Here is a 53,564-nt window from a genome sequence, read left to right as displayed (position 1 = left end):
GATGGCTAATCCTGAATTCACGCCTGTAGAGTAGAAGGAGCCGACTCCCTACGTAGAAGCAGGAAGTAAGTTTTAAGTGTCCGAGATGTCATTCTTGTCCGCTTTATGTCAATCTTATGTAGCAGATGGGTCAACCAGTGCCAGGATTAAAAACTTTCCTAGATCCTGGATGCTGGGCTGATTCTTAGATTCAATAGACATCTCCCATAATTGTTGTGGAATAGGCATCCTGCCTGTTTTTGACTGTCTTTTTAGGAGATGTCTATTGTTGGTGTTACCGCCCCTACAGGATATTTATGTCGTTACTTTTTGTTATAAAATAGTCAGGTTAACATATTGAAAATTAGTCAGATGAAATTTACTCCATCCACTGCCAGTACATCTCCTAAAATTAAGCGGGTGGGTGTTGTCGGCGGCGGTCAACTAGCTTGGATGATGGGGTCTGCTGCTAGTAAGCTGGGTATTGAATTGGTGGTGCAAACTCCCCAGGCTACTGACCCGGCAAATTCTATTGCTAGTGATACTGTTTTGGCGGCAATTGATGATGTTAATGCTACCGCTGAATTAGCCACTCGCTCTGATGTTATTACTTTTGAAAATGAGTTTGTGGATTTGGATGGTTTGCGGACACTAGAAAATCAAGGTGTTTTATTTCAGCCTAGTTTGTCCTCTCTAGATCCTTTGTTGGATAAGTACGTGCAGCGCTGTTATTTACAAGATTTGGGTTTACCCACTCCGTCGTTTTGGCAATGGGATTGTAGCCAGGATTTGCCCTTGGATTTTCCCTTGGTTATCAAAGTTCGCCGCCACGGTTATGATGGTCAAGGTACTTTTGTGGTCAAAGATTCAGCGAGTCTGGAGTCGATTTGTATTAACCTCAAAGGTGTAGCTTTGTTGGTGGAAGAGTTTGTGCCTTTCGATCGCGAATTGGCTGTAATTGCAGCTCGATCTGCCAACGGTGAAATTGCCATTTACCCGATCGTAGAAACTCAACAGGAAAATCAGGTTTGTCGTCTGGCGATCGCACCGGCCCGGATTAGTTTGGAGATCGAAGCCCAAGCTTCTGCGATCGCCCGTACTCTCCTCAATAGTTTACAAGCTGTGGGCGTATTCGGCATTGAACTATTTTTAACCGCCGACAATCAACTATTGGTCAATGAAATTGCACCGCGCACTCACAATTCGGGACACTTTACCATCGATGCTTGCAAAACTTCACAATTTGAACAACATTTGCGTGCAGTTTGTCAACTGCCTTTAGGCAATTGCGATTTAATCTCTGCTGGTGCTGTGATGGTAAATTTACTCGGCTATGAATCGGCTGAGTCGGATTATTCAGAAAAACGAAAAAAACTGGCACAAATAGAGGGTGCTTTTGTACATTGGTATGGTAAGAAAGTATCGCGTCCGGGCCGCAAACTGGGTCACGTTACTGTTTTGCTGGATGAGGAAGCGTTGGAGCATGGGCGATCGCCAGCAGAGGCGATCGCTCAAACCATTGAATCTATCTGGAATCCAAATTAGATCGATGGAAGAGTTGCCAAAATCGAGTTAGTTGCTATATATTAAATACAGGTTCTACTGCGACGTTGGTGACTGCCAATAATGTTTTTTTGATCTATAACTCTTAACTCTCGGGAATCAAGATGTTTGGACAGCAGTAAACTGGGCTTGTACCCAGAAACTTTAAGTCCGAGCCAACGGTGCCCACCTGGTAAAATACCAGGTCAAAAGCTGAGGTAAAACGGCGTTGCGGTGAACCCTTAAAAAACATTGATTGAGATAGGCGCTGTGAAATATGGCGAGCCTATTTTTTTGTTGAATTTGTTAAATTTGTTATCGGCTTTAAGTTTAATTTTAAATTAATTGCCGATCGGCCCCTTGCCATTATAGCAACCGCCAAGGTGGTTAAGGCATAACTTTGGGGTAATGGCTCTGCTATTCTCTAAAAAAGACCGATAAGTCTGCCAACATTTACACAACTAAATTAATTCAATGAATCATCATTCAACCATTGCCAATACCGAAGTTGTCCGCCTCATCACCATCCCCATCAGTCACTACTGCGAAAAAGTGCGGTGGGCCCTGGATTTACTAAAAATCCCCTACATAGAAGAAAGACACGTACCAGCTTTTCACCTCTGGGCTACCCGCAAACACGGAGGAAGCAGCGTTCCCATTTTAGTTGCCAAATCTGGGAACTTTATTGATTCAACAGATATTTTGCATTACCTCGATACTCTCAATCCAGAAAGCCACGGTTTGTATCCAAAAGAGCCTGAATTGCGCCGAGAAGTCGAAGAACTTGAAGAGTTATTTGATGCTAGACTGGGAGCAGATACTCGCAATTGGGGATATTTTTATCGATCGGGCGATCGCGAAACAATGCGAACTGGTTGGTGCAGCGGTACGCCTCAACTTGAGCGTCTTGGGTTTGAAATAATCTTTCCGTTCCTTAGCAGTACAATACGGCAACGCTACAACATAACAGTAGATTCCGCAGCCAAGGCGCTGCAAGGAATCCAAGAAATTTTTGAGATTGTCGATCGAAGATTAGCAGGCGGCAAAACCTATTTACTGGGCGATACAATATCCGCAGCAGACATAACTTTTGCAGCGCTAGCAGCTCCGGTTTTACTGCCACCGGAACATCCTGTTATGGTATCAAAAATTGCAGAATTGCCGATCGAAATGGCAGCGGTAATTAAAGAATTGCAGTTAACTGCCGCCGGAGTTTACGCCCTCCGCTTGTATCGAGAGCAGCGCCAAGTTCAGTAATAAACAGTCTCATGGAATGAAAAGTCTCATTGAACCTTTGTAGTCATCAATATCAAAGATAATCTCAATCAGCCGATCGATACAAAGATTGCGATAATCAGGATCGGTCAAGACTCGATCGGCATCTCCAATAGTGACAACGGGCAATGAAGTTGATGTATTTTCTTCACGCATCACTTTCTCTAGAGAATTCTTACCTTTCATACTCCGATTGGCTGTTAGCAAGATCATTTGATTTGTCTGTGCAAACCGCCAAACTACTCTGTCATCACTCGTAACGGATAATGCAACTTCTTCAAAAGTTATAAAGCGAATCGGTAGCAGATCCAGCCAACCAAGGCTAGCAATATTACCTGCTAAAAGTAGAGTATGTCCTTCAAGATTATGATCGACCAGGAAAATCATGCGTGGAGCTCCAACTGAGCTTGATGTTTTGCTTTCTGTGCTTGAAGCTTTTCCCAAGCAGCCTCCATACCTGGTTTAGGTGGCTTTGTGGCAAGTCGGGCAATCAGCTCGCGATTTCGCTCTTCGTAATACTGCCGAAGTTCTTCAGCTTCCTTCAGCACAATTTCATACTCGGCTTGAACTTCAGCGCGATTTGTCTCAATATAGGCTACAGCCGCGTTAATTTGCTCATCGGTTAGATTGAAAAGACCACGGATGAACCTGAGTGGGTATTGGGCAGTCACGTAATCCATCACATCGTAGAGCGTGATGCGCGTTTCTGCGATCGTCAGTCCCCGATCTGTACGAATGATTGCTGACTGTTTGTTGGATGCTGCCGTCACCATGAATTCCCCCTCAATAAGTTATTTTTATTATATCTCATCAGGCATAATTGCGTCCGCAGCCACTCAATTCCTTCGACTATGAAGCTGCGTGTTCTCTCAATATCTTCAGCAGGTGATGGAAACATATAGAGGTAATTTCACTGGTGAACTCTTGAAAGATATCCTGTTCAAATTCATCAGAGATGGCCACTAATCTTAGCCGCTCACCTTTAATAGTCAGAGACCGTAAATCGGGAGGCTGAGGGCTGCAAAAGTGAAATGTGTTCATAATTCTGTAATTTTAGATGTCAACTGCGCCCAACAACCGCAAGAGCCTGCCGATCGGCCCATCCTGAATATATTGCCAGAAATCCAGCTTGCAGAAAGTACCACAAACGTGATACGGTTATAGCTTGTGTCCAAATAACACCAGTCCATGCCAAAACTCAAAACTCGCAAAGCAGCCGCAAAGCGCTTTAGAGCGACCGGCACCGGTAAAATTGTGCGCCGCAAAGCTTACAAAAGCCACTTGCTCTCCCACAAAAGTTCAGCCCGCAAAAGTCGCTTGTCTAAATTGGTCGTCATCGACGAGACCAACGACGATAACGTGCGGTTAATGCTTCCATACTTGTAAAGTTTAACGGTAATCAAAGATGACACGGGTAAAACGCGGTAATGTCGCTAGAGCGCGCCGCAAAAAAATTCTCAAACTAGCCAAGGGATTCCGAGGCGCACAGTCGAAACAGTTCCGCACAGCTAACCAACGGGTGATGCAAGCCCTGCGTAACGGTTATCGCGATCGCAAAAAACGCAAACGCGACTTCCGCCGCCTGTGGATTGCTCGGATCAATGCAGCATCTCGCTTGCACGGCATGAGTTATAGCAAACTCATCGGCAATATGAAGAAAGCAAACATTGAAATCAATCGCAAAATGTTGGCACAAATGGCAATCCTTGACCCCGCAACATTTGGCAAAGTCGTGGAAATGGCCAAGTCAGCCGCATCGTGAAAGCTTGAATAGTTTTCTGAAGGAAGAAATAAGAAGTAAGAAGGATGTAGTTATCTGCCAGAGAAGGAAGACTTCTTAGATAAATCTAGGAGATTGAGACCGCTTTTCCTTCTTTGTTCTTACTTCTAGATTCTTGCTTTTTGAAAGCGCTATCCTGGGTAATTACCTCAGCCATTTCCCGGTTTTTAGTACAAGTTATTCGTCAAATATCAAGGATTGTCATTGCATTCAAATACATAAAAAAATCCAAATACCAACCAAATTTTAAAAGCATGGATAGCAATTTACTCATTATTTACTTGTCTGTCTTGCTACTCATACTAGGCAGTGCTTCCTGGTTTATAGTCAGCCAGATATTCAAAACTCGCAAGCGGGAAATGTCCCTGGAACGCTTAGAAACAAAGCTGACGAAAGAGAAGGGAACAGCCCAGGAATACTACCAATTGGGCAGTATTTATCTAGACAAAAGTCTTTATTCCCAGGCGATATTGCTATTTCAAAAAGCCCTGAAATCCGAAGATTTAGAAGGTGCAGAAAATGCAGCGATAATTTATAACGCTCTCGGTTTTGCACACTTCGGTCAAGAACAGTACGATATAGCAATCCGTTATTACAAAGAAGCCATTAAGTTGCAGCCCGGCTACGTCACATCGATCAATAATTTGGGCCACTCCTACGAGCGTAAAAAATTAGAATCTCAAGCTTTAGAAATGTACGAAGAAGTCCTAAAACACGAGCCAGACAATGCGACGGCAAAACGACGAGTAGAATCTCTTCGCAAACGGTTGGTAAGCTATAGTTAACCCAAGCTTTCAGCAGCAACATACATCCTGTAAACCGGGCTTCATCAAGAAACCGGGTTTTTTGCTATTTGTTTGATAATATTGCCGATACCTAAAACTGGGAGCGATCGAACAAGGTTTACATAGCACAAGTACGTAAATACCGCAATTTGGGAATGTTTACCATGTCATTTGCTAGAAAGTGGTTAAACTTTACTGATGCAGGACTGCAAAAAACCCGGTTTCTGTGAAAAATCGTCGCTCTCTCGCCTGAGATATTGACCGAGAAACCGGGTTTTTGACCCCCTGTGCCTAAGTCCTGTGATGATGGGTTCAGGATTGCTATAGGAACCTCAGAATCGGTCTTTGGATTCTTAAGAATCTCCCCTATTTAGCCTAGGGAATTTGGGAGATTGTCAAATTAAGCAAGATAATTGTAGATGTGGTTTCAGTCTAAGCCACGATCGTAATACAGCGATAAATATCAAGAACAGAGCCGGCCTTCATCCGGTTCTCACATCTCAACGCCTAAGCTTCGCAATAGCTCGATTGGTTGAGAACCCCTCACTATATGATGGATATATTTATTCCTGTTAGCCTGCCTGGTCTACTAATGTAGAGAGAGTTTTTGAGCTATGCAGGGGCGTCGCGATCGCGACGCCCCTGCATAAAATACTGTCAAAATAAAAGCAGTACCTGCCAAGCTGGTTAGTCATCAACAATTGAAGGAGGAAAACGTAGTGACATCAATTCTCGTTGTCGAAGATTCGTGGTTGACTCGCAGGGTAATCTGCAAAATCCTGCGAGCAGAAGGATACGAGACTTGGGAAGCATCGAGTGGCCCAGAAGCTCTGGAACTGCTAGATACTCAGACCCCAAACTGTATGCTTTTGGATCTCCTCATGCCAGACATGGAAGGTAGGGAAGTCTTGCAAGCTATGCGGGAGAAAGGAATTAAAGTTCCTGTGATCGTAATTACCGCAGACATCCAATCCACCACCCGCGAAGAGTGTATGGAACTCGGAGCCCTCACAGTCATTCACAAAATGCCCAACTCCGACGAACTGGTTGGGTGGATCAAAAAAGCTCTCAGTGCCAGCGAGGAGAGCGCCCCATGAAATTGACCGCTCGACAGCTCGATGCTTTGCAGGAACTCGTCAACATCGGGATTGGTCAAGCAGCAGGGATCTTGAACGACATGATTGACTCCCCCATTCGCTTGCAAATCCCCTACCTCCAAATCCTGACTCCCAACGATGTACAAGTACAGTTAGAGCAACACCTCAACGGCGAGCAAATCGCCGCCGTGCAGCTAAAATTCACAGGCTCTTTTGGAGGTATTGCTCAGCTAGTATTTCCTACCAACAGCGCCGCCACCCTCGTGACGATGCTAACTGGGGAAGAAGCCGGAACTCATGACCTAGATTCGGTGAAAATTGGTACGCTAAGTGAAGTGGGAAATATTGTAATCAACGGGGTTATGGGTGCTATCAGCAATGTACTTAAGCAGCGCTTGAACTACTCAATTCCCAATTACACGGAAGGGACGATCGCCACTTTGCTAGTATCTGGCGGCTTGACTGCCGATACAGTAGTTTTATTGGCCCAGACTCGTTTCATTATTGAAAAGCTTCACATTGAAGGAGATATTATCCTCATTTTCAATGTCAGTTCTTTTGATACCTTGTTGGCTGCTATCAATCAACTTGCCGGGGGTCTATGAGCCAGGAGAGCAAAACTATTGAGCAAAAGTTTGGGGTTCTAGACAGCGTACCAGTCGGCGCTTGCCTGCTGCGAGATGATTTTGTGGTTCTGTTTTGGAATACCTGTTTGGAAGACTGGACGAAAATTCCCCGCAGTCAAATGTTGGGTACAAAAATCACAACGCATTTTCCTCATTTAAACCAGCTAAAGTACGCAACTCGCTTTCAGCAAATCTTTGCAGGAGGTCCACCAACAATTTTTTCTTCTCAAATTCACAAACACCTGATTCCGGCAACTTGGCAAGACGGGCAGCAGCGCATCCAGCAAACTACTGTGACGGCTGTGCCGGCCCAAGAGGATGACATCGCAGAATTGGAGATTGGAAAGTTGGTTGTCCAAAATGTTGAGTGGGAAGCAGAAGGTACGATCGAACTCCAAGCCGCTGGAAACAATGTTTTGTTAAATAACTCTCAGTCCGCTATAGCTTCACTGACATGGCCGCCGACCAATTCCCAATCATTCTACGCCCTGTTGGTGATTCAGGACGTCACGGAGCTCACTCACCGGATTCAAGGTTATCGGGCGATGCGGGATCAGGCTTTGGAAGAAGTGAAAGTGCGTCAGCGGGTGGAGGAAGAATTGCGATCGAGCCAGCACTTCATCCAGCAGATTGCTGACGTGGCACCTTATTTACTATATATCTACGACCTGACCGAACAGCGCAACGTTTACGTCAACGGTCAGGCCTTGAAATTGCTGGGCTACACTCCCCAAGAAATTTTAGAGATGGAAACGGCTTTCTGTTTCTGTCTCGTCTACCCAGAGGATTTGCGGACACTGGAAGAGCACCTGGAACAATTTCCCTCGGCCCAGGATGGCAGCATTTTGGAATTGGAGTATCGGCTGCAACATCGATCGGGCCAATGGCGCTGGTTTCGCTGTCGCGACCAAGTTTTTGCGCGCACCACCGAGGGTCAACCCAAACAAATTTTTGGTACTGCTCAAGATATCACGGAATACAAGCGGGCAGAAGAAGCGCTGCGACAGCAGAACGAACGGGAACTGTTGATGGCAACAATTACTCAACACATTCGCCAGTCTTTGGATTTGGACGAAGTGCTGCACACGACTGTGAACGAAGTGCGCCAGTTTCTACAGGCCGATCGAGTGATGATCGTCCGGTTTAATCCCTGTACCGGCAATGCCTGCGCCACGCCGGCAACGGGCGCGGTGACAGTGGAATCTGTAGCTGCTAACTGCCAGCCGATGCTGGGGGAAACCCTGGAAAATTTTTGTTTTGACGAATTTTATTTGGAAGCGTACCAACATCGGGCGATCCGACCAATCGCCGATATCTGCGCCGCCGATTTACCACAATATCAAATTGATTTGCTCGCACAATTTAATGTCAGAGCTTATTTAGTCGTGCCACTGGTGCAAGGGGAGGATTTGTGGGGGCTGCTGATGGCCCACCAGTGCAGCCCCCGACAGTGGATGCAGTTGGAAGTGGAATTACTGTCTTCTCTGGCGGCCCAGTTGGCGATCGCCATCAAGCAAGCAGAACTTTATCAGCAGTTGCAAGAGGCCAACCAAAAGTTAGAACGCTTAGCCACTTTGGACGCACTCACCCAGCTAGCAAACCGTCGCCGGTTCGATCAATATCTGGCAATGGAGTGGCGCAGACAGTCGCGGGAACAGACGCCCCTGTCCCTAATTCTGTGTGATATTGATTCTTTTAAAAGTTATAACGACACCTATGGTCATCCAGGGGGAGACGAATGTTTGCGACAAGTAGCTAGTGCCATTAGCCATGCAGTCGATCGCCCCGCCGATTTAGTGGCTCGGTATGGTGGCGAAGAATTTGCCGTTATTTTGCCCAATACCCACATCCAAGGCGCTGTGAAAGTCGCCGAACACATCAGGGTTAAAATCGCAGCCCTAAAGCTTCCTCACGCTGGTTCCCCCGTGAGTGAGTACGTCACCGTCAGTTTGGGCGTAGCAAGTATGGTTCCGGCATCGGAAGCGGGAGCGGAAATTTTGATTGCCGCCTCGGATCAAGCCCTCTACCAAGCAAAAAGACTTGGGCGCGATCGCATCCAACTCTACCAATCAGACCCTGCTCCTGGCAAGCCGAACGGGACAACCACTCCCATCATCCCTGTAGATTTTTCTATATCCAATAATAATTTACCTTCTCCCACCAGCGCTTGACTTTTACCAGCTATTTGTGAATCAGGAGTTATATCACATCCGGTTGAACCGGAATGATTAAACCGCAGAGGACACAGAGGACACAGAGGAAGAGAACAGAGAGATCAATGATTCCGATGTCAACGGAATTGATCTGATTCCTTCGCAGACTCAATACGGGAGTAATTCTCAACTTGAAATTCTCAAATCTCAAGCGGAAGGCGGGATTGAATGTTAATGTTTTGAATCGTACTCAGCTCACCGTGAATATTTCTTAACAGTTTTAATTGACCTTTTGCTTGCAATTTTAATTCAAAATTCTGGGTGTCTACGGTCGTTTTATAAATGCTTTCTAGCACGTTAATCTGATTAATTATGTGAACCGTTGTGATTTCTTGGCTTTGATAGCTAGTAGAGGCAGTAACGTTATACTCTTGCAGCAAGTCTTCGGAGTTAGTTAAGATAATCCCAAAGATGAGAGAGGCGAATTTTTCAAGATTTTCTAAATTAGTGTCGTACACCTCAATAAAAAACTCTTGCTCAAATTCCCGCATTACAGTTATTTCTTGGCGGCTTTCCTCTGGGTACTGCTTGAGAGATTTTAAGTTTCTCATGCTTTGATCTAGGGTAAACTTACCTAAATAAACACTAATTTGGGGAAAGGGTTCTGAAGGAGATTCCCTTAACTGTTTAGTGGTAAAATGTTGGTCGGACTGAGGAATGTCTGCACTCAGTTCGGTTTTCAGCAGGTTGGCGATCGCCGTCAGTAGCTTATAAATCATAATCAATCAAAATTAGCTTTGACTACTTTGGGGAGAGACTTCTATAGCCGGTGTTTCAGAATCGAGAGCATAAGTATTTTCCGAGGGAGTGTGGATTGTATTGCTGTCAGCTTTGACCAGTTCTTCTTCCAACACTTGAATTGCACCAGCCATGCGGAGTAAAGTATCTCTCACGTTGGCTTGTTTTGCTTCTAAATCCGCTAGGACTTTTTTACCCGATTCGTATTCAGCTTTGAGTTCTTGCAGACGTTGTTGGAGTTGTTGTTTCATAAAGACCTCACGGGAGCTTGGAAACCCAGTGGCTTTAGCCCTGGGAGGAAAAGCGACACGGGATGCTTTAGCGTCCCTTGAATATTCTTGAAATCCATCAGAAAATTGGGCGGAGCGAAGCGCAGGGTTGAAACCCCATCACTTCGGCTTCGATCAGTACGTCGCCTTTTAGGATGGCTTTGTTTGATTCAATAAATTAATTGACTACCTCTTTCGAGGCGGAGGGGTATGGTTGCCCCTCCTTCGGAGATATGGTTGTCTCCAATCCCTTTCGGGTAAAGTTCGCTTCGCCAATGTTATAAGAGCTTGTGCCGGCTGAAAGCACTGTTCCAGTGACCTTAGAACTGTTTAACTAGCAGCGACAGAGCAAGGGACTAGCGTCGCATCCCAGGGTGTCGTGACTCAAATAACGTAGTCAGCTAAGACTTAGGCTGGTCAGAATGGCTTGTTCGATTACTCTTGCAAGCCCCGTCCCTTAAGGGCGGGGTTCCTGACCACAGTTTTACATCAATTACCTACATCATATCGTTTCCGGTTGCATCGGAATGATAGCAACTCTGGACACTCCAAGTGCCCTTCTTCGTGTCAACTTAACCTCAAACCCAGTCAGAGAGTGTTGTTTGACGATTGGGTCCAGATCCCCCGCATTCTTGCCCCCTACTCAACCCCTACTCACACCCTACTCCCTTAAGAAGGGTGGGACAAGATTCCGCTCAAAGTCAACCCCTACTCACACCCTAACCCGATTAATGGTATCGGTCAATCCTGGACGCACTCAACCGAAAAAACCGGGTTTCTCCTTCTCATCCTCAATCTCCAATGACGCAATTACCTTAAGAAATCGGGTTTTTGTCTCCATGACTATCAGTAATTCCAGGGAATTTCTAGATCGTGAGTGCCAATTTCGCGGAAATGAATAATGCTATTTTGCTTGCTCATATCAATTTTGACACTAAGATAGGTCGTGAGATTACTGGTTTTCGGAATCAGATCTGCCGGGATACGAGCGGCAATATATCGCTGATAAAATTTGCTGTTCCAATGGCGGGCGAATGGGTTATCGTAAGTTCCCAGGAACCTTTCAATGGGATTTCCGTTGACAGTAATGCCAGAGTGCATACAACCATTCCAGTCATTGTTATGTTCGACAAGATAGAGCAACTTGTCACGTCCAGACGGTACGACTGGAACTTTCAATTCCAAATTCGTCTTGGACGGAATCATGGCGAGTACATCACTTTTCCAATTCTCTGAGTTCCAGGTTGTGGCATTACCGCCATTAACTGCCCAGTGGTATCCGACTGCTGATTGAGTTGCATGACTCCAAGGGTTTTTGCTGAATGCTAACCCAGAAAGCCACAAACTACTATTAGTATTAGGCTTAGAAATCAGCGCGAGTTTCCGAGTTTCTCCCGCCGGCAGTGGGGCGAGATTTGTCCCGATCGCGATCGGCAGCCATTGATGAAAATTGGAGTAACTATCACTGAGGGAGCCGTCGGGACAGTAGCAATTTGTGGATCTGTATCCACCAGTCCACATTCCGAGTTCTTCGGTTTTTTTGTTGTCTTTATCTAGCAAATATGCCTTGATCGCGTTCCAGCGATCGCCCCCCAGCACCCTTACCCAGACGGTATTGTAGCCATCGGGAATGTTGACAACAGCACCGTTTCCGTCCGTCTCATTGTTACCTCCGTAGGCAATAATGGGACGATCATTCCACAGGTTTTTTGGGGTGTAGCTTGTATCTTCGTAGTATGATGGGTTTCCTAGTTTCGCGATCGCCCCTGCATTTCTGGCCGCAAAAATATCTTGATAAACAATTGGTTCAGTCGGATACATCCGGTGTCGGAGTGGGTTACTAGACTCAACATTTTTGGCTCGAATGCTACCGTTAACCTCTAATGTCGCCCCTGGATTTGTTGTGCCAATGCCAACATTACCGCGATCGTTAATACAGAGAACGCTCCGACTGTCTCGATCGAGAAAATTAACTAAAGTAGCATCACCAGTTTGATCGATATCCGAGCGGAAAGTTAGCGTTCCCCAACTTTTAATTTGCCCTGAATCAATGCGGAAATCTCCATTTTGAATGTGCAGCTTGTCACTGGGAGATGTCGTACCCAAGCCTATCTTACCATCCACTATCAAATTTTGGGTGACTTTTAAAGCAGTTTGCACCTGAAGAGAACCGGAGGAATGTCCCGATCTGATTGTACCAAAAACGGTAACAGTATCTCCATCATCATTACCGAGTTCGACGTTTCCTTCCATTTTTTCGGTGCTTTTGGAAATTACATTTCCAACTACGGTAAGATTGCCGTAAACTCGCAAATCTTTGGCTTGAAAATCTTTGGTTTCACTGCCTTGCACTACACTATTGACATAGTTTTTTGTAGCTGTGTCTAAGGTAGTTACAGTTTTTTCCACATAGGTTTTGACAGTTGTATCTAATTTTGTTACAGCCGTATCTACATAATTTTTGATCGCTTTTTGGGTAGAAACAATACTATCGCTATTATTGCTCAGACTATCATCAGCAGAAAACTGATTGACGGCTACTCCTTCTGCTAGTTTGAGAGCTCCTTTGATTTCTAAGGGAGTGCTGGTGGTTGGGGCGATCGCGCTTACAGTCAAAGCTTGGGCTATGGTGAGGGGGCCTTGTAAAGATTCTGGTCCTTCTCGGTTGATTTTGGACGTTTCTAGCCGGACGATTTCCTGCATGGCTGCATTCCAGTCTGCCGATCGAACTGGATCGCCTGTTTTTTTGACTTCGGGTGTGAATTTACCGTTGTTGTTTGTCATTGATTTATCACTGAACGAAGATCCGAGTATTTTTGACCGATGGTTTAGAGACTTCACGGACGGGTTAGTTTTCAGTTTTTCCTAGTTCTTTTTCCAGGCTTGAATAGCTCCCACAATCGGGAGTCAAATATTGCTAACAAGAGTAATTTTTCAATCAATTTTTAAGTGTTTCCTCTGAGGGTATTACTGTTTTATGATGTAAGCAAGTACATAAAAAGGAGGCATATTTTCATGTGCTTGATTTCCACCTTGAGATCTTATAGTTATATTGGTTGTTACTGTGTTTGTATCTTTACGGATGGTATCTGCTGCACCTCTATCTCCTTTAGATAGCTCTGAGCTATTATTGTTATCGTCAGTGCCAGCCTCTTGCCTGCTTGCAGACCAGTTATGATAGTGGCCAGGATCATTAATATCATGACTGTGACTGGGCATTTCATTTAGAGTAAGCTGATACTTTTCTACTCCTCCTGTGTTATGAATTATGCGATTGGTAAGTCCTGTTCCCTGTCCACTACCCAGCACAAAACGCCCTCTTAAGTCTGGTGTACTATTATTCCCATCGCACAAAGCCCAGCCACCAGGAATTTGATCTACTGGCCCCGACCACATCAGAATCATGCCTTTAACAACAACACTCTGAACCGCACTGTTTAAGGTTGTTACAGCCCTATCTACATAAGTTTTTACCGCTTTTTGAGTCGGAACAATAGTATCTCTATTATTGCTGAGACTCTCATCACTAGAAAACTGATTGACAGCCACTCCATCGGCCAACTTCAACGCGCCTTTAACTTCTAATTGAATGCTGGTAATAGTTGTCGTATCAACTGCTAATGCCGATTCGATCGTCAGAGGCCCCTCTAAAGAATCCCCGCCCTTGCGGTTAACTTTCGCACTCTCTAAGCGGACTGTTTCCTGCATTCCCGCATTCCATTCATCAGACAAAATTAAATCGCCTGGTTTTTTATGTTGGGGAGCAAATTTGCCGTTATTGGTAGTCATTATTTTTACCTATGCTGAATTTTTGAATCGCCAATTTAAAAAATGATTTCCCAAACTAAAGTCAGCTTGAAATCAGCCGTTTTAGTAATGTTGGGAAATACGACTCGATTGTACATAATTCCACCTTGGGCGCTATTAAATAGTCCGGCTTCAGTCAAAGCTAGCGGTTGATTGGGGGGTTCGGCAAAGTCTAAGTCAACGCACAATCTCACCTTGCGATTTTTTTGTCTGACGGTTCCGCTTTCAACTTTAATCGGGATTTCATCGGCATCGCTTAAATCTCTGGCAAGATCCAGGGGTTTGACTTCTTTGCGAAATACTTCTTTTTGCAATGCGGTATCTTCAACTGGATTCACCGGATTACTCCCAGTACCGATCGCCAAATAACGGATCGGCTCGATTTTTTGATTTAAAAACATTTTCGCAACTAAATCTCGTCCGCTATAGACGATGAAATTATTGGCTTTAACTTCATCGACAAGTTCACCTGCGGGATTAAATTGTTGGATAATCAATCGTCCTTTCATGTCCATTGCATCAGCCATTTTCATAGTTTTAGTTTCCTCAATTGCTAGTTATTCAAAGCCGTTACCTGAGTCGAAATCGGTATAATCAAATACACCGGAGATTAAGAAATTATCGGTCATTTCATGGTAATTTTCGTCAGGGGCGGGAGGTGGGATAGAGGGAAAGCGATCGCCATAGTCAAATATAGCATAATCAAACACTCCAGTAGTTAATAATTTCTCACTCATTTCGTGTCTAATGCCGTCGGGATAGGGAACTTTTAAGCCCAGAAGATTAAATTTTTCTTCGGCTATGTGAGTTTCCAGAAAAGGCGATCGCACGACGGTTAACCTGAGTTGTAAATCATGGGTTTCTCGGAAAACTTTTTCATAATTAATCAGGGCCAAAACACCGGCACCTTTCACATGATTAATGATATTACCAATTTGGTGTCGCGGATGGTCTGACGCTTCACCAAATTTATCAGAATATCCGGGAATATCCCAAGGAATTGTCACTTCAAACATCCCAGGATTAAGTTTGTAAATTCGCATCTCTAAATGGATGGCGACTTCAGCAAAACCTAGGGTACTGGAATCAAACTTTTGCCGATCGAATAAACCGACAGGATAATCCCCGATAATTTGGGCTTCAAAGCGCCACCTAGAGTTACTGATTGGTAGTAAGGGCGTGTTTTCTTGAGTGTGAAAAGGTTGTCCATTGACTAAGACGGTATTCCCTCGAAATAATAACTTATCACCCGATTTTATCCTGCCTTGGTAGCAGATAAAATTTCCAGTATCGAGATGAACTATTCGGGGATTATACAACCCTTCCACAGGTAAAGTTGGTGGAACTTCTAAGAAAATTTCGATTTCGGATGGTTGGGGGTTGAGGCTGGCGGCGACAAACTCTTCAAACAACCTTAAAGGATAGTGATAGGCGACTATACCGAAGGAAGTATTCGGAGGACGTATCCAGGTTTTTTCCGGGTCAAATTCTTCGATCCGAATTTGCTTTTTGGCCGCTAAAGCAGCCTCTGAATCGCCTAAAATACCCAAGTTAGCTGCGACTAAATCAAGAATCCCTTGACGAGTGGCAGCACCTTGCCGCAAAATCGCGATAATCCCTTTCAGTCTTTCCCGATAAGGGGCATAACTTTTTTCTAGTTCCCTGGGATAAGTGGCTTCTAACAGCAGGCGATTTTGTTTGATGCGATTGGTAGTATCTAGGGGATCATTTTCGGGTTTGTAGGATTCTAAAAAGCGATTTAGTTCGGCAATTAAGGCTTGTTCAACTTCACCTTTTGATGGAATGTTGCTAGACTCAATATATTCGGGATAGGCTGCTTCTAATAGGAGTCGGTGCAGTCGTTGGCGATCGTCGTGATTAGTGGGGGCTGCTATGAGTTGCTTAACGCTTTCCAGCAGTAGTATACTCTTAAAGTATGCCTTATTTTTGGCGTAAAAATCTGGTTTTGTGAGTTGCTGGTTTAGTAGTGTTAAGAGTATTTCTTGTAGGGGTTGGGGTACGGATTCGCTACCGTCATATAGGCTTAAAAGTTGTTGGCTTTCAGAATTTAGTTGAGAGTGGAGATACTTACTGACAGGATGTTGGGCGACGAGAATTGAAATTGCTAATTGGGGTAGATTTTTAAATGAATTTTGGTGAAAATTTGGCTGAGTTACTTGGTAGCGATCGAGTATTTGGTTAGTTTCAATAGTCAGCTTTTTGCGTAACTCTTGGGATACTATGTCGGTATTTGCTTGCAGTTTCGCGACGAAACTATCAACATTTTTGATCGAACCGATGCTAAAGCGATCGCTAACCTGAATCAGTTGAGATGTACCACCCAAGGCTTCTAAATAGATGGTAAGTAATTTATCTAAATCGCCTTTTCGCTGACCAATAAAACCTTGAGAACCTTCATTAGTAGCGGTATCTACGTGATGGGCGTGCATCACATCCAATAAGTCAGTTTCTGCTTGTTCGATGATGTAGCCAAAAACATCGATAAATTGATATAGCACACTTTCGACATTTTGGGTGTCGTAAAAGTGCGGTAAGCGACTGGCGATGTTGAGGGTTTTACCGAGTTTTTCCATGACAATTAACCTCCGGTAATTTCCACGATAATTTGTAGGTTATCCCCGCTGAGATTGAGGGGTTCTAGTTGGGCGCGTTCCATAATCCGCATGGGGATATCCTGCTGGGTGAAAATGCTTTCCCGCGCCGTAAGTTCTAAAGTATCTAGGGTATAATCTGCCCCCCGCAGAAAAATCCGGGTAACATCAATGAGTTGTGCTTTGTTGTCACCGTCAGGAATCAAGGTTTGCAAGGTGGCTAGGGAAAGATTGTTAGCCCGATCGCGAATTAATGATAGCAAGTTAGTTCGCAATTGCTCGTAGTCGAGATTTTCGCCCAGATTCAAACTCGGCAACTGTTGGGTAAAACCTGCGGTAAACAGACTGGTTAAAGTCTCTTTCATGGCGGTTTTTAGCTGTTCTGGATTGATATTTTCCGGTGGTAATCCGGTGGTATTCAGTCTCAGTTTTAACTTGCTAATGGCGATCGGCACTACCTGGACATCACTATCGATCGCAAAATCAGTGGCTAACTGGGTTTTTTCAAATGGTTCCACCCGAATTTCTTTTTTCTGAACATCTAGGCGATCGCGAGCATTTTCTAAATCTAATACCTGAAAATCTCCTAATTTCCAATTAACATCAAGCACCGATTCAACGTCAAGTGCCCGATTGACAAATTTGTCAATTTCGATATTTTCTTCCGGCTTTAGCTGTTCGAGATAATCGCTCAATTCTTGTCTGACTTTGGTTAATACTGTCTGTTTTTCCAAAGCAGTGATGGTAAGCGGCAATATCAGTTTAATCGCACCACTAATTCTCAGGAAATTAGAGAATATAAAAGTTTTTCCTAGCTTGCCTTTTTCAACAAAACTCACCTCTACTGTTTGGCCATCAAAACTCATTTTGGGATTCCATAAATGGGGATTCAGCCACACTTCGACTTCGGCATTTAGTTGAGCTTTAATCGCACTGACACTAATACTTTCACCCACCAATAGACGCTGGAAATAGGTTTGCAGTGTTTCGAGGAAAGTATTGTGAGTTTCCTGGGTTAAACTTGTGGCTTTTACTTGCACATCTACAGTTAAAGATTTAATTTCCGAAGCAACGCGGATGGATTTAACAGTGAACTTTTCCAGAATATCTGCTTCCAATCGCTTCACAGTCTTCACAGTGGAAGCATAGGAATCGACTTCTGGTTTTTTCCCTACTTGGCGCGTCGTTTTCAGAGCAAAATCTAATAAATCGCTGACGTTTTGACAGTCTAAAATTTTGCGAGTAAGTTGGGATATCAACAGCGGTTGTCCCATTTTCTGAGTTTTGAGGTGGGTGGCGATCGCCTTTTCTACCTGTTCCTCAATTTGTATCCTTTCCGCAGCAGATATCCGCAAATTTGAATTTAATTCAATGCGGAAAACACCATCAATTTCAATGGCATTCGCTGGCTTTAAAATCGCATAAATTCCCGCAGCCCTTACCCGTTCAATCTCCTGTTTGATTTGGCTAATTTTATTGGTATCTTCAAAGTCTATCCCATCGACGAATACTTCAATAACACCAAACTCCCGCAACTCGATCGGTTCACTATTACTGAGATTAAAACTAATATCCTTGCGTAATGGTTCCCACTGCGTAGTATAACTTTGGTTTAATTCTCCGGCTTTTCCCGGTATCAATGCTTGAACACTCACTTCTACCGTTTCACCGGTAAAATTGATGCTTTCCGTTGTAGCAAATTGTTTTCTAGTAGTGGTTTCCAGAACAATAGTTAATTCTGTCCCTCTAGGAATGCGAAGGGGCAATTTGTCCGCTGATACTGGCGTACTAGACAGACTGACTTTTCCTTTCGCATTATGAAAGTTTTCTCTAACCTTAACTTCCCTAACTCCCGGTAAACTCAACAGGGCATTTTCAATCGATGTCGTATTGGCATTACTAGCAGCAATCAAAGCTTTTTTAGCCCGTTCCCGCAGTTGTTCGTCTGTCTCCCGCAGCTTACCAGTAAAGACAATTGCTTCGGGATTATCAACTGTTTTCACCCCCGGTATCGGCTGGGGCATGATTTTTACAGTTCCGGCTTTTGTAACTTCTGTTTCTCCTGGCTGTATGGCTTGTACCCGCACTTTGATCGATGTTTCCGTGGGGGGAATAATTTGCGCTTCAATGGTTTTGTAAGCTTTTTTCGGGGATTCTTCCGTATCTTCTGTGGTGACTAATGTTCCGATGGGAATCGTGATATTTTCATCCAGTCCCAAATCGCGATCGAAAGTAACTATTCCGGTAGCATAATCTGGTTCGCCGCGTTTAATCCCTAAAATCGCGACTACTTTATCTAGATCCACTTCTTCGGCGGTATCCACATAAGCAGATAGGTAAACCCGCTGCATTTGTTCGTACAAAATCGCCATTTCATAAGCGAAGGATTCGTACAGGGTGCGAACCACACTTCCGGTTTGAAAGTCGCTGACGGTGGAGACGGTGCGATCGCGCATCGCCTCAAATATTTGGGTAAAATTCTTCTGTTCAAAAACCATAATCAAACTTCTTAATTTCCAACTATCGATATATTCAGAGTCAGCGGTGTATCTAAATCTACCACTTTTACGATGATTTTAGCTTTTAAAGTGTTAGGGTCTTTCAATCGAGATGGCGGTTCAAAAACAATATCAATTATCTCATCTATTCTGCTTTCTTGATGCAAACATTCCCGGATATAAATATTGGCTAAACCTTGGGTTTTTATGTTGTTTAGTTCGCCCACCAACAGATATAAGCGCGAACCATAATCGGGATGTCCTAAACTAGCTAGTTCTCCTTTGCGGGTATAAAGTCGATTTAAAATCGCTTGACTTAAATTATCTATTTCCGTTACCGTTGCTAAGTCACGATTCTCGGCTTCTAAATCTACGTTGTTCCAATCGGCAATTCTGAGCAATTGACGATTCTGCGATTCTAAATCTCTGGAGTAGAGAGTTAGTTTTAAATCGAACTTTTGTAAATCATCATCCATAATTTATCACGATTTTTTGATTTGTTCTATAGTTGCTTGAGAAAACGTTACATCGGCTTGACTCAAGTCAACTTTTCCGGTGATTTTAACATTCCCAGCGATCGCTAAATTACCAGAAATTTGAATAGGTTTCTCATTCTGACTAGATAACTGAATGTCACCATCGGCAATTTTGATAATAGTACCACCAAAGCTAACTGTAATCGATCGCTCTGTCACCTCGATCGATCTTTTGCCATCATGTTCAACAGCAAAATTACCTTGAGCCACAATCCGATTCTTAGTCACCAAAGAAATCCCATCTTTTTGGTCTAAGCAAATCTTAGCATGACCGGACTTTTGGGGATCTGGACAAGTTTCATCAGTCCCCTGACAAAAACCCTTAGCATGGGGTTTTTCTACCCGACTCGGCATATCGTTGGGACAGATAAAAATCTCTAAATATAAAGGATCGGCATTGGGCTTTTCCTGAATCGTTTGACTCCCTGTATCATAAACATAATCGCTATTAGCACCTTTAATTCTGACCATATTCTTAATATTTCGGGTGGAAAGTTGACTGAACAAACGAGCATAGGACTAAGGCAAAAAAACCCGGTTTCTTAGAAAAATAGTAGATCTCCACCAGAGATATCCAGGCAGAAACCGGGTTTTTGGCCCCGCCTGCGTCCAGGAATGGAGCAATTAACCGACTTGAGTATTTCTAGCTTTGGCTTGAATAGAATTAATCTTTTCAGTTGGGACCATCACCGGACAAGGCGCACCTAAATTCCCCATGTGAGTGTGCATACTGAGAATAATATCATCACCATCGCCCACTGCATTAGCTAATAATCGGCCGCCAACTTGGATCGAACCGGTCGCAGCATCACCAATTTTAATGCTACCCATACTTTTGACAGTGACATTGTTACTAGCAGCGTCAATAGTAATGCCCCCAGCTTCGATTTTAATTTTGCAAGTACCATTATCAATGGTAATGTTGCCACCACTCAAAACTACTTTACATTGTTCATTTTTGAGCGTAGCATCTCCCCCCTCTAAAGTTAAATGACATTTCTCATTGGTCAGATCAATTTTATCATCATTAACCGTAATTACGTGCTTTTCATTTTTGCTAGTGACGGTAATTGCTCCCTCTTTATCAATTTTTAAACTCCCCCCTTTTTCTCGATCGTGTTGCAGCAAAAATTCCTTTTCTTTATTGACTGGAGGTTGGTCTTCATCATTATACAACCGCCCAATAATTATCGGAGCATTAATATCGCCTCCAATAAAAGTCACCAAGACTAAATCCCCCACATTGGGAATATTCGCCAGTCCAATATGGGGCGTAACAGTTGGGACTTTCCGCAATTCAAAATCTTTGCCATCGGGCTGCTTTTTATTCTTCAATTTTACCGAGCATTGGTAGTTATCTTTATCGCTATCCGAAGCATGGGGAAATATTGCCGTCACGATGCCAAGTTCGGTAGTATAAATTTTTTGTGCTTCTTGCTGGGCAACTTTTTGCATTACCCCAATAATTGAATCCATTATTTTTCCTCCCAATCAATCGTGGTTAAAAAACCCTGATGGCGGTTCAGGATATGCTTAATTCCAGTTACTTTAAAACTGCCATTTTGCTTGCTAATGGGCATTTTTGTGATTTGGATACCATCGCCTAATTTGACATTGGCTGCACCCATCGCCATAATCTGTCCCCGTTGCTTTTGTTTCAGATGACTTAGCACCCCCCGTGCAATACTTTGAGCAACAGCTTGGCTGCGTGCGGTGGGATCGGCCATTCGCAGAAGGTTTCCACCCGCACCCGCCGTGGCTTTCACTTCGTTTTTAGTCAACCAAGAATAAGCCTGTTCTCCTTGTCCTTGACTGGCTGGACTTTCTCCATAAATTTCTACTTTTTCGATGCCTTTTTGGGGTTGTTTTGAGCAGTATTTGAGCAAATCTTCACCGTAAGTAAAAGTATGAGTTATAGCCGGACTGTACTGGGAAAAAACGGCCCGATCGCGATCGTTAGCATAAACATCAAAACCGCATTGTTTAGCTAAGTTATACAAGCAATCGGCAGCATTTTGGCGATCGCCCACCGTATAAACCGAAAATTTAATCCCATTCTCAACTTTACCAATAGCCAACTTCGCTTGTCTGAGAATATCTTTAACAATATCCCCCCCATGAGATTTTTCATAAACCCGATTCAATCGCAGCAAAGTTAAATCAGTAAAAGCACTAGCCGCCTCAATCTGAACGCGATCGATTTCCCAATCTACACAAGTCACTCTACCTGTAAATACTAAGGTAGTTTGTTTTTCGTAACCGATTTCTATAGATACCGGATCTTTGGGAGAAACCTCCACATTTTTCGGGATACCTAACACAATCCGACAAGTGTTGACGGGAATATGCAAAGAAGCTTGCGATCGCAAATCGAGTAACAGCGTTCCATCGTTCGCCGTGTAGGTAGTTCTGCCGAGTTTGATTTTGTAACTAATCTTTAACATCAAAATCACCCCTATACTGGTAAAGCATTTAACAGCAGATTGCAGGTTTATGAAGTACATCCCAGAGCGAGCGATCCCCGTAGGGAAACGGCAATGCTCATTGGTGTCAACTTAAGGTAAAACCGATAGTCCGACAGACAGGGGTTGAAACCCCTGTCTCAAAGCTAAAGTCCTCTTAAGAGGACTGAGAAAAACACTTTTCAACTCATTAGTCCTCTTTTAGAGGACTTTCGCTATTAGACAGGGGTTTCAACCCCTGGCGGACTACCGGGCGGTTGGGAGGACTGGTGGACTAAAAGCTTAAGTTGACACTAATGGGCGAAAGCCTTTGTCCCTACTTTAACATCAAAATCACCCCTATACAGGTAAAGCATTTAACAGGCGATCGAAAGCTTCCTCCACATCTTCTAACCCAATATTGAGTTCACTTTTTAGCTGTTCCAGCCTCGCCCTTAAGTCTTTAAACAACTTATTAATTGCCTCCCGTAGGGCTTCAGTTTTCTTGACAACTTTCTGATACTGACCGTCGAGGCTACTGGCGACAGCACCCAGAAGATCGTGGAACAATTGAATAATCTTAGCGTGCAATTTATCCAATTCATCGACAATATTTTGCGGATAAATTTCTGCTAATTGCTGCTGGAGATAGGGAAAAATTGACTCAACATTCATCACCAATTCCCCGGTATAATTCGATTCTATCAACACCCGGTTGAAGTGAACAATATTATTTCGATAGTCACCTTGAGATAACTTCTGCGCTTCAGGGGAGAGTTGTATTCCCTGTAATTGCTCTGGTTTATAGAGGTTTTCATCCAACAGTAAGCGATTCAAATCCCGAATTATTGCTACTTTTGTGCCGGGGGAGTTGACAGCAAGCAAAGACTGAGTATTCGCAGTCAATTGAGATTTGATATAAACAGTCAGACTGTCTTGAGATTCCCGCAGTTTTTCCAGAAACTTATCAAAATTGATAAAATCGCTGTCTTCAAAACTATTGAGGATTCGGTGCGGGCTGAGGGATTTTACAGTCTCCAAAACATTGTTATAGGTTCCTTGCAATGCCGTCACCACTTCGCTAACTAGACTATTAATTACAGCTTTCACTGCATTAATAGCATCGCGGATTTGAGCGCCTAAATTCGTGGCAATATTGCTCAAAATATTTGCTAATCTTCCTGGTGCTTCTGACAATTTTTGAATCACCAGTTTGATATCACCAAGCACGGAACGAGGTTGTGCTAGTAAATTATCTAGGGAATTGAGCAGGTTTTTGATCGGATTAATCAGTTGTCGATCCAATTCCTCTGGTAAGAATTGTTTGAAACTGGTAAGCATCTGCTCGGTATTAAAGTTTTGAATCACTTCAATACTTTCGGGTTTATTTGGTTTGAGGCGATCGCCATTTGTTGTCAGCAATTGCTCCACTCGTTCATAAACCGACTGCGGATTGGTGGTGTTGATGCCATCATAAAGTCTTTGTAGGCGATCGCGCAAATCTTGATAATCCACCGCCAATTCTGCTTGGGGACTAAATTTAGCCAAAGTCAATTGCTTTGCTTTCCACAGCGCCTGCACTTCTTCCATCACCGGAGCATATTCGCTGACAGCCGCTTGCAAACTGCTCAAATCAAAACCAACATTCGGGTTTTTCTGAATTTTCACATAATCTGTAATTGCCTGTTTCAATCCTCCTACAGATACCGTTAACTGCTCTGTACCCATCGCATTAACTCGCTCCACCACGCGATCGCGCAGAGATTCAATTTGCTTAATTTTGTCAGCAAAACTATAGCTCAAAATACTTTCTAAAGTTAGCCAAAAATCCGATTGCACCACATCTGCCAAACCCACACTCGCCATCAACTTATCAACTTGATTCAATCCCTCATTCACTTTTGCTACTAAAGCTTCTACCGGAATCTCATCCAAATTTTTAGTCACAATTGCCAACTGCTCGTTCAGAAAATCAGTAATCCTATCTGGAGACAAAGATTCAATAATTTGCACCAGTTTTTGATAAAGCTCATCTAACTTATCAACTAACTGCTGAGGATCGATCGCATCCAGCTTCCCAAGCATTTCATCATAAAAATCCTTAACTGGTTTCAGCAAAATCGAAGGTTTGTACTCATCAATTTTCGCTACCACCGTATCTAGAGAAGGCTTGACAACTTTTTCAATTAAACTTCCCGGTTGAAAAGATTGAATTTTTGCATCAATGTTATCAACTTCTCCCTGAATCAATCCTACCAAGTCTTCTATCGGCTCCAGAATTTCTGCAAAAGCCAAGTTCAATTCTGGATTGACAATCCCCGGTACATCCACCTCTTTAATAATTGTCGTCCCCACTTTCAGAGCAACTTTAGTTGGGGTACTAAGCTTAGCCGCATCAATCCCGCGCAACTTAGTTTCTAGATCGCCAGTTTTATCAACTACCGCCTTAAATGCAGGTTTAAGTGATACTTTTCCTAAGTTATCAGTAATCAATTTAATCCCACTTTCTGCCTCTTTGAGACTGTGTTCTACCAGGGGATTATCTAAGACTTGCGTAACTTTATCGAGTAATTGATTGATTTTATCCTCTAAAGCTTGCCTGTTAAGATTAGTTTCAATTTTGGTGTTTAATCCCCCGATACTGCTTCTTACTTCCTCCGTTGTTTTGTGAATTTCCACCGAAATTTTATTAATATTATTGACCACAAATGTTGAGGCTTCGTTGCAACTCCGCTTTAGAGGTTTAACCAACTCCATTGATTCCGCGCAAATTTTGTCAATGAAATCTTTAATTTCCCGGATTGCATCAGACAGAAAACTTTTGATTTGACTTAAAACGTCCTTACCTTTGTCGATCGCCTGAGCAATGGCTGTAGTCGCTTGTCTGGCCAATTCCTCCGCCTTGCTAATAGCAGTATCAATCAGTTGGGGAATTTTTTGGGTAAACTGTCGCAGTTTAGCCGTAATCTCTGCAACTTTTTGATTAATCGTGTCGATATAACCTTGAAGCTGATTAAATAGCGGCACTAAGGAAAGCGTATTTTCATCGCTTGCTGCCCTTTGCGAAAGTTGAACTAAAGCAGTATTGAAACTCTCGATGGTGAAATTATTTAAATTAGCGATCGCCCTTTTAATTCTCGCTTCATTTTCCTCAATATTTCGAGAAAGTTTCCTGGTTTTTTGACGCAACTCTGCCATCGATAATTTGTCGAGTTTGTTGGGATTTTCCAACTGGTTCAGAATAGCTTGATATTCACCCAAATATTCACGACGCTGATGAATATTCGTTTCAATACTCTTAATCGCCTGGGAAGGAAGTTGTTGGCTTAAGGATAAAACTTGAGCTGTAAAAAGGCTGGTTAAACTAGCCGAACCCAGTTGACTGAGTAATTCATCAGGATTAGATAGTTGATCGAGTAATTTCTGAAACACCTTTAACAAAGCATTAAATGTCCGCACTGGCAACATTTGAGCCTTACTCAGAAATTCGTTAAACTCACTAAATATCGAGTTAGCAACAGGTGGCAAATCGCCAAGGCTGATACTGAAGCTCAAATCTTCAGTCAAACTGACAATTGTTGATTTAACTTCACCCACCAAATCTATATTTTGAAAAGTATCAGCACTAGGAAGCGGAATAGCTGCGGATAAACTTGCCAAATTCAGCGTAGTGAGTTGATGGAATTTAGTAGTTACTTCTGCTTTCAGTTCATTGGCTGACAAAGGAACTGATGAAATGGTCTTTTCTATATTGCTTAAATCTAATTTTGGCAGATTTATGCCCTTTTTGAATTCATCAAAATCTGGGAGGTGCGGTGTTACTTTACCCAGAATAGTTTCCGGGTGACTAAGTTGATTTGTGAAATCAGCCAATGCAGCTTCAGGGTTAATGGAATTTAAATCTTCTAATAGAGAGAGTGCCATAAATTTAATTCCCAAGGTAAAGATGAAATGTTTGTTTTTTTGAGCAAATTTCCAGGATTTCGGGGAACAATTGAAATCAAACAGGTTGCTGGTATTTACTACTAGGTCTATTTGAATATAGCAATCCTAAATCATTTGTGAATTTCTTACTCCCTCCCCTTAATAAGGGGAGGGTTGGGGTGGGGTAAAAACTTTACGACTCATTTAGGACTGCTATATTTCAGCACTAAATGTTAAAAAGTGCTTTCAATCCAGCAGTCGCTTGGCCAAAGTTTTTAGTGGCTTCTTTCACAGGTTCTAAACCTGTTTTCAAAGGTGCGATCGGGTTAGTAATTTCTGGCAAATTCCCCATTTGCAAAGCATCAGTCAGACTCACAACATCCATCAGTTTAGCAGCATCAAGCTTAATTTTTTGATCTAGATTAGAAACTCCTGGGGATGCAATGGGTTTGGGAGGTTCAACATACTCTTGAACAATCAGTCGATAGCTAAATTCATCGGGCGATCGCGCAAGTTGCCACACTTCCATTTTTTCTAATACAACTTGGCTAAAATAGGCTTGACCGACTATTTCCGCCACAAAGTCAACGGCTTTTCGCTGTTTGTGGATTTTTCGCAGAAAATCTAAATCATCCCCTGCTTTTTGTCCGTAAAAAATTCCGCTAATTTCCAATTGTACCGAATCCCTTCCCAAATCTTGCACCAGATTTCCCAATTTACCAGGAATCCGATGAGTCACCCAATCCGCTTGTTCTAGGGTGACAATTTTATGCACTTTATTGAGTTCAACTTTTCCTAATTTGATGGCCATAATTACTCCCCATAAAATCGGCGATATTCTCGATTTATTTCTTGGGCGATCGCCTCTAAAATTGTCTCCATCTCTAGTTCGGGATGGCGATCGCTATGCAAAGATGCTTCTACCATAGCGTACCTATTTCTACTATCATCAGCTATTTTCGTCCTATTTTCCACCTCACTCTCTTGTGGTTCCAGCCATCCACCCTTGGCTTTTACTTCTTCGTAAACTTCCGAAACATCACTCATCTTTTCCGATTTTTCCATCTCATAATCGGGGAATTCACTTAATTCAATTTCTGAAAAATGGATATTTTCTAAAGAATCATGTTTGAGTAAATCCGCCTCAATTATATGTTCTTGATTGGGCTGCGATACCAAAAAAGCCGACAAATCTTTTAAGCCTTTCATTCCCAGTGAATTTTGGGCAAAATTCCTCTGAATGTGCTCTGTTTGTTCTGTCGCATTCTCCAATTTTTGTAGATTGACATTCTGGGCAAATTGTGTTTTTATTTCCCTTGGTTCATCCACTACAGGCAAAACTTCATAATTTTGGTCAGAATCAGATTTAGAGAAGCCTAACTCCTGAGATAAAACTCGATCGCCTCCCTCAGCATCAGATTCATCAAAACCTAAATCCCTAGGATTAATCCTTGTATCTACCAGGGGAATTTCTGCCACAGAATCTGAATAATTCCCCAGCGCAGGATGATTTTTTTGCCCTTCTCCCGGCGCCACAACTCTCTGGGATATCACTTGAGGTTTTGACGAAGTATCCCCCAGAGATAAAGATGCCGATCGCCTTTTTGCATAATTTGCATAACTAGATTGGCTATTAGCAGTAGGGATTGGTCGATCGGGATTAACCAAAGACTCGTATCTTCTCCAAGTTTCTAAGTAAGGATGAATTTTTGGGCGATCGTCCGATGTAGTTTCCTCCCCTAGATTGATCTTATTTGAACTTCCCAAATCTGGCGGAATAAACCCTGTAGTCAGCAATTTTTCCCAAACTTGAGATTCATTGATGACTCCCTCGAATCGCTCAGTTTCCTGATACAAAAGCGCGATTTCCGCCCAATCTTCGCTACTCAAAAGATTGTCAGTCAACCATCCACTCGTATAGTTACACAATAAACTTTGAAATTCATTGCTCAGATTGATGCCAAGATCTTTTAAACTTTCATCAGCCATCTTCACTTTGCTTATCCTCTGTACTTCACTAAAACAGGACTTATACCAATTTAATGGGTCGTTGCACATATCTCGATCCCCCTAAATCCCCACCCCCCCCTAGCCCCCCCACCCCCCCCTGCCCCCCCCAAGGGGGGATGGGGGAAGGGGGACTTTGAGAAGAATCTTGTCCCCCCCTTATTAAGGGGGGTTAGGGGGGATCGAAATTCTATGCAGCCTCATAAAAAACAGGACTTACGCACGCGGCGCCAAAAACCCGGTTTCTACATCAATATCTCTCGGCTCAAGCCACGATTTTCAAAGAAACCGGGTTTTTTTGGCCTTATTCCTATCAAAAAAGCCATCCCCACATCGCCACATCCCCTCATTTTTCCGAGCGATTTTCCTCATCTAACAGTTGTAGATACATTGACACCTGCGCCATTGTCATCGATCCCACTTGTTGAGGAGTCCAACCAAAAGCACGCGCTAATCGAAAGCTAGCTAACACCAGTGGCGAATTACTTAACTCGAACTCATTTTTTTTTCCGTCAATCCGCTAATTTGCCGAATCTCAGCGATCAGAAAGTTAACTAATCCTAGATTCATGCTTTTAACTTGTTCCAAGGAGAGACTAGGTTGTACTAAGGATTCTTTAATCATCAACAAAGGAATCAGGGCGGGATCACTTTTCGCTGCTTTCATAATCAGCCCAAAAGCCCCAATCGTCAGCGGACGCAATTGCACCACTAATTCCCGCTCTTTATTAGTGCTACTTGTGCTATGTTCCAATACCTCTGGGGGAATCGCGACATCAAAAATAATTTCTGAACCACCTAGCAGTTCTTCCGGCGTTAAAAATTGCATTTGAGGGTGAGGATTTAGGAAAAGTTTAAGTCAGGAATTACGCAGAAAAAGTCAAGGGTTCCGTTTTTTTTAACCGAGGTGATAGTTGTCACTAGATTAGTCCTGGACGCATGGGGACTCAGAAACCAGGTTTTTTACGAAAATATGCGATCGAGCCCGCACCCAAGGTAAAAAACCTGGTTTCTGTTGTTGATAGGTAAACTATCAACCTGTCTCCTCAGAACTAATGCGTAAAGCTTTAAACGTCACTCCTTCCATCACAAAATCATCTTCAGGTAAAGTAAAACTCCAGCTTTCAAACTTGACCCCAAAGACTGTCAGCGTACTGCTGTTATCTGGTAAAGCTGGATTTTTCAGCGAGATGACAATATTAAAAGAAGGCTGAGGAATTGCGCCGGTAGGAGGAGGACTCGTCGCCCCATCACCTAGGAGTAAGTGTAACAGGGCTCCATTGATGTGCGCGCGATCGATAAAACCCGAAACGCTAATATTACCCGGACGTAATTCCGTAGCAAAGCGTTTTCCTAATTCGTGATAAGGTCGTAATTCGTTTTCTACCTTAACCTGAACATTTTGTAAACGTCCCACTACGCTAGATAATTCGTACTGGCCGATCAAAGCTTCTGCTAATTTCCCCTCAACAGATTCTTGATTATCGACCGCTAAAACCAGCGAAGCATCCGAGCCGCGAAAAACATTGACATTAGGCATAATTTTCTCTTCTATTCAGGGCAAAAATTCTTGAAATTCCCGTTTTTGCGATCGATGTATCCTTGATTTATCCTAGATACATTGTCACTTGAATAAAATCAATACTGAACGTCGGTTGCAGAATCATTTTCACGGCAACTTCCCCAGCAATTTCTTGTCGGCGAGTAGCCGAAACTTCCAGTTGATAACTTACCAGAGATTCGCTGTCTACCATACTGGTAAGAAACGCATCCAAGGTAGCTTTCATTGCTCCTCGCACGCGATCGTTATTCAGCTTGCCAATATAAGGATCGCAAGAGGAGCGCACTCCATAAATTGCATAGTCAACAATGCGGCGCGTGGTGATTTGATTCCAAGGACTATCGGCTGTGGTGATGCCTTTGACGATTCGATATCCACTGCGGGCTTCCACCGTCAAGACTTTTTTTTGCACCAGTTCTTTTAGCTGAGCATTGTTAAACTCAGTGGTGATCCCTTCAATACTCAGAGTTTTATTAGTGGGGCTAGCTTGCACGTTCAAAGAAGCAATTAAGCCAGCTATAGCAGCCGCTAAATAACCCCCAGGAAGTTTGTGTTGCTTGCCTTTAGCCGTTAACAAAATTCCGGGTGCTGTAAAGATCAGCCGACCTTGATCATCGCTGAGATTGTGGCCACTAATTTGCTCTAAATCGTCTTTACCGTTTTTAAACCCACTACCAATAATTCCAATTCTTTCGCGTTTAATTTCGGCCGTAGTGTTCAAATGTCCTTTGAGGGCATCTACCATCCCAGCTTGGTTAGAATCTTGCCCCGCTAGGACAACTATATTGACAATTTTGTTTTCTAATAGTGCTAAACTTTCTTGATAAGCATCAGTGGTTGCTCCCGAAGTTCGCACTGCATAAACCGTCTGTCCGCCATTTTTATAAATCAATTCCAAGGCGCGAACTAAAGTTAGTTCGTCTCGATCTCCCCCTTGCCATTCATTGCTCTCACCAAAAATTTCTTTAGCTTCCGAAAGACTACTGAGTAATGTTACTTCATTCTCAGTACCCTTACTGGCAGTACCAACAATACCAATATTCCCTGTAGCAACTCCACTGGGCGCAATTAAGCCTTCGGGGCGCACTTCAACGTAAGTGCCCGGTAAAATCATTGTTTGAGCCATAAAATATCTTTTGTATTTCTCACGAAATATATCACCTCTATTTTATTTGAATAAACAATGTAATAAAACTTATTTTTTTTAGTTTGGTTATGCTTTCAAAGTAAATCTAACAACTAAGCTACCGAAGATGATGTGATATCAAATCCGGTAGCATCGGAATTATTATTAACCGAAATTAGTCCAAGGCAGTTCAAAACTCAAAACTCCAAGCTTCTAAGGCGCTGCCGCAGCCCTGCGGTTAGCAACTACCAGATTTGACTTGTACTCTGCTGCTTTTTGCTGAGCCTTTTGATGATTGGGGCTAGTTGTGGGCACCACATTCATTAGATCGACAGCTTTCTGCCACTGGTTGGCTACGGCGATCCACTCAGTTTGAGACTGAGCGGTTTGCGCGAGAATTGCTGCACTCTGAGCCTGATTAACCGCTTCCCTCCAAGGGTCAGACTTAGGCGTGCCAGAGGCTGCCTTGGGTGTACCAGAGGCTGCTGTGGGTGCAGGAGATGCCTTGGGTGTACCAGAGGCTGCTGTGGGTGCAGGAGATGCCTTGGGTGTACCAGAGGCTGCTGTGGGTGCAGGAGATGCCTTGGGTGTACCAGAGGCTGCTGCGGGTGCAGGAGATGCCTTGGGTGTACCAGAGGCTGCTGCGGGTGCAGGAGATGCCTTGGGGGTACCAGAGGCTGCTGTGGGCGCAGGAGATGCTCCTAGCGGAGCTGGGCTTGCTGGCTTCGCAGCAGCATTGGGAATGGCTGTGGGGGCTGGAGATGCTGCTGGTTTCTCACCGTCAGAGGCGCTGGGAGAGGGTGAGGCTGGTTTGGGTGTACTAGAGGTAGCTGTTGGGGATGGCGAAGCAACTTCTGGGGAGGTTGGTTCGGAGGTAGAACCGCTCAAAAATGGTAGATTTCCTGTAAAGAACAGCCCAGCCAGGGCCATCACGGGTACTAATATCCCTACAGGTATTGCCCATTTGGGGAATTGCTTTTTGGGAGGGGGAGTTTCCTCTACCTCGTCTTCTACCTCGTCGTCTTCGTCTCGATCGAACTCTTCGTCTTGATAATAGTCTTCACTTTCGCGTTCGACATCATCCAAACCTACGGAGTCGTGAGGCATAGAAGTCTCATGTTCATAAAGCATGGGCGATGCCGGCATTAGCTCTATTTCCTCTTCCCATGTTGGCGAGCTGTCACCGATTCGACGCCCGTAAACTTGTACAGTGTGAATAGATTCTAGTCCCAACTTGGTCATCCCAGTGCGGATGAAATCCACCAATACCATTTGATCCGGTACTTTGCCTGACTCCAGAGTTATGTGGAGGCAGCCGTTGTCCCGCGTCACTTCGGCGTTGATGCCTTTGGGTTTGAGTGTACGGTTGATGCTAGATGCGATAGCTTGTGGATCGCCCTGCTTGAGAAGTTCCCGCGGGTTCTGTTGTGTCATAGCTGGCGCTCTTTTGGGGATGGAGAGCAAATAAGTAATATTAATTTATCGGCTATGGCTGCCGACAATATTTATTTACCACATTAGCTCTACTCTGGTTGTTTGATACCATTTATTGAGCAATTTTAACTCTACTATCAAATTCGGCGCGCTACACGGCCATCGAATCGGGAAGGGGAATTAGCGAAACAAGCTGGAAATTTCTATAACTTTGGTTTGCAGGGTGGATTTTTCTTCTCGCCCTCGCTTTAAAGATGCTTCCAACTCTAGCAATAAAGGTAAAGTTTTTTGTAGTTTTTCTAAGCTGGCGTTCTTGACTTCTTGGCGAAAATAGTATACTCGTTTGGGATTTCCGAGGTCTAGAGCTTGAGCAATTTTATCATCCCGATCGCCCGATGCAATCATCGCCTTGACCCACAGCCACAGGCGAAACTTACTGGTCAATCCCGCCACAATCCTTAATCCAGACTCGTTGCGCCCGGTTAAACCCGCCAATAAATCTAAAGCTTCCTCCGTATGTCCTTGGCGAATTGCATCGGCTAGCTGGAAAGTATTCTGGGCGTGAGAGTTGACCAATTTGCCCACATCTTCCGGGGTCAAAGGTTGACTGCGGTTCCCGGCAAATAGTCGCAATTTTTCGAGTTCGCTGTATAACTGTCGAGTATCGCTACCGATCGATTCTGCCAAAAATTCGATCGCCGTGGTGGTCAACTTCACCCCCATTTCGGCGGCGACTTGACGCACCCGCTGGGCTAATTCTTTGTCATTCCAAGGCGGAATCGGTGAAAATTCTCGCACTTGGGCAGACTTGACCAGTAACTTGGTAGACTTGAGCCTACTGTCGGGTTTTTTGACCGATGTCAGCAGCAGTACACTGGAGTCGGGAATCACTGGGAGAGTCCGTTCCAATTGGGCTAAAAGTTCTGGAGAACATTGTTGGGTGACAGTGGTATTGGCCAGCCAGACAAAACGGCTACCGGTACCAAAGGGTGGGGTCAAAGCTCGATCGAGTCCTTCAACGACAGCCTCGGCGCGATCGGCCATAATCTTGTCATAGTTAAAACTAGCCCAGTTGGGATCGACGGCACTTTGGCGTAAACTGGTCACAGCTTGCCCCATCGCAAACTCGTCTTCTCCCCAAAAAAGGTAAATTTGCATTTCTAGCATAAAGCCACCCCAGAATGGTGTATTATATAAACTTTGTTGGGAATAGTTAAAGATTCTATTCGATAATTTTTACATCTTGCACTATTGTCGAAAATCTAGAATTTAAAAGTTAGGATTTGTGCGATCGTGACAAATTCTGTCACACTCAACAGTACGAAGGAATCTCAAACATAGATTTTTCGCTCTGGGCGCGCAAGTCCTAACAGTTTTCAAGTCGGGTAAGTGCCCAAAGCTATTAATTAGCACGAGGAAATGGAGATTGGACGATACTTATCAAGCTTATGTAAATAGGGTAGCGCGATTGACGCTGCTGGACTCCTACAAGTCCCAAGTAGAGCACATCCAGGAATCTCCCAAGTTTAAATTGGACGAAACTGGTGTCAAAGTTGCAGTGCCTTTTCCCGGCTATTCGCTGATTACGCCACCAGCCGGAGAAGATGCAGAAAATGCAGCACTCTATGAGAACTTGCACTCTTGTCAACAACGGCTATTGCAGGAACTTCATCCGGGTTCCTTGATCCCACTACCTCCCGATAGCTTCCATGTAACGGTGGCAGATTTGATTTGGAGCAGTGCTTTTCAAGATGCCTCCGATAAAAATCCTGAATTTGAGGCGCAACTACGATCGCGCATGGCCGATGGTTTTGCAACCTCAAAACCAGTCCGGGCTGGCGGTACTCCCCTTCGCTGGATAGTGCTGGGTTTTATGGTGATGACGAGAGCTGTAGGTGTGTGTGTGGCACCGACGGACGAAAACTCTTACAAGCAAATTCTAGAGTTGCGTCGATCGATCTATCAAAATCCCGATTTAATTGGTTTGGGAATTGAACAGCAATATCACTTTACAGCACACATTACCCTGGGCTATTTCGGGGACACCGGGCCCAACCTAGACCGCGATCGCCTGTGTGCTTTGCTGTCGGAGTTAAACGATCAATGGCTGGATACGCCGCAAGAACTATCCGTACACCGAGCCGAACTGCGGAAGTTTGACGACATGAATCGCTATTATCGGGAACCAGACTGGCCTGTTTTTGAGTTTTAACCAACGGGGAAGGAAGGGAGAGGGTTGATTTTCCCCCTCTCCCATTCTCCCCATTGCCCCTTAAATGGTTTAATTATTTTGGCTTGGTAACAAATTGCAGTACAAAAATATAATTAATCAGGAAAAATTAGCTAGTCTAGTTTTTTGATTTTTGCTGAAAAAGTGACAGTACACGTAGTTGGTATCGGTTTAGATGGAGCTGCTGGGCTTAGTGCATCGGCACGGCAGGTTATAGAAATGGCCGCTCTGCTAGTAGGGAGCGATCGCCATTTAAGTTATTTTCCCCAGGAATCCTGCGAGCGCTGGGTGTTAGAAGATTTGAACACCGTAATTCTAGAAATTCGGCGTTGGCTGGCATTAAATGCGAATCTAGAGCCAGATAGAGAGACTTTTTCACAGCCCTCTAGAGCCTCGGAGCAACACATTGTAATTTTGGTAGCGGGCGACCCCCTGTTTTACGGCTGGGGAAAGTTGTTAATTGCTCAATTACCAGCAGCAAAATTGATTTTTCACCCCCACGTCAGTTGCGTGCAGTTGGCTTTTAATCGCTTGAAAATTCCTTGGCAAGATGCACACTTTGTGGGTTCCCAGGGACTTTATTTTGAGGAATTGACGGCAAAACTTAAACTCGGTGTCGAGAAGATTGCGGCGCTAGTGGATGAAATTCACACTCCGGCTGCACTGGCAAATTTGGTGCAAGCTCTAGATTTGCCTACACGCTACGAATTTTGGGTTTGTGAAAATTTGGGGTCTGCGGACGAGCGGGTGGGGCCGAGACCTCTGTCAGCTTTGCTGGAAGAGTCTTTTGCACCCCTGAGTGTGGTGGTGATGCTGCGGGAGTGCCAGATGGAGGCGGCATCTTTGGATTTGGAAAAGTTGCCTTTGTTGGGTATACCGGATGGGGCTTTTATTGGTTGTGGCGATCGCCCTGGTTTAACGGTAGAACGGGAAGTGCGGGTGTTAGTATTGGCGCAATTGGCTTTGCAACGAGAACAAGTGGTTTGGGATGTGGGTGCTGGGAATGGTGCTGTATCGATCGAAATTGCTCGCTTATTCCCCCAGTCTCAGGTTTATGCGATCGAACAAACAGTTTCTGGTACCTCTGCGATCGAATTCAACTGCACCCGTTTTCGGCTGCAAAATCTGCTCTCGATTCACGGCACCGCCCCGGAAATCTTGCACCGCTTACGTCCTCCGCACCGAATTTTTATTGGCTGTAGTGGCCCTGCCTTGACTAAAATTTTGGGTGTTTGCGCCCTGCGCCTGCTCCCTGGGGGTTCCATCGTGCTAGTTTTGGATGTTTTGGAAGATATTGCTACTGTGTTGAGCTGGATGGGCGATCGAGTGCGTCGGGAGCCCCACTGGAGTTATCGCATTGTGCAAGTGCAGTTATCGCGTTCTTTGCAGGGAGTAAATTTGACTCGTTTCGATTCCTTGCGGCCAGTTTCGATAGTTACCATCGATCGCCTTTTAGATTAATGTGCAATGATTTAACCGCAGATTTCAGCAGATTTACAAAAACCCAGTTTCTCCCTCTTATCTTCCTCTTTCCCCCCTTGGGGGGGGCAGGGGGGGGTCGCCCTCTGTGGTTAAATCATTCCGATACAACCAAATTTGCCATAAATCCTAGCCGATTCCTTTTTCCATCACAAATAGTACAGTTCCTGTTGTTAGTAATAACATAATTCCGGCCGCACCAGCTAAGGGTTTTTCGGCTATTCCTGTAATCCATTCAGGAACCCTTTGGCTAGGCTTAATTAGTTGAGCTGTATCGACGATGGTTATCCCCCAAATCCAGCCTGCATGGAGTCCGATCGCCATACCTAAACTACCATTATCTACGGCGCGGGCTAGGGCTAAAACCATCCCCATCAGCCACAACCCAGGAAGTTGGGGTACGGTTTCTTTAGGAGCCCAGATCAGGTGGGCGATCGCGAAAATGAAACTGGCGATCGCTGCTGCTATGATTATTGAGTAATCTTGTTGCAGTAAATTTGGCAAACAGCCGCGAAAGATTAACTCTTCTGTCGCACTAATCCACAGTGCTAACAAAAAAATCAGGAGAGTAGAAGGATTGAGGATAGAAGCCCAAGGATTAAGGATTTTTTCGCTGGTTTTGCTTTCAACTTCGCTGTTTTGTAGTTGAATCCAACCCAAGGCTAATTGTAACCCAAATAAAATGGCTAAGCTGACTACTCCTAATCCTAATCCTAGGAGTGCAGAGATTAAGGTGGTGGGTTGCCAAAACCAACCCCAGTCGGCAAAGGATACACTTTCTATCCAGGTTGTCGCCCATAAAATGAAGGGGACTAGGAGGTAGAGGGAGGCTACTAATGGTAGTTTTTTGTTTCCCAAGGGTTCGGGTGGTTGCCATTTTAGGGCGATCGCGACCATAATGGCGATCGGCAACCATAGACAAGTCCAAGTTAAGAAAAAAACCATTACTTTGACAAGGGCTGGTATGGACGGCGACAGCAGTCGCAGGTTAGTTAGAGTGTTCCACATTTAAACATTAATCCTACAAGACAAACTTCTAACTTACTGCATAGTCAGTCAACTTCCGAATATAAGGTGGATGAAACCCAACAACAATATCATCCTTTGGTATACCCATTGCGGATAACTGTTCGCCAACCTCGTCCTCCGTGCTGTTCCACTGAATCCAAATCTTGTTATCTTTAATATCAAAGTGCATCACAGGCCCAAAAATTCGCTGCTTGTTTTGCCATCCAATGTAAAGCAATTGATAATGATCGCCCTCCACATCAGCAATAATTTGAGCTTCAATATCATCATTTGATGAAACAAATTTGGCGTGTTCTGTAAGCAATTGCCTAATACAGTTTCGATACTTATTTAAGTCTGCCATTTTGTACACATATTCTGCTACTCTTAAATTTTACAGCTATTTTATACCATTTTTTTATGAGGCTGCATAGAATCAGATCCCCCCTAGCCCCCCTTAATAAGGGGGGGACAAGATTCTTCTCAAAGTCCCCCTTCCCCCCTTGGGGGGGGCTAGGGGGGGGTGGGGATTTAGGGGGATCGAGATATATGCAACTTCACATTAAATTGGTATTAGCAATAGCAGACAGTACCGCTCCACAAATATTGAGGAAAGTTTTATGCCTGCGATCGCACAATCCCCCAACTCATCCATTTTAAACGAAATCAATTCAGGATTGCCCAACATTTGCGGCTCCGAAGCAGAAATTAGCGCCGCAGTCAATAGCAATGAACCAGTCTTTCTACCTACGACAAACCTCCGCCTCGAAAATATTCAAGCCGGATTCGCCTGCGCCCTCCATATGCACCAGCCCACAATTCCGGCCGGTGCAAACGGCGAACTAATCAGCAATCTTCAGAATATGTTTGAACATCCCAACCAAGGAGACAATCACAACGCCGGAGTCTTTGCTTGGTGCTATTCCCGCATGGGAGAATTCATTCCCCAACTGATTGCTGAAGGTTGCAACCCGCGCATTATGCTTGACTATTCGGGCAATTTATTGTGGGGATTGCGCCAAATGGGACGTGACGATATTTTTGATAATCTCAAGCGCATTACCTGCGATCCACAATATCAACCTCACGTAGAATGGCTGGGGACAATGTGGAGTCACGCCGTCATTCCTTCAACTCCAATTCCCGACATCAAACTCCACATTCAAGCATGGCAACATCATTTTGCCGCCATTTTTGGCATAGATGCCCTGAAGCGCGTCAAAGGTTTTTCGCCCCCAGAAATGCACTTTCCCAATCATCCTGACACGCTTTATGAATACATCAAAGCTTTGAAAGAATGCGGCTACCGCTGGCTGATGGTGCAGGAACATTCTGTCGAAAACATTGATGGTTCGGGATTGTCGCAAGACCAAAAATATATTCCCAATCGTTTGATGGCGCGCAATTCTCACGGCGAAACAATTAGCATCACGGCTTTGATTAAAACTCAAGGTTCTGATACAAAATTGGTCGGTCAAATGCAGCCTTATTACGAAGCAAAAGGACGTAATAAACAGCAAATTGGTAATGTCACAATTCCTTCTTTAGTCACTCAGATTGCTGATGGCGAAAATGGTGGGGTGATGATGAATGAATTCCCCAGCGCCTTTGTCAAAGCTTGGCACGAAAACCGGGAACAAGGTGGCGGAAAATCTGGGGTTGTCGGTTTAAATGGTACTGAATATTTGGAACTCATTGAGGCGGCGGGGGTTAATCCTGATGATTATCCGATTTGTCAAGGGGTTAACCAGCACAAAATCTGGCAATTAGTCGATCCTGATAGTACGACACCGGAAAAGGTGGAAAGTGCGATCGTCAAAATCAAGCAAACCGACCACAATTTTCACATGGATGGTGCTTCTTGGACTAACGATTTGAGTTGGGTGAAAGGCTACGAAAATGTCTTGGAACCGATGAATCAACTTAGCGCAGCATTTCACAGAAAATATGACCCGCTGGTGCAGGAAGATGCGGCGGTTACTAAGCAGTTTGAATATCAACAAGCTTTGCTTTACAATTTGTTGGTGCAAACAAGTTGTTTCCGCTATTGGGGACAGGGAACTTGGACTGATTATGCGCGGGAACTTTATAATCGGGGCGCTGCTTTAATGAAGTAAGCTGTTACGCATTTATAGGTATTGTAGGGTCCGTAGGGGCGAATGGCCATTCGCCCGTACAAGGCGTTAGGTAAAAAAATAGTATTGTAGGGTCCGTAGGGGCGAATGGCCATTCGCCCGTACAAGGCGTTTCCTATTACTACATTGATAGACAAAAAATTGTTGTAAATATCACATCGAAGAAATTGACGCATATGGTAAAGAAATCCAAAAGAAATCCAACATAAATCCAGAGACGGAATTGGTACAGCAAGCGGTACAAGCAATACGAAAGGAATTTGCACCACCACCGAGCGGTGTTATAACAAGCACCATCATAAATAACAAGACTACCGACTTCTTATCTTCGTGATGACGAGACTACCATATCTTATCTTTAGCGATCGCCAAGATTTCAGCACCAATTGAATTGCCCCACACAATTTCCTAGGTTTTGAGGATTTCATTACCTACCAGGGGGTTCGAAAAAAAGAGAGAAACAGACAAGATGACTGTTCCTCTCTCTGTTGTTTTAAAAATCATCAATAAATTGTTACATAGAATACAGAAGTTAGGCAAAAAGTAGGAATATAAAGACAAGAATCCTAGAGAAGCGCGAAAAAGCTAATAAAAGGAATAATGATTTAAAAAAACCGCCATAAATTTAGGACTGTAACAATTAGCGAAGATAAACTTTTCAGCAACAGCCATAATTTCAGGATTATTTTCTAACCAAATCTCCCACAATCTTTGAGCATCCTCATCTTTTTTTGGGGGATTTTTAGTTTTCTTTTCCCCACTTTTAGGCGGAGCTTTAGTTAACTTGGGCAATAAAACATTCCCCCAAAAAAACCTTTTTTTAGATTTAGCTTTCGGTTGATATTGCTGACAAAAACCCCTTAATATATAAGCTGTTATACCAATTTTTTATGAAGCTGCATAGAATTCGATCCCCCCTAACCCCCCTTAAGAAGGGGGGGACAAGAGTCCAATCAAAGTCCCCCTTCTTAAGGGGGATTTAGGGGGATCGGAATATGTGCAACGACCCATTAAATTGGTATTACGCATTTAAACCACTAACTATCCATGTAGGGTGCGTCAGTACGGGCGAATGGCTATTCGCCCCTACGCACGGGCGAATGGCCATTCGCCCCTACGCACCCTACAATACCATTTTAAATGCGCTCAATATGCACATATTGCCTGGTGGACGATGAGTTTCGCTGGAGTTAAATCTGCTTATGTTATGCGTTTTTCTCCTTGGCGATCGGAGTCCGGGCAATTACTAATTACCCATTAGCAATTACCCATTCCCCATTACCCAATCTTACATTTCCTGCATCAATCGCAAATAATTTTGCCGCATCTGCGTCATATTTTCCATCATTTTATTCGCCATATCTTTCTCAACATCGCTCATTTGTTGCCAAAATAAAGCCGATCGCCTAGCTATAATCGCCTCTTGCCATAACATCTCCAAAAGTTGCGCCGCCATTGGGTTTTCAGCATCGATAATCCCACATAATTGCTCGAAGGCTCGGTTTGCTTCGGCGTGACTGCTAACATCCTGGGCTAGCGTTAGGCATTTCTTGAGTTGTACGATCGGATTTTCAGAAGAGTAAGCCATAATTTGATTGAGATAAGTGACAAAATTTACACTGACATTTTGAGATTACTAGAATTTAGACACGGCCGGATAGTTCCCTAGATACCAACGCCAAGGTAAATCCATTCCTTGAGAAATCCCAATCCGCGTAGTTTGCACGATATTAATCGTACCTGACTCGATCGCCTGCTGAAATTCCTCACTCCGGTGTTCCAGCCGCAGCGCTTCCCCCGTACCCAAAGCTAAACCATTCCAAGTTCGATCGATCTCAAGTACCTTACACAGTTTGCCAGGCCCAGAGGCGAGGCGCGATCGCACCTTTTCGGGGAGGTGGGAGAATCTTTGGGGAACTGCATCTAGCTGTAAAGCTCTAATTAACACAGTGCTAGCAACTCCGTCTGCATCCGTTACGACATTCAAGCAATGATACATCCCTTGACACTCTGGGCGCGTGAACGCACTCTTGATTCTTTAATCTACGAGTCAACTTGCTTGCGACTGGATTTCTCCAACCAAAGTAGAGGTTAATTCTCCTAAAGCGTTGCTTGCATCAAGTGCAAAGGTTCCGGTATGCCCTACCGTACCCAATCCTCGACTTAGGATGTTTCTAGCTGCGTTTTCATCTCTATCCATCGCACAACCACATTTACAAATATGAGTTCTTGTGGATAAAGTTTTTTTCACAATTTCACCGCAGCTATAGCATTCTTGGCTGGTATATGCTGGGTTGACAGCCACCGTGACTCTCTCAAATACTTTACCAAAATATTCAAGCCAGACACGGAACTGATACCAAGAAGCGTCGTTAATCGACTTAGCTAGACATTGATTTTTTACCATATTTTTAATTCTCAAATTAACGCACGGCTATGAAGTCGTTAGACTGAACTACGCACCGTGCTAATTTCACAGCATGGTCTTTACGCTGCCTACTTATTTTGAGATGGCGTTTACCTAAAATCTGCCTAGCCTTGCCTCTATTTTTTGAACCTTTTACCTTCCTTGATAAGCGACGCTGACACCGCTTCAGAACCTTTTCACCTGCTCTGAGGAACTTGGGATTTTCAACCATTACTCCGTTTGAATCGGTGTAATATTCCTTCAATCCCATGTCTAAACCCACAGTCTTGCCTGTTGGTTCAGTATTCTCCTTCCTGTCAACGTCAATACAAAACTGAACGTATACTCCCGTAGCCCTTTTTACCAATCTCACCCGTTTGATTTGGCTAATTTGATAAAAATGCAGGTCGCGAGTACCTTTTAGTCTAAGCTTGCCTATCCTTTTTTTGTCGCTAAAGGTGATAGACTTTCTATTTTCAGCGAGTTTCCATCCGCTAGTTTTATACTCGACAGAACGACAGTCTTTTTGAAACTGCGGATACCCTTTTTTGCCGGGAGTTTTCTTTTTACAGTTGTCGTAAAATCGAGAGATGGCAGACCATGCCCTTTCGGCACTAGCTTGTCTGGCCATTGAGTTGAGTTCTGATGCAAACGGGAATTCATGAGCCAGTACGGCACAGTATTTCTGCAAGTCGTATTGCCCAATCTTTTGATTATCCATCCACAGCCGAATACAGCTATTTCGGACAAATTGCGCTGTCCGAATTGCTTCATCTACCGCAGAGAACTGATCGGATTTCCCGTAGGCTTTAAACTCAAAAACTAGCATGGTTTTACCTCCTAACTTATATTACTTCAATTGATATAATATTTCCTTGAGGTTTGCAAAGCTTTACAAAGCCGTCAAGCGAAGGCGATGCACTGAGCTTCGCCGAAGTGAGCTTCGCCGAAGTGACGGGGCTTTAGACCCCTTTTTTCGGTAAACATAAATCCTCCCCGCAGGGCCGAACATCGCCTCGTTGCGAGGAGTTCGGCGCGCGTAAGCGTGACAAGCGGGATCGAATGGCCCATAGGCTTCGGTTTCCACAATCATGGCCCGAATCGTCTCCCCGTCAGGAAACTTTCGGACCAGACTACAGCCAAGTAAATCTGGCGCTACCCTAGTAGATGGCCGCGCTAGCCAAAAAGACTCTACAATTTGAGTATTTCCACTCACTGAACCAAAGAAGGTAAATTATGGACGTTAAGTTAGTTTTAGCAGTCTTGACAGCCGTTTTCACCGTGTGCTGTTTATTCTTCGGCACAAAAAACGGATTCTACGACAGCGACAAGTATCATGGTAACGGTTCTGCTCACTAATTAGAGGGGACTATTAGTTTCTTAAAAAAAAGCGCAACCTGACTGAAAGGTTGCGCTTTAATTATGGGAGATATTTATTATCAATTACCAATTACCAATTGCCAATTACCTATTACCTATTACTCAAAATCTTTTTTTTGCCTAAGTCCTATTTTGATGGGATAATAGATTTAAAATGCTTCAACCTTAAAGCATTCAGAACAATATTAATGAACCAATCTAAATTCCCCATACCCAAATCGAAATCGGTAAACCCTTGCCAGCAAGGTCAACTGATAGAAATAGAGATTACTGACTTGGCCGATACCGGCGACGGAGTTGGCCGTTTTGGTCAGCTTGTGGTGTTTGTGGCTGACACTGTTCCGGGCGATCGAGTTCTTGTCCGCCTCATGCAAGTCAAATCCACCTATGCTACAGGTAAGCTGGACACGCTTCTGGAAGCATCGGAACACCGCATCCGACCCAACTGTATTGTCGCAGACAAGTGCGGTGGCTGTCAGTGGCAGCACGTAGATTATGATTATCAGCTTACAGCTAAACAAAATCAAGTCATTCAAGCTTTAGAACGCATTGGCGGCTTTAGCGATTTGCGAGTAGATGAAATTTTAGCCGGAAAAATAGATAATTTCCCCCAATTTTTGGGATACCGCAACAAAGCAACCTATCCTTTAGGCATATCTGTCACAGGTCAAGTTCAAGCGGGTTACTATCAAAAAAGCACTCACAAATTAGTTAATTTGAATCAGTGTCCAGTCCAAGACCCCAGGCTAAATCCTTTATTAAAAGACGTGAAAGAAGACATACACTGGCGAGATTGGCCTGTGTATGATGAAAAGCAGCATACAGGAGAATTGCGTCACTTATCTTTGCGAATTGGACGACGCACCGGCGAGATGTTACTAACTTTAATCGTTCGGACAGGAGATTTGCCCGGACTGGAAGCCCAAGCCTCTGATTGGTTGAAGCGCTATCCTGAACTGACTGGTGTTTGTTTGAATATCAATTCTGCCAAAACTAATGTGATTTTTGGTGCGGAAACTCGCTGTATTGTCGGTCGTGCTTATCTGCGAGAAGAGTTTGCTGGTTTGGAGTTTCAGTTAAGGGCGGATACTTTTTTTCAGGTGAATACAGAGGCGGCTGAGGGTTTGTTGCAGGCGATTGTAGCGGAATTGAATTTGCAGGGAAATGAGGTTTTGGTGGATGCTTATTGCGGGATTGGCACTTTTACCTTGCCGCTGGCGAAACAAGTGCAAAAAGCTGTAGGTTTGGAAGTGCAAGCTGAGGCGATCGCCCAAGCGGATTTAAATGCTGAATTAAATGGCTTGAAAAATGTGACATTTAAGGTTGGAACTGTGGAAAAGTTACTGCCACAGTTGGATGTTGTGCCGGATATTGTGTTGTTAGATCCGCCGCGTAAGGGGTGCGATCGCTCGGTTTTAGAAACTATTAAGCAAATTAAACCGAGTCGGATTGTTTATATTAGCTGCAAGCCGGCTACTTTGGCTCGCGACTTGAAAATTTTGTGTGAAAATGGGGATTATAAATTGGTGCGGGTGCAGCCTGCTGATTTCTTTCCTCAGACTTCTCATGTGGAGTGTGCGGCTTTTTTAGTAGCTTAAGTCGCTGAATTGGAGCGGGTTTATTTATTATTTGAATGGGATGCAAATATTTAGGGTAAAACCCGCCCCAACAACATTAATGGGGGCAAAAAAATCCAGTTTGGGCGATCGGCTAAAATCAGTCGCGAAATAGACTTCCCGAAATTCACCTGACGCACTCTACAACTCGATCTTAGTGTGTCAGGTTTAGTCATGATGTATTCTTTCTCCTGTCAAGCATCGAGCATCCAAGCAATACACTGCTGCATTTGCTCTCGCATAATTTCCACCTCAGCATGATACCTGCGACCGTGCCCAGGTAACACCCATTCAAAGTCATAATTAGCCAAATTCTGCATGGATTTGATTTGTGCTTCCCAAGAATACCAACAGACTTGGCGAAATCCAATCAAATGCTGCAAACTTTCTGACCAAGCGAGATGATCGCCACTAAACAAAAACTTGTTATTATAAAGTAAAACTGTGTGACCTTTCGTGTGACCAGGTACTGCAATAATCAACAAATCATCTGCTATTTGATGCGGTTCGTTCCCAGACAATTGAATTTCTACACTGCGAGTACCCGCATTAACTTCGTCACTATGCAAAATGCGATCGCAGCCAAAATGGTCTCGGTATTGTTGATGATCTGCCACATCATCCCGGTGAGTCAAGTACAGATAGCGAATCCCCCCCATGGCTTCGATATTTTTAACTAGCGGCGGCACAAAACGAGGAGAATCGACCAAAATATTGCCCTCTGGGCGGACAATTAAATAGCTAGCAGCACCGTAGGATTTCTCGGAATGGTAGCCACAGTGGTAGATATTTTCTGCTACGAGTGCTGGCAAATGTTGCTGAACTTCCTTGATATTTTTTGGTTTGTCCACAGTGCCGATCGAACTTGTGGGACAAGACAAAAGAGCTGCGAGCGATCGCCTTTCTTCAGTCTCGTTAGTTGGCTGATGGTAAACCGCCGATTGTTCTCCCACTTCCACAAATACTTCCGGGGCCATCCACCGACAAGTATCGCAGCTAATGCAGGTACTGTCTACATAAAAATTACCACTAATATTCTCAGGACGCCGCCGATTAATATGAGCCATGTTTCTACCTCTTAATAACAAATATAAATACTTGTCAATTATACCAATAGGACTTACGCATGGGGGTTCAGAAACCGGGTTTTTTTGAGAATACTTCGTTGTGGCGCGCAGATGTGGTAAAAAACCCGGTTTCTTTGAAGACTTACGCACGGGTGGAACGATTAGATCCCCGACTTCTTGAAGAAGTCGGGGATCTGGGTGTCCTATTTTTTAGATGCTACTGCTGCTTCTGATTCGCTGGAAAAGCACCAGATTTCACAGCCACAGTCACAGCTTGTCCGCCACGACTCAACTCAAGCTGCATATCGCTACCAACCTTACTTTTCTCCACAATTTGCTGTACGCTACCAGCATCGCTGACTTCTTGACCATTAATTTTTTTGATCACATCAGCAACGCGAACACCAGCTTGTGCCGCCGGAGAATCTTTCACAATTCCCAAAACTAACACACCTTTATCTTCCGTCAGCCTCAATTTAGTGTTGGGATTTTTATTAAATTCGGCCTTGACTTCGGGAGTAATACTCAACATCCGAACGCCCAGATAAGGATGTTCGGCTTTACCTGTTGTTGCTAACTCCTCGGCAATTTGTTGTGCTCGATCGATCGGAATAGCAAAACCCAATCCCTGAGCACCTTGAATAATCGCCGTATTCATGCCAATAACTTGACCGCGTTGGTTTAGCAATGGGCCGCCGGAATTACCAGGATTAATCGCAGCATCAGTTTGAATAAAGCTGACGCGCTTGTCGGGAACACCCACATCCGAGCTAGAACGACCTGTAGCGCTAATAATCCCCACCGTTACAGTATTGTCCAAACCGAGGGGATTGCCGATCGCGATCGCCCATTCACCAGGCTGCAACTCTTCCGATTTACCCAAACTAACCACAGGCAAATTGTTAGCTTCAATTTTAACCACAGCCACATCTGTCACTGTATCTATACCTAAAACTTTGCCGACAAATTCCCGACCATCTTTCAGTTTTACCGTCACCGTATCCGCACCATCAACAACGTGAGCGTTAGTCAAAATGCGACCATCGGAACCAAAAACAAAACCCGAACCTGAACCCCGTTCGACCCGATTTTGTGGCGCACTCGGAGATTCTGAGCCAAAGAAACGACGGAAAAATGGGTCTTCTAAAACATCAGGTTGTTGGCTCTTCACTGTGCGAGAGGAATTAATCCGTACCACTGCTGGGCCGACTTGCTGCACTACTTTTGTCACAAAATTAGAGTCTTGAGAGGGCAGTATATTAACAGGAACTGCTGCAATGGGCGCTGGACTTGAGGTTTCACCTTTGATAGCATTAGAACTCCCCGGCACTTGCGAAGTTAGGGCATTGCACCCAACAGTAGCCGTGGAACCGATCAAAATCAAAGATAAAAAAGCCAGTTTTTTCGGTAAAGACAAACGGCGATGATGCTGAGTTTGATTAGGCATATTTTGGGTTTCGGTAATATTGATTTGATTGGAATCAGAGCGGTAATTATAATTAGGGTTTTTCATTGGTAGTACCTACTAAATTAAGTTATGGCAGAAGCAAGATAATCAATGGTTAGACCCAGGAAAAAATTCGGGAGACATCGATAAGGTTGCTATCAAACGAAAGAAGCTTTAATATCAAATCCGGTAACATCGGAATTATTCATCTCTCTTATCTCCCTCTGTGTTCTCTGCGTTCTAGTAAGGTTAAATCATTCCGATGCAGCCGGAAACGATATAACTTAAATTGAAGCATTTTTTACCTCTGTTTGTTTGGGGAATTTACCCTACACCTTGGGGTAGAAACCGTGCTAGGTATGGTCAACTTTGGTTTCCACCGGTGGCGGAGATTTGGAGCCGAACTCAGGCAGCACTGGCTAATTGGCTGATGCTTCAACAATCAAAACTACGGCCCCTGACGTGGAGATTCCGCATTCGCCAGGAATTTTTCACACTTTTGACAACGAAATTAGCCAGTTTATCGATCGGCAGACTCAACAAAAACTCCCGCATTACTTTCTTTCGAGAGGTTTCTGGAATGTTCCACAGCATCAACAGCATTCTTAATAAAACCAGCCATCGGCACAGCCACCAACAAACCAACTACTCCACCCACCTTGATTCCCACCAGGAGCGAAACTAAAATCCAGACGGGATTGAGACCAATAAAACTGCCCATCAGCCTAGGGGCTACTGCATTTTCAATTAATTGATCGATGACTGTAGCCACGGCCAAAACTGTCACTCCCAGCCAAAAGTTGTTAAGTGTGATTAGCAAACTAACCATGCAAATACTAAAAGGTGCTCCAAAAGGAATTAGAGTCATGACACCCACGCCCAAACCAAACAATAGGCCGAAGGGAACTCGCAAAATTAAAAAAGCAACCGTCATGGAAAGTCCCATCAAACTTGCTAAAGTTGCCTGTCCAACGAAGTAGTTGTGAAAGCTTCGCGGTAGCAATTCTCGCAATTGGAGACTCAGCTTGGAGGGCAACCATTTAAACAAGCCTTCCCAAACTTTATCGCCATGCAACAGCAAGTAAAATGTCAGAACTATTGTGAGGAGAAAGTTCAATAGACTGTCTGCTGCGCCTAAGCCAAATTTCAGAATTTCCCCGGTTAGAGACTGCAATTGAGCCGAAAGTCGATCGCTCAATTGAGTAGTCAAACCACTAACATCTATACGTAGATTACGATTTTCTGCCCATTTGTGGAAGGCTTCAATCTGTTCGGTGCCAGAAACGATCCAAGTCGGCAGTCTGGTTGCAAGTTCGGTGAGTTGAGTTAGTAGAATCGGAGCCAGAGTCAGGCCTAAAACCACCAGTACGAATAAAGTAACAAGTAATACTGACAAAACCGCCCGATCGCGCTTCATGCCATAACTCGACAGAAACCGGACTGGGTAATCTAGCAAAAAAGACAGCACTGTAGCGATAACTAAAACAGTAATCAGGGCGCGAAAATATTCAAAGACTAGGAGGGCTAACCAGCAGTTGAGTATTGCTAGGGGGAATAACAATCCATAAATCCACCACTGCGGTAATTTAGTGAAAGGTCTCATTTAAGTTAACGGATTTAAAACCTGAGATTCTAGAGTTAAGTTGAACCCTAATGTTTGTCGCTCTCATTTACTCATACCTGCCTAATGGAAAATTCCCAGTTGTTGAGCTGGCAGCGAAAATTTGGTTTTACACCAAAACCTGCTCCCACAACAATCTTATCTCGTTTCCGCAGGTAAGGATATATAACCTGCGGAATAATTTATTTTTGGATCTTGGTAGTTTACCGTTTAAGGTTCGCGATTCAAGATTTCTCGCCGTGGCGCTCAGAGAGCTAATTGAATTAAACAGTCTACTAATTCCGAGAAAGAAATACCCGAAGCTTCCCAAAGTTGGGGATACATACTGGTAGCAGTGAAGCCGGGAAAGGTGTTGATTTCATTAATCAAAACTTCTCCTGTAGATTCAACGTAAAAAAAGTCTACTCTGCCTAGACCAGCTCCGTCTACTGCTAAAAATGCTTGCACGGCCATTTCTTTAATTTTTGAAATGATGGCACTACTTACCTGGGCCGGAATTGACAAATCAGCTTGCCCTTGGGTATACTTAGTTTCGTAATCATAAAAATCGCTGCTAAAACTAATTTCTCCCACCGTGGAAGCTTGGGGATTGTCATTACCCAAAACCGCACATTCTAATTCTCTAGCAACTACACCAGCTTCCACAATTATCCGGCGATCGTAACTAGCAGCACTGTCGAGAGCAGCTTCTAATTCGGCGCGCGATCGCACTTTAGAAATTCCCACCGACGAACCCAAATTAGCAGGCTTCACAAAGCAAGGATAGCCCAAAGTTTCCTCAATTTTGTCGCACAGTTTCGGGAAAACACAAGGATTAGACCAGATTTCCGAACGATTAACCGCGATGTATTTTACCTGCGGCAAACCTGCGTGAGCAAAGGCCATTTTCATCGCAATTTTATCCATTCCCATCGCCGAAGCTAAAACCCCGGAACCCACAAACGGAATTTGCATTAATTTCAGTAACCCTTGCACCGTACCGTCTTCGCCGTTTGGTCCGTGCAGAACAGGAAAAAAAACATCTATGTCATTGAAACTAGGAAATTCACGAGAGAAAACAGACTCATTATCTGTTCCTGCTGGATTTATTTCCAGAGGTTGTCCGGCTGCTAAAACTTCTTGAGGTATTGTTCCCGACAACCAGCGGCCGTCTTTTTGGATATAGAAGGGCTGAACTTCGTACTTGGTGGCATTTTCGTCCGAAGCAAGAGCTCGCGCGATCGCCCTTGCGGAACTAATTGAGACTTCGTGTTCCCCCGATCGCCCGCCGAATAACAGCCCGACCCGTATTTTTGTCATTTTTTCCCTACTCCTAGCACTTCTTGACAAATATACACGGAGAGAGCGCAACTAACGCACAGACAAACCGCTTTAAGACTACATATCCCCTCCATTCCACTCCTCCTCTGTGTCCTCTGCGCTCTCTGCGGTAAAAAAAAATACATCTTCTTAGAAGACTTCACCAATTTTCCACCATTTCCCCAGTCAAGCTAAAAGCGCGAATATCTGTAATCTTAACCCGCACTATTTTACCCGCTAATTCAGCAATATCACCCTTAAAAAAAGTCAGACGATTGCCGCGAGTCCGCCCCATCACCTGACTGGGTACTTTGAGATTTTGGACTTCGACTAATACCTCTTCAACACGTCCGAAATAGCGTTGCGATCGCTCCATAGCCGTTGTTGTCACCACATGATTAATCCGTTGTAGGCGATCGGCCTTCACCTCCTCACTCAACTGATTTTCCCACAAAGCGGCCGGTGTGCCTGGGCGTGGCGAATAAGCCGCCGTATTCACCAAATCGAAACCAACATCTTCAATCAACTTCAAAGTCTTCTCAAACTGCGCCTCCGTCTCCCCAGGAAAGCCCACAATCGCATCAGCAGTAATCGAAGCATCCGGCATATAACGGCGAATTGTATCAATAATTCGCAGGTATTTCTCCTGAGTATAGCCCCGCGACATCGCCTTCAAAATATCATTGTCGCCAGACTGAAAAGGAATATGAAAATGTTCGCAAACCTGGGGTAATTCCGCACAAGCCTTAATTAATCTTTCCGTAAAATAGCGGGGATGGCTAGTAGCAAATCGCAGGCGATCGACTCCAGGAACATCCTGCACAAAATAAAGCAAATCCGTCAAAGTATGCTGGTTGCTGCCGTCCGGTTTTGTCCCAGGCAAATCGCGTCCGTAAGCATCAATATTCTGCCCCAACAAAGTTACTTCCTTGTAACCTTGACGGCCCAACTCTTCCATTTCGGCCCGGATAGCCTCCGGCATTCGCGACTGTTCAACCCCGCGCACATTCGGCACAACACAATAAGTGCAACGTTCATTACAACCATAAATTACATTCACCCAAGCCGTCACCTTACTATCGCGGCGAGGCTTAGTAATATCCTCCATAATCTCAACAGCTTCAGTGGCCACAACTTGATTTCCCTCGAACACTTGTTCCAGTAAATCTTCAAGCCGATTCGCGTGTTGTGGCCCCATTACCAAGTCTAATTCCGGCACTCTGCGTAGGAGCGCTTCACCTTCTTGCTGCGCCACGCATCCTGCTACAATTAAAGTTAAACCCGGTTCCTGGCGCTTGCGGTGAGCCTGTCTTCCCAGATTAGAATAAACTCTTTGTTCCGCATTGTCGCGAATCGTGCAAGTATTGTAGAGAATCAAGCTAGCTTCGTTAGGGTCTTCCGAGAACTCAAAGCCCATATTTTCCAGAATGCCGGCCATCCGTTCGGAGTCGGCTTTATTCATCTGGCATCCGAAAGTGGTAATGTGATAGCGGCGGGGTTTAACAGTCATGGCGAATTGCAGGCAAATAAAAAATCTAGGTTTTCAACCTTAACCAACTATTATATAACAAATGTAAACTATTTATGAACTTTTATTTTTATTAATTCATTAAAAAAACCACTTTCACCAATTTTTAGGGTTGGTGAAGCACCCCGATTAACTTGCGCCAGCCATAAATAAATATGAGAACCACGCCTCACGCACCAAAATCTATTTGCTATAAATACTCATTTTTCAAACTGCTCTCAGCAACCCCTAGCCTGTGTGGGGTGCGGCCATAAACTTGTTACAGATGGGGGCGAGAAACCCGGTTTCTACGAATTTTGCTTTGTCGTCACGACCAATCTACAAAAAAAACGAGTTTATGAGATATAGCAATCCTAAATCATTGTTGAATTTCTTACTCCCTCCCGTTACTAAGGGGAGGGTTGGGGTGGGGTAAAAATATTTACGAATCATTTAGGACTATATATTGGCACTTATTTATCTATTGATTTTCGACATAAAAACTGATAAATTGTTCGAGCTATCCCGCGCGCTGCTAAATAAGGAACTCCATTTCCCACGGTTTTAAACATATTAGTTAATGTCATATTTTCGGGCAGTGCAAATTTTTTAGGTAGTGACTGAATAGCCAGCGTTTCTGCAACAGAAAGCCTGCGAACTTTGTAAGGGTGCAAGTGAACTTCGTTATTACCATAACAAGCAGTCGGCGAATAACGCCACCTGTGCAAACGCTTGTAAGATTTTTTAGAATCATCTCCCTCATCGACAGCAGCAAACCTTTTAATCCCCGCTCTTGGTTGAAAATAATGTTCCGCATTCGGATGGTTAATTACATCATTTTTTTTCAGCCAAAACTCAACGGTCAACTCTTGGGGAATACAATCAGGACAATGCAAAAAACCATCGCAAACAAAAGCATCAGTCTCAGGCCAAGGATGAGAAAAAACTTCAGATTTGGGATATAAAATCTGACTTGACCAAGGAAATACGCCTTCAGGTAGCATTTGGCTATTTTTATCTAAGGAAATCCCCATATCTTTGACAAGATGCTTTCGGAAACCGATTAAAATAATTCGATCTCTATCTTGTGGCACACCATATTCGATCGCATTAATTAAACGTTCCACAAAGAGATATCCTGCCTCAGCCAACAGATGCTTGAGTTCGTCATAAAACGCTTTATGCTTTTTTGTTCTCCACAAACCTTTAACATTTTCAAACACAAAGAAATCAGGCTGCTGTTGGCAAATTAATTCAATATACGAAGCTGAAAGTTTGCCTTTATCTCCTTCCCCACCTCGGTTTTTGCCACCGATTGAAAAGTCAGGACAAGGCGGCCCGGCAATAAATCCAATAATCTCGTGATTTTTGCGAGCATCTTGCATCAATTCCCGCAAGTGAAGTGCTGGTTTTCCCTCTACAAGTCGAGTCACATCTGCTTCCTCTCCTTCGCAGTGTCCGTATTCGGGCTGTGGCAAATTTAGACACTGGCGAGAGTGACGGTATGCTTGGATGAATGGCGAGAATATTTCATTTACATAAGCTACATTAAAGCCGATCGACTCAAAACCCAAATCGAGGAAGCCTGAACCTGAAAAGAAAGAAAATATACAAGGAAAACGTTGCATTAAAGGATACCAGCAATTTTGATTTCAAAACCAGCTACAGCCAGTTTGTAGCACATTAGATATAGAACTTGCACTCTGGCGATCGAGAGCGCACCTCAACCCAAATATCCCATATATATAGTCACCGTGCCTGATGCCCGATGCCCAGTCCCCGCACCCCGCAAGGGGGGATGGGGGAGTTGCCCCATGCCCGCCTACTATATATAAGCCCAGCTTATAATCGTCATCAGTTTAACTGTCGTTACACCCCTTTACAAATCTTAGTGATAGCCGTAATAATAGAGACATCATCCGAACATTGACAACCAAATACAGCAATCATAAAACCATGACAACAACCTTACAACAGCGCGAAAGCGCCAACGTCTGGGAACGGTTCTGCGAGTGGGTCACAAGCACAGACAACCGGATTTATATCGGTTGGTTCGGCGTCTTGATGATTCCTACCCTCTTAACTGCTACCATCTGCTACATCGTTGCCTTCATCGCTG

Annotated in this window: 46 protein-coding genes, 1 other RNA gene and 2 pseudogenes; 16 read left to right on the top strand and 33 right to left on the bottom strand. The window is 44.0% G+C overall.

Going from position 1 to position 53,564, the window contains the following annotated elements; genetic code table 11:
• The first annotated feature begins 351 nt into the window (after positions 1-351).
• The 3 genes from ACBR23_RS16205 to ACBR23_RS16195 all read left to right on the top strand — a co-directional run bounded on the left by ACBR23_RS16205 (position 352) and on the right by ACBR23_RS16195 (position 2,778).
• Complete coding sequence (locus ACBR23_RS16205) at positions 352-1,524, top strand: 5-(carboxyamino)imidazole ribonucleotide synthase (protein WP_371119930.1); 1,173 nt, start codon at positions 352-354, stop codon at positions 1,522-1,524.
• A gap of 51 nt (positions 1,525-1,575) precedes the next feature.
• Positions 1,576-1,763: non-coding RNA, 6S RNA (gene ssrS / locus ACBR23_RS16200), on the top strand.
• Positions 1,764-1,995: 232 nt separating this feature from the next.
• The gene (locus ACBR23_RS16195) at positions 1,996-2,778 is read left to right on the top strand and encodes a glutathione S-transferase family protein (protein WP_371119929.1); all 783 of its coding nucleotides are present in this window, start codon (positions 1,996-1,998) and stop codon (positions 2,776-2,778) included.
• Positions 2,779-2,787: 9 nt separating this feature from the next.
• On the opposite strand, the gene ACBR23_RS16190 is transcribed toward ACBR23_RS16195, so the two are convergent.
• Together ACBR23_RS16190 and ACBR23_RS16185 are read right to left on the bottom strand one after the other, a co-directional pair.
• Complete coding sequence (locus tag ACBR23_RS16190) at positions 2,788-3,183, bottom strand: ACP S-malonyltransferase (RefSeq protein ID WP_340550274.1); 396 nt, start codon at positions 3,181-3,183, stop codon at positions 2,788-2,790.
• A complete protein-coding gene (locus tag ACBR23_RS16185; protein WP_340550273.1) occupies positions 3,180-3,569 on the bottom strand; it encodes a DUF433 domain-containing protein in 390 nt (129 codons plus the stop codon). The genes ACBR23_RS16190 and ACBR23_RS16185 overlap by 4 nt, the downstream gene beginning before the upstream one ends.
• A 415-nt stretch (positions 3,570-3,984) precedes the next feature.
• Here ACBR23_RS16185 and rpmI point away from each other — a divergent pair, with 415 nt between their 5' ends.
• From rpmI to ACBR23_RS16155, 6 genes are all read left to right on the top strand, one after another.
• Complete coding sequence (gene rpmI, locus ACBR23_RS16180) at positions 3,985-4,182, top strand: 50S ribosomal protein L35 (protein ID WP_293245916.1); 198 nt, start codon at positions 3,985-3,987, stop codon at positions 4,180-4,182.
• Positions 4,183-4,201: 19 nt separating this feature from the next.
• Entirely contained in the window at positions 4,202-4,558 is a 357-nt protein-coding gene (gene rplT / locus ACBR23_RS16175) for a 50S ribosomal protein L20 (RefSeq protein ID WP_340520188.1), read from the top strand.
• A 272-nt stretch (positions 4,559-4,830) separates the two neighbouring features.
• Complete coding sequence (locus ACBR23_RS16170; RefSeq protein ID WP_341737949.1) at positions 4,831-5,361, top strand: tetratricopeptide repeat protein; 531 nt, start codon at positions 4,831-4,833, stop codon at positions 5,359-5,361.
• A 719-nt stretch (positions 5,362-6,080) separates the two neighbouring features.
• Complete coding sequence (locus ACBR23_RS16165) at positions 6,081-6,458, top strand: response regulator (RefSeq protein WP_341737950.1); 378 nt, start codon at positions 6,081-6,083, stop codon at positions 6,456-6,458.
• On the top strand, positions 6,455-7,063 hold the full coding sequence (locus ACBR23_RS16160; RefSeq protein WP_371117027.1) for a chemotaxis protein CheC: 609 nt from the start codon (positions 6,455-6,457) through the stop codon (positions 7,061-7,063). The genes ACBR23_RS16165 and ACBR23_RS16160 overlap by 4 nt, the downstream gene beginning before the upstream one ends.
• Complete coding sequence (locus ACBR23_RS16155) at positions 7,060-9,255, top strand: diguanylate cyclase domain-containing protein (protein ID WP_371119928.1); 2,196 nt, start codon at positions 7,060-7,062, stop codon at positions 9,253-9,255. The genes ACBR23_RS16160 and ACBR23_RS16155 overlap by 4 nt, the downstream gene beginning before the upstream one ends.
• Before the next feature lie 182 nt (positions 9,256-9,437).
• Here ACBR23_RS16155 and ACBR23_RS16150 read toward each other — a convergent pair whose 3' ends face one another.
• The 19 genes from ACBR23_RS16150 to holA form a co-directional block, all read right to left on the bottom strand.
• Positions 9,438-10,016, bottom strand: a complete 579-nt coding sequence (locus ACBR23_RS16150) for a hypothetical protein (protein ID WP_341737952.1) — start codon at positions 10,014-10,016, stop codon at positions 9,438-9,440.
• Between the two features lie 12 nt (positions 10,017-10,028).
• Positions 10,029-10,286 carry a hypothetical protein gene (locus ACBR23_RS16145; protein ID WP_371117025.1) on the bottom strand — a complete coding sequence of 86 codons (258 nt, stop codon included), beginning with the start codon at positions 10,284-10,286 and terminating at the stop codon, positions 10,029-10,031.
• 864 nt (positions 10,287-11,150) lie between these two features.
• Positions 11,151-13,088 carry a hypothetical protein gene (locus ACBR23_RS16140; RefSeq protein WP_371119927.1) on the bottom strand — a complete coding sequence of 646 codons (1,938 nt, stop codon included), beginning with the start codon at positions 13,086-13,088 and terminating at the stop codon, positions 11,151-11,153.
• Positions 13,089-13,271: 183 nt separating this feature from the next.
• A complete protein-coding gene (locus ACBR23_RS16135; RefSeq protein ID WP_371119926.1) occupies positions 13,272-14,093 on the bottom strand; it encodes a hypothetical protein in 822 nt (273 codons plus the stop codon).
• A gap of 35 nt (positions 14,094-14,128) precedes the next feature.
• On the bottom strand, positions 14,129-14,638 hold the full coding sequence (locus ACBR23_RS16130) for a hypothetical protein (protein WP_340541226.1): 510 nt from the start codon (positions 14,636-14,638) through the stop codon (positions 14,129-14,131).
• 30 nt (positions 14,639-14,668) lie between these two features.
• Positions 14,669-16,705 (bottom strand): hypothetical protein, encoded by a 2,037-nt coding sequence (locus ACBR23_RS16125; protein ID WP_371119925.1) that lies wholly within the window; start codon positions 16,703-16,705, stop codon positions 14,669-14,671.
• A 5-nt stretch (positions 16,706-16,710) separates the two neighbouring features.
• Positions 16,711-19,221 carry a baseplate J/gp47 family protein gene (locus ACBR23_RS16120; protein WP_371119924.1) on the bottom strand — a complete coding sequence of 837 codons (2,511 nt, stop codon included), beginning with the start codon at positions 19,219-19,221 and terminating at the stop codon, positions 16,711-16,713.
• An 11-nt stretch (positions 19,222-19,232) separates the two neighbouring features.
• Entirely contained in the window at positions 19,233-19,697 is a 465-nt protein-coding gene (locus tag ACBR23_RS16115) for a DUF2634 domain-containing protein (RefSeq protein WP_371117020.1), read from the bottom strand.
• 6 nt (positions 19,698-19,703) lie between these two features.
• Positions 19,704-20,228, bottom strand: coding sequence for a hypothetical protein (locus tag ACBR23_RS16110; RefSeq protein ID WP_371117019.1), 525 nt, complete (start codon positions 20,226-20,228; stop codon positions 19,704-19,706).
• 153 nt (positions 20,229-20,381) lie between these two features.
• On the bottom strand, positions 20,382-21,233 hold the full coding sequence (locus ACBR23_RS16105) for a phage baseplate assembly protein V (protein WP_371117018.1): 852 nt from the start codon (positions 21,231-21,233) through the stop codon (positions 20,382-20,384).
• Complete coding sequence (locus tag ACBR23_RS16100) at positions 21,233-22,201, bottom strand: hypothetical protein (protein WP_371117017.1); 969 nt, start codon at positions 22,199-22,201, stop codon at positions 21,233-21,235. Before ACBR23_RS16100 ends, ACBR23_RS16105 begins: the two co-directional genes overlap by 1 nt.
• Before the next feature lie 357 nt (positions 22,202-22,558).
• Positions 22,559-26,122, bottom strand: coding sequence for a hypothetical protein (locus tag ACBR23_RS16095; RefSeq protein ID WP_371119923.1), 3,564 nt, complete (start codon positions 26,120-26,122; stop codon positions 22,559-22,561).
• Positions 26,123-26,348: 226 nt separating this feature from the next.
• Positions 26,349-26,933, bottom strand: coding sequence for a DNA circularization N-terminal domain-containing protein (locus tag ACBR23_RS16090; RefSeq protein ID WP_340550703.1), 585 nt, complete (start codon positions 26,931-26,933; stop codon positions 26,349-26,351).
• A gap of 2 nt (positions 26,934-26,935) precedes the next feature.
• The gene (locus tag ACBR23_RS16085; RefSeq protein ID WP_371119922.1) at positions 26,936-28,111 is read right to left on the bottom strand and encodes a hypothetical protein; all 1,176 of its coding nucleotides are present in this window, start codon (positions 28,109-28,111) and stop codon (positions 26,936-26,938) included.
• Between the two features lie 504 nt (positions 28,112-28,615).
• Positions 28,616-28,957: a hypothetical protein gene (locus ACBR23_RS16080; RefSeq protein ID WP_340520148.1), complete on the bottom strand. Its 342-nt coding sequence runs from the start codon at positions 28,955-28,957 to the stop codon at positions 28,616-28,618.
• Between the two features lie 204 nt (positions 28,958-29,161).
• A complete protein-coding gene (locus ACBR23_RS16075) occupies positions 29,162-29,668 on the bottom strand; it encodes a hypothetical protein (protein WP_341737964.1) in 507 nt (168 codons plus the stop codon).
• A 67-nt stretch (positions 29,669-29,735) separates the two neighbouring features.
• A complete protein-coding gene (locus ACBR23_RS16070) occupies positions 29,736-30,815 on the bottom strand; it encodes a DUF2586 family protein (RefSeq protein WP_371119921.1) in 1,080 nt (359 codons plus the stop codon).
• A gap of 213 nt (positions 30,816-31,028) precedes the next feature.
• Positions 31,029-32,249 carry a hypothetical protein gene (locus tag ACBR23_RS16065; RefSeq protein ID WP_371119920.1) on the bottom strand — a complete coding sequence of 407 codons (1,221 nt, stop codon included), beginning with the start codon at positions 32,247-32,249 and terminating at the stop codon, positions 31,029-31,031.
• A gap of 180 nt (positions 32,250-32,429) precedes the next feature.
• Positions 32,430-33,407 (bottom strand): DNA polymerase III subunit delta, encoded by a 978-nt coding sequence (holA, locus tag ACBR23_RS16060; protein ID WP_371119931.1) that lies wholly within the window; start codon positions 33,405-33,407, stop codon positions 32,430-32,432.
• 268 nt (positions 33,408-33,675) lie between these two features.
• On the opposite strand from holA, the gene ACBR23_RS16055 reads away from it, so the two are divergent.
• The gene (locus ACBR23_RS16055) at positions 33,676-34,461 is read left to right on the top strand and encodes a DUF1868 domain-containing protein (protein WP_341737968.1); all 786 of its coding nucleotides are present in this window, start codon (positions 33,676-33,678) and stop codon (positions 34,459-34,461) included.
• A gap of 162 nt (positions 34,462-34,623) precedes the next feature.
• The gene (gene cbiE, locus ACBR23_RS16050) at positions 34,624-35,940 is read left to right on the top strand and encodes a precorrin-6y C5,15-methyltransferase (decarboxylating) subunit CbiE (protein WP_371119919.1); all 1,317 of its coding nucleotides are present in this window, start codon (positions 34,624-34,626) and stop codon (positions 35,938-35,940) included.
• Positions 35,941-36,087: 147 nt separating this feature from the next.
• Here cbiE and ACBR23_RS16045 read toward each other — a convergent pair whose 3' ends face one another.
• Positions 36,088-36,966, bottom strand: coding sequence for a type II CAAX prenyl endopeptidase Rce1 family protein (locus ACBR23_RS16045; RefSeq protein WP_371119918.1), 879 nt, complete (start codon positions 36,964-36,966; stop codon positions 36,088-36,090).
• Between the two features lie 28 nt (positions 36,967-36,994).
• Positions 36,995-37,330, bottom strand: coding sequence for a XisI protein (locus ACBR23_RS16040; RefSeq protein WP_340525081.1), 336 nt, complete (start codon positions 37,328-37,330; stop codon positions 36,995-36,997).
• A 256-nt stretch (positions 37,331-37,586) separates the two neighbouring features.
• On the opposite strand from ACBR23_RS16040, the gene ACBR23_RS16035 reads away from it, so the two are divergent.
• A complete protein-coding gene (locus tag ACBR23_RS16035; RefSeq protein WP_371119917.1) occupies positions 37,587-39,083 on the top strand; it encodes a glycosyl hydrolase family 57 in 1,497 nt (498 codons plus the stop codon).
• Positions 39,084-40,173: 1,090 nt separating this feature from the next.
• Positions 40,174-40,362, top strand: coding sequence for a hypothetical protein (locus tag ACBR23_RS16030; RefSeq protein ID WP_371117008.1), 189 nt, complete (start codon positions 40,174-40,176; stop codon positions 40,360-40,362).
• A 27-nt stretch (positions 40,363-40,389) separates the two neighbouring features.
• On the opposite strand, the gene ACBR23_RS16025 is transcribed toward ACBR23_RS16030, so the two are convergent.
• The 4 genes and pseudogenes from ACBR23_RS16025 to ACBR23_RS16010 all read right to left on the bottom strand — a co-directional run bounded on the left by ACBR23_RS16025 (position 40,390) and on the right by ACBR23_RS16010 (position 42,724).
• On the bottom strand, positions 40,390-40,689 hold the full coding sequence (locus ACBR23_RS16025) for a hypothetical protein (RefSeq protein WP_340525708.1): 300 nt from the start codon (positions 40,687-40,689) through the stop codon (positions 40,390-40,392).
• 48 nt (positions 40,690-40,737) lie between these two features.
• Positions 40,738-41,088, bottom strand: coding sequence for a DNA-3-methyladenine glycosylase (locus tag ACBR23_RS16020; protein ID WP_371119916.1), 351 nt, complete (start codon positions 41,086-41,088; stop codon positions 40,738-40,740).
• Between the two features lie 63 nt (positions 41,089-41,151).
• Positions 41,152-42,337: pseudogene (locus ACBR23_RS16015) on the bottom strand (RNA-guided endonuclease InsQ/TnpB family protein).
• A gap of 63 nt (positions 42,338-42,400) precedes the next feature.
• Positions 42,401-42,724 carry a DNA-3-methyladenine glycosylase gene (locus ACBR23_RS16010; RefSeq protein WP_371117005.1) on the bottom strand — a complete coding sequence of 108 codons (324 nt, stop codon included), beginning with the start codon at positions 42,722-42,724 and terminating at the stop codon, positions 42,401-42,403.
• Between the two features lie 20 nt (positions 42,725-42,744).
• Here ACBR23_RS16010 and ACBR23_RS16005 point away from each other — a divergent pair, with 20 nt between their 5' ends.
• Positions 42,745-42,867 carry a hypothetical protein gene (locus ACBR23_RS16005; protein WP_096830678.1) on the top strand — a complete coding sequence of 41 codons (123 nt, stop codon included), beginning with the start codon at positions 42,745-42,747 and terminating at the stop codon, positions 42,865-42,867.
• A 209-nt stretch (positions 42,868-43,076) separates the two neighbouring features.
• Entirely contained in the window at positions 43,077-44,486 is a 1,410-nt protein-coding gene (rlmD, locus tag ACBR23_RS16000; RefSeq protein WP_371117004.1) for a 23S rRNA (uracil(1939)-C(5))-methyltransferase RlmD, read from the top strand.
• Between the two features lie 212 nt (positions 44,487-44,698).
• Here the strand turns inward: rlmD and ACBR23_RS15995 are convergent, their stop codons facing one another.
• The 6 genes from ACBR23_RS15995 to ACBR23_RS15970 all read right to left on the bottom strand — a co-directional run bounded on the left by ACBR23_RS15995 (position 44,699) and on the right by ACBR23_RS15970 (position 53,073).
• Complete coding sequence (locus ACBR23_RS15995) at positions 44,699-45,571, bottom strand: MBL fold metallo-hydrolase (protein ID WP_371119915.1); 873 nt, start codon at positions 45,569-45,571, stop codon at positions 44,699-44,701.
• Positions 45,572-45,788: 217 nt separating this feature from the next.
• Positions 45,789-47,084 (bottom strand): HhoA/HhoB/HtrA family serine endopeptidase, encoded by a 1,296-nt coding sequence (locus tag ACBR23_RS15990; RefSeq protein WP_371119914.1) that lies wholly within the window; start codon positions 47,082-47,084, stop codon positions 45,789-45,791.
• Positions 47,085-47,538: 454 nt separating this feature from the next.
• On the bottom strand, positions 47,539-48,621 hold the full coding sequence (locus ACBR23_RS15985) for an AI-2E family transporter (protein ID WP_371118114.1): 1,083 nt from the start codon (positions 48,619-48,621) through the stop codon (positions 47,539-47,541).
• Positions 48,622-48,885: 264 nt separating this feature from the next.
• Positions 48,886-49,938, bottom strand: coding sequence for a D-alanine--D-alanine ligase family protein (locus ACBR23_RS15980; protein WP_371119913.1), 1,053 nt, complete (start codon positions 49,936-49,938; stop codon positions 48,886-48,888).
• A 160-nt stretch (positions 49,939-50,098) separates the two neighbouring features.
• The gene (gene miaB, locus ACBR23_RS15975; protein WP_371119912.1) at positions 50,099-51,448 is read right to left on the bottom strand and encodes a tRNA (N6-isopentenyl adenosine(37)-C2)-methylthiotransferase MiaB; all 1,350 of its coding nucleotides are present in this window, start codon (positions 51,446-51,448) and stop codon (positions 50,099-50,101) included.
• 470 nt (positions 51,449-51,918) lie between these two features.
• On the bottom strand, positions 51,919-53,073 hold the full coding sequence (locus ACBR23_RS15970; protein ID WP_371119911.1) for a DNA cytosine methyltransferase: 1,155 nt from the start codon (positions 53,071-53,073) through the stop codon (positions 51,919-51,921).
• Between the two features lie 328 nt (positions 53,074-53,401).
• Between ACBR23_RS15970 and ACBR23_RS15965 the strand changes: the two are divergent.
• Positions 53,402-53,564 (top strand): annotated as a pseudogene (locus tag ACBR23_RS15965) (photosystem II q(b) protein); the annotation flags it as partial.

Origin of the sequence: Microcoleus sp. (genome assembly GCF_041354475.1) — a bacterium.
In the GTDB taxonomy this organism is placed as follows: domain Bacteria; phylum Cyanobacteriota; class Cyanobacteriia; order Cyanobacteriales; family Microcoleaceae; genus Microcoleus.
Note: the sequence above shows the minus strand (reverse complement) of the source record. Positions and strands in the feature narration are given on the sequence as shown.

Coding starts and splice junctions, on each gene's coding strand:
- ACBR23_RS16205 (WP_371119930.1), top strand. CDS start 352: ATGAAATTTACTCCATCCACTGCCAGTACATCTCCTAAAATTAAGCGG.
- ACBR23_RS16195 (WP_371119929.1), top strand. CDS start 1,996: ATGAATCATCATTCAACCATTGCCAATACCGAAGTTGTCCGCCTCATC.
- ACBR23_RS16190 (WP_340550274.1), bottom strand. CDS start 3,183: ATGATTTTCCTGGTCGATCATAATCTTGAAGGACATACTCTACTTTTA.
- ACBR23_RS16185 (WP_340550273.1), bottom strand. CDS start 3,569: ATGGTGACGGCAGCATCCAACAAACAGTCAGCAATCATTCGTACAGAT.
- rpmI (WP_293245916.1), top strand. CDS start 3,985: ATGCCAAAACTCAAAACTCGCAAAGCAGCCGCAAAGCGCTTTAGAGCG.
- rplT (WP_340520188.1), top strand. CDS start 4,202: ATGACACGGGTAAAACGCGGTAATGTCGCTAGAGCGCGCCGCAAAAAA.
- ACBR23_RS16170 (WP_341737949.1), top strand. CDS start 4,831: ATGGATAGCAATTTACTCATTATTTACTTGTCTGTCTTGCTACTCATA.
- ACBR23_RS16160 (WP_371117027.1), top strand. CDS start 6,455: ATGAAATTGACCGCTCGACAGCTCGATGCTTTGCAGGAACTCGTCAAC.
- ACBR23_RS16155 (WP_371119928.1), top strand. CDS start 7,060: ATGAGCCAGGAGAGCAAAACTATTGAGCAAAAGTTTGGGGTTCTAGAC.
- ACBR23_RS16150 (WP_341737952.1), bottom strand. CDS start 10,016: ATGATTTATAAGCTACTGACGGCGATCGCCAACCTGCTGAAAACCGAA.
- ACBR23_RS16145 (WP_371117025.1), bottom strand. CDS start 10,286: ATGAAACAACAACTCCAACAACGTCTGCAAGAACTCAAAGCTGAATAC.
- ACBR23_RS16140 (WP_371119927.1), bottom strand. CDS start 13,088: ATGACAAACAACAACGGTAAATTCACACCCGAAGTCAAAAAAACAGGC.
- ACBR23_RS16135 (WP_371119926.1), bottom strand. CDS start 14,093: ATGACTACCAATAACGGCAAATTTGCTCCCCAACATAAAAAACCAGGC.
- ACBR23_RS16130 (WP_340541226.1), bottom strand. CDS start 14,638: ATGGCTGATGCAATGGACATGAAAGGACGATTGATTATCCAACAATTT.
- ACBR23_RS16125 (WP_371119925.1), bottom strand. CDS start 16,705: ATGGAAAAACTCGGTAAAACCCTCAACATCGCCAGTCGCTTACCGCAC.
- ACBR23_RS16120 (WP_371119924.1), bottom strand. CDS start 19,221: ATGGTTTTTGAACAGAAGAATTTTACCCAAATATTTGAGGCGATGCGC.
- ACBR23_RS16115 (WP_371117020.1), bottom strand. CDS start 19,697: ATGGATGATGATTTACAAAAGTTCGATTTAAAACTAACTCTCTACTCC.
- ACBR23_RS16110 (WP_371117019.1), bottom strand. CDS start 20,228: ATGGTCAGAATTAAAGGTGCTAATAGCGATTATGTTTATGATACAGGG.
- ACBR23_RS16105 (WP_371117018.1), bottom strand. CDS start 21,233: ATGGATTCAATTATTGGGGTAATGCAAAAAGTTGCCCAGCAAGAAGCA.
- ACBR23_RS16100 (WP_371117017.1), bottom strand. CDS start 22,201: ATGTTAAAGATTAGTTACAAAATCAAACTCGGCAGAACTACCTACACG.
- ACBR23_RS16095 (WP_371119923.1), bottom strand. CDS start 26,122: ATGGCACTCTCTCTATTAGAAGATTTAAATTCCATTAACCCTGAAGCT.
- ACBR23_RS16090 (WP_340550703.1), bottom strand. CDS start 26,933: ATGGCCATCAAATTAGGAAAAGTTGAACTCAATAAAGTGCATAAAATT.
- ACBR23_RS16085 (WP_371119922.1), bottom strand. CDS start 28,111: ATGGCTGATGAAAGTTTAAAAGATCTTGGCATCAATCTGAGCAATGAA.
- ACBR23_RS16080 (WP_340520148.1), bottom strand. CDS start 28,957: ATGCAATTTTTAACGCCGGAAGAACTGCTAGGTGGTTCAGAAATTATT.
- ACBR23_RS16075 (WP_341737964.1), bottom strand. CDS start 29,668: ATGCCTAATGTCAATGTTTTTCGCGGCTCGGATGCTTCGCTGGTTTTA.
- ACBR23_RS16070 (WP_371119921.1), bottom strand. CDS start 30,815: ATGGCTCAAACAATGATTTTACCGGGCACTTACGTTGAAGTGCGCCCC.
- ACBR23_RS16065 (WP_371119920.1), bottom strand. CDS start 32,249: ATGACACAACAGAACCCGCGGGAACTTCTCAAGCAGGGCGATCCACAA.
- holA (WP_371119931.1), bottom strand. CDS start 33,407: ATGCAAATTTACCTTTTTTGGGGAGAAGACGAGTTTGCGATGGGGCAA.
- ACBR23_RS16045 (WP_371119918.1), bottom strand. CDS start 36,966: ATGTGGAACACTCTAACTAACCTGCGACTGCTGTCGCCGTCCATACCA.
- ACBR23_RS16040 (WP_340525081.1), bottom strand. CDS start 37,330: ATGGCAGACTTAAATAAGTATCGAAACTGTATTAGGCAATTGCTTACA.
- ACBR23_RS16035 (WP_371119917.1), top strand. CDS start 37,587: ATGCCTGCGATCGCACAATCCCCCAACTCATCCATTTTAAACGAAATC.
- ACBR23_RS16030 (WP_371117008.1), top strand. CDS start 40,174: ATGGCTATTCGCCCCTACGCACGGGCGAATGGCCATTCGCCCCTACGC.
- ACBR23_RS16025 (WP_340525708.1), bottom strand. CDS start 40,689: ATGGCTTACTCTTCTGAAAATCCGATCGTACAACTCAAGAAATGCCTA.
- ACBR23_RS16005 (WP_096830678.1), top strand. CDS start 42,745: ATGGACGTTAAGTTAGTTTTAGCAGTCTTGACAGCCGTTTTCACCGTG.
- rlmD (WP_371117004.1), top strand. CDS start 43,077: ATGAACCAATCTAAATTCCCCATACCCAAATCGAAATCGGTAAACCCT.
- ACBR23_RS15995 (WP_371119915.1), bottom strand. CDS start 45,571: ATGGCTCATATTAATCGGCGGCGTCCTGAGAATATTAGTGGTAATTTT.
- ACBR23_RS15990 (WP_371119914.1), bottom strand. CDS start 47,084: ATGAAAAACCCTAATTATAATTACCGCTCTGATTCCAATCAAATCAAT.
- ACBR23_RS15985 (WP_371118114.1), bottom strand. CDS start 48,621: ATGAGACCTTTCACTAAATTACCGCAGTGGTGGATTTATGGATTGTTA.
- ACBR23_RS15980 (WP_371119913.1), bottom strand. CDS start 49,938: ATGACAAAAATACGGGTCGGGCTGTTATTCGGCGGGCGATCGGGGGAA.
- miaB (WP_371119912.1), bottom strand. CDS start 51,448: ATGACTGTTAAACCCCGCCGCTATCACATTACCACTTTCGGATGCCAG.
- ACBR23_RS15970 (WP_371119911.1), bottom strand. CDS start 53,073: ATGCAACGTTTTCCTTGTATATTTTCTTTCTTTTCAGGTTCAGGCTTC.